The organism is Maridesulfovibrio sp. (assembly GCF_963666665.1).
In the GTDB taxonomy this organism is placed as follows: Bacteria; Desulfobacterota; Desulfovibrionia; order Desulfovibrionales; family Desulfovibrionaceae; genus Maridesulfovibrio.
In genome coordinates this window covers 1,343,528-1,400,640 of record NZ_OY762999.1, presented here as the reverse complement: position 1 = coordinate 1,400,640, position 57,113 = coordinate 1,343,528, and the positions used below count along the sequence as shown (strand labels likewise).

Sequence of the window (57,113 nt, the reverse complement as noted above, 5' to 3'; positions counted from 1 at the left end):
GGGCCAATGGGACGCGAGAAAGTCCATTTTGAAGCACCGCATGCGGATCGCCTTGAAGCTGAGATGGCAAAATTTCTGGAATGGTTCGAGAGCGAAGATGATACTGATCCGGTTCTGCGTGCCGGAATAGCTCACCTATGGTTTGTTACCATTCACCCCTTTGAAGATGGCAACGGACGTATTGCGCGAACCATCGCGGATATGGCTTTGGCCCGTGCTGATGGGGCGGCGGAGCGATACTACAGCATGTCCACTCAGATTGAGCTGAAGCGCAAGGATTACTATTCCCATCTGGAACGGCAGCAGCGCGACACACCTGAAATCACCAAATGGTTGGAATGGTTTCTTGATTGTCTGAAAGAAGCCCTTATCAATGCCGAATCCACGCTGAGCCATGTACTCCACAAAGCCAGCCTGTGGGAACGGATCTCCCAGCAGTCGCCCATTAATAACCGTCAGCGGGGCGTACTTGAGCGCATGCTAGATGAAAATTTCAAGGGCTATATGAACTCATCCAAATACGCCAAGCTGGCAAAATGCTCCACAGACACAGCACTGCGTGACATCAAGGATTTGAAGGAGCGCGGAATACTGGTCCAGAACACCGGAGGCGGGCGGAGTACTAGTTATCGTTTGGATGGATTTTCCAGTGAGTGAGCAGGGTAACTAGGATTATGCTTTGGGAAAATGAGGCAGTTGGTGTTACGCCTCTACTGTACAATGCGAGAGCAAGGCCTCTTTATCCAGCGAATACAGGGCATCGAGAAAATACATCTGAAAACTGCCGGGACCGTCAGCCTTGGCAGCAGCCATCCCGCCCGCACTGTTCATGATAACCATGCCCGCTACGCCCGCATCAAATGCGGAGTCGGCCACGGCAGCACAGGCTCCGCAAATGGCGGTAGCGGTGCATCCCATGCCGGTTACTTTGGGCATTAGAGGGCTGCCTCCCCGCAACCACACAGTCTCTGTGGTGGAAACTATCATATCCAGCTCTCCACTTACGGCCACAACACAATCAAAGTGCTCAGCGAGATATTTAGCAGCTTCCTCTGCAGTCTGTGTTTCGTGCATGGAGTCTACGCCTTTGGTCTGCCCGTCCGCGCCAGCCATAGCTATAATTTCGGATGGGTTACCGCGAATAATAGTAGGGGCGACTTCCTGAAGAATCTCCGTACAGGCCTGCGTCCGGAACGAGCTCGCGCCCACGCCTACCGGATCAAAAACAACAGGCTTGGATGCCGCTTTTGCTGTCTTTCCGGCAATAAGCATGCTGGAAATCCATGGCTGGCTCAGCGTACCGATATTCAGCACAAGGCTGTTGGATATGTCTACCATCTCCTGCATCTCTTCCTGCGCATGTGCCATAATGGGGGATGCACCGATAGCCAGCAGGGCATTGGCCGTATTATTCATAACCACATAGTTGGTGATACTGTGCACAAGCGGTGCTTTGGAGCGAATTCGTTCAACAACATTCCAGGCACGGTCAAGTATAGTCATAGTCAACTCCCATATCTTCGTTTGATCCTAATATCCATCAATGACTTCATGTTCTTACGCTGAAGGACCGTTGTGGTCCAGTAGCATATTTAGAAGAATCAACTCGTTCCGTTGTGGCATAAAAGATTTAAAGGAGCGTGTGCAAGGACTTGCGATCAAGATCGTAAGTCCTTTTTAATGATTATTCCACAGGTAGGCAGGGAAGTTCCGATAAGATGGAGGCAGAACTCATTGAGATGAAAACACTTGTGTACAAACATCAAGCTTGGTAGCATGAATTTAGTATTTGTATTACTTTGCATTTATGTGGTTTAGGATCATGTAATTTGATGCTTGATTTAAAATGTATGTATCTTTTTAGTGTTACTAAGTAGCTAATTGTTCGACGTATTGCGGCCCAATATGAGTGTTGTGCTTCTCTGATGTAAGGGATTTAAAGATTTTTAAGGAATAATTTCGAATGGATAAATTGAAATGTAAGATCGAAAAATACTGGAATTGGCGAAGTTCAAGTTACGCATTAGATGTTGAGAAATCACCGGAAACGGAAAAGGCTTGGGATACGACAATAAAAACTTTGGCAAAGTCTGGTCAAAATCAAGATGCATTAGATATCGGTACCGGGCCCGGGCAACTAGCTTTTTATCTCGCCGGGGCAGGTTTTAATGTAACGGGGTTAGATATTTCCCCGGAAATGATCAATAACGCCCGGAAAAGGGCGGAAGAGATGGAGCTTTCTATAGATTTTCGTACCGGTGATGCGGAACATCTGGATTTTCCCGATAACAGCTTTGACGTCGTTGTATCCAGAAATCTTATATGGACATTGCCCAATCCTGATCTGGCACTAAAAGAGTGGCATCGAGTCTTAAAGCCCGGTGGGCGCATTATTGTTTCAGATGGTTTCTGGCAAAACCAGACATGGAAACGGTTTTATCAAATACCAATGAACCTGTTGAAGAGTGTCTTTCAAATAAACAGTAGGATCTCATTACGTTTTTTTCTTCATTACGCCAGTATGATGAAACATTTGCCTTTATATGAAGGCGTTAAAAAAAACGAAGTACAAAAGTTATTACAATGTGCCGGGTTCAATGAAGTTTCATCATGGGATATTGGGCAGTGCTTCGGGAAAAATCCTTATGCATTTGCGTTGAGTGTCAGCCCCTCGTTCTTCATCGTTTATGCCGACAAATAACTACGTTTAAAAACTCTTCCACAGAAGAGGTTTTTATTTATTCGCACGGAATGGAGTTCCTACCTGAGCGACTCTTCTATCTGTATTAAACTATTTTATTTAAGGAGATTGCACGATGCTTTCAAAAGTAAGCACGAATTTTTCTAAGTGCTTGATTGTGTTTTCTATGATGCTAGTGGTTTTGACTCTTTCCGCATTTAATGTGTCTGCTGCGCAGCCGAAAGTTGTTCGCATAGGAGACCTTTTTGCTAACACCTATACCAGCCTTGATCCTCAGAAATCATCTTTCGGTTGGTATACGTCTACGTTGGGACTTTCCGAGACCCTGTTTCGGATTGATGATAGCTATGCAGTTGTTCCTTGGCTGGCTGAGTCTGCTTCTGTTGATGGAAGTACTTGGACCATTAAACTTCGGGATGATGTAGTTTTTTCAGATGGCAGCAAGCTTACAGCTGATATCGCAGTAAGGTGTATAGAGCGTGCAAGCAAGGTAAATGAAAAGTCTCAAATGCTTAGGGGCGCGTCCTTAGCCGTCGTGGATGCGAAAACATTTACTATTTCCACTCCTAAGCTCCTGCCTACAGTGCTTAACGAACTCTGCAACGTCTATATGGCGATGATAAACCTCGACACCACAAAAGATATTGATAACGCTCCTGTCTGTACTGGTCCATTTAAGGTGGATAAATTTGATTCCGGTGTATCCACCAAGCTTGTGCGTAATAATAAATACTGGGGGGGCAAGGTAAGTCTTGATGGAGTTGAGGGACTGTACGTCGCAGACGCGGATACTCTCTCCCTTGCATTCCAAAATGGTGAGATTGATGCATATATCGGCCCCACAACCAATGATCTCAGCATCTTTTCTGCCTCTCCTGAAAAGTATAAGGTTGTCGCTATTCCTGCTTCCCGCTTGTATTATTACTACTTAAGCATGGAGCGGCTTCCGTCTAAAGAGCTTCGTGCTGCAATCAATATGGCTATTAATCCTAGTGATGTATGCATTTTACTCGCTGGTCTGGCCAGTCCCACTGTAGGTGCCTATGGTACTACTACAGCATATGGTAATATTACAAAGCACGGTTTTGACCCTGTGGAGGCGAAAAAGCTTATTGAGAAACTAGGCTATACTCTTGATGAGAATGGCTACTATGCCAAAGATGGAAAGGAAATTGAGCTGGACATCGCTTACTACGCAGCCCGTTCAATTGATAAAATAGTTCTCCTTATGCAGGAACAGTTAAGATCTGTAGGTATCAAAGCCAAGTTAAGTGTTACCGAGGATCCGGACGGCACCTATATGAGTACTGGTGACTTCGATATCGGCGTATACTGCATGACTGCGAACCCTTCAGCTGACCCTTATTATTTTATGGAACGTGTAGTCGGCGGTGGTAAATACACTTCCGGCAGGTATAACAATGCCAGAGCCAAGAAACTTCTGGAACAGCTTTATTCGGAACCTGTTGCAGCACAACGTGCTAAGCTTGCCGTTGATATTCAGCAGCAGATTGTCAACGATGAAGCTATGGGCTTTTTGGCAATCCTTAATAAGACTACGGTTATGAGAGCCGGGGTTGCAAACTGCAGTGAAAGAAACCCGATCAGTTTCTATTTTCTGAATGCCAATACCGCTATCAATGACTGATGCATAAAGCTGATATGTTCTTCAACGGCGTGTGGAATTATACTCCACACGCCTTTTTGTGTCTTACAGGTTTACTATGCTGAAATATTTCCAAAATCGTCTATTAAGGCTCATCCCTGTGCTTTTAGTGATAACGTTCATTACATTTTCTCTTATGTTCCTTGCTTCGGGTGACCCGGCACAAAAGAAGTTGATAGCTCAGGGGATAGCACCAACAGAGGAAGTGCTCGAAGCCACTCGGGAGAGCATGGGGCTGAATGATCCCTTTCTGGTTCGGTACGGGAACTGGTTATGGTGTTTCGTGCAAGGAGACCTCGGTGAGTCTTACGCAAAAGGACTGCCTGTATCCCGGCTTATGTGGAATGCAATGGGCAAAACAGCAATGGTGGCAGTTTCTGCGCTGGCACTTTCTCTGATTGTATCCATCCCACTTGGAATCTGGACCGCAGTCAAAAGAAACACAGTTGCAGATTATCTTGTCAGGTTTTTAACTTTTTTAGCCAATGCCGTACCATCTTTTCTGGCCGCTCTATTGTTGATTTATCTTTTTTGCGTGTTTCTTCAGTGGCTTCCAGTACTTGCGAAAAACAGTTTTCAGGGGCTTATCCTGCCCACAGTCGCTCTAGCCATGCCGACAATGGGTAAGTTTATCAAGCAGATAAGAGCAGAGGTGCTTGGTGAGTTAGGACAGAACTATGTAACCGGGGCTCAAGCAAGAGGGGTGAAGTCCGGTACTATCCTTGTTAAAGACGTACTGCATAATTCCATGCTTTCCATATTGACAGTTATAGGTTTTGCCGTGGGGCATCTATTTGCCGGCAGCGTTGTCATTGAGGCTATTTTTCAGTGGCCGGGAATGGGAAAGCTGGTAATGGATGCCATTACAGCCAGAGACTACCCGGTTATACAGGGGTTCGTAGTTTATATTGCCATCATTTATGTACTCATTAATTTGCTGACCGATCTAGCCTACCGTTACTTTGATCCAAGGGTCACTGAGAGTTGAGAATAACCGTATGAAAACAATACATAAAGATTTTTGGATGTGGGTATTCATCGCTATAGCCCTTTTATTGATAGTAGGAAGTTTGTTTGCTCAGCACTTTGCTCCGAATGATCCGTATGCCACGCACATAATGCGTATGCGGGAGACTCCGGGTGCTGAGTATCCAATGGGCACGGACGCTATGGGGCGTTGTGTCTTTTCTCGTCTGCTATACGGTGCTCGGACGAGTATTTTTTCGGCTCTGAGTCTGGTTTTCGTCACTGCTTCGTTCGGGGCTTTTGTGGGCATTCTTTGCGGCTATTACAGCGGTTCTGCCGATAAGGTCGTTATGCGTTTTATCGATGGCATTATGGCCTTTCCACAGATGGTTTTGGCTATTTCTGTGGCCGGTATTCTCGGAGGAGGAATGGGCAACGCAATGTTGGCAATGGGATTTGCTAGCTGGACACCATATGCCCGCCTTGCACGCAGTCGAGTCCTTTCGCTAAAAAATGAGGAGTTCATTCAAGCCGCCAGAATTTCAGGCTGTAGTGATGGTGTAATTATGGCCAAATATATTTTGCCAAATATTTTTAATTCACTTCTCACCTTTGCAACGTCCCAGATTGGTACAGTCATGCTTGGTTTTGCAGGGCTTTCCTTCCTTGGGCTCGGCGTACAGCTTCCTCAGGCAGAGTGGGGTAGTATGATCAGTGAGTCCAGAGGAATGCTGCGTACAGCTCCATGGACTGTCATGTATCCGGCTGCGGCTCTGGTTATTACTGTAATGGTATTTAACTATCTGGGGGATGCCTTGCGTGATCGTATCGACGTTAAGGATCTCGGTGAGGATCGTGTATGAAAAATACAGTGTTAAAGCTGCAGAATCTTAGCGCTGGATATAATGGAGAGGATGTCATACGAGACATTTCCTTTGAGGTAGGTACGGGAGAGATTTTCGCATTAGTCGGTGAATCTGGATCGGGTAAGTCTACCGTCTTAAAGACTATAATGGGGCTTCCGTCCAATGGAGTACGGATTTCCGGTGGGGGATTAACTTTCAATAGGCAAAAACTAACTGAGCTATCTGCTGAAGAACGTAGGCAATTGTTGGGTGAAAAATTGTGCACGGTATTTCAGAACCCTGCTACTTCTATGAATCCCATACGGAAGATACGCAGCCAGTTTCTGGATACTATGCGTAGCCATAACCGGAGTGATACTGAAAAATCTCTTGCTGCAATACGGACTGCGTTCACCAAGCTTGGGCTGGGCGATGCTGATCGGGTGTTGGATTGCTGTCCCTTTGAACTTTCAGGGGGGATGTGCCAGCGTGTGTCGCTGGCCATGGCTATGGTAATGGAACCAAGCCTTATTCTTGCTGATGAACCTACCAGTGCTCTGGACGTGATGAACCAGCGGCAGGTTATTGATGAATTTCGTATTTTGCGTGAAGAGTGCCGGGCTTCAATCCTTTTGGTTACTCATAACATCTCTCTTGCATCGCATATTGCTGACAGGGTGGCCATCATGCATCAGGGGGAGATTGTTGAATGTGGAGTTACTGGAGAGGTTCTTAATTCACCGCAGAACTCATATACGAAAAAATTGATAGCCGATGTACCCTGTGTTCGGACTGTTTATCCTGTTTATGATTATTTATCTAAGTTTCTTGAGGTGAGCAATGTAACAAAACGGTATAGTATTGCTGAACGAACGATAGAAGCAGTCAGAGACGTCGGTTTTACTCTTTCTCGCGGTGAGGTGTTGGGAATTGTGGGGGAGTCAGGGTCTGGCAAGAGCACGCTTTCCAGACAACTCTTGCAGTTAGAGAGGACGGATGAGGGGAGCATTAGATATGAAGGGGAAGAAGTTACGGCTATGAATAGGCGGAGCCTATGTTCCCTTTATCGCCGGGCACAGATGGTGTTCCAGATTCCGCTTACCTCTTTTGATCAGAATAAGAGAATTCGTGTAACCATGAGGGATGCTGTACGCAACCTCACTGATCGAAAAAGGAAAAATGCAGCGGATGAATATATCAACGAATTGATGTGCAGAGTGGGACTTACACCTGAGTTGGCGGATCGTTATCCTTGGGAAATATCAGGAGGGCAGTGTCAACGTGCAGCCATAGCCCGAGCCTTGGTTGCCGAACCTGAACTCCTTATCTGTGACGAAGCAACCAGTGCGCTCGATGTTTCTTCTCAGGCACAGATTGCAGATCTTCTACGTTCTTTGGTCCGGAAGAGTAACATGAGCATGATATTTATTTCTCACGATATTGCTTTGGTTAGTGGGCTTTGTCATACAGTGATGGTTATGAAGAATGGTCGGTGTGTGGAGTATGGTCCGGTAGAAAAAGTTATCACTGATCCAGAAAGCGAATATACTATGGAGTTACTAAAAGCATCGTCTTTTTGTTAAAAAGGTTAACTTCTCTTTCAGCTTCGAAGAAGGTTGTAGATTGTATCGCGCAGGCACAAAAAAGGCTCATGAAACATCCCTTTTTGTACCAATAGGTATGATAGGTATGGATGTGCCATGAGCCTTTTTTTCTTTGAAAAAATCCAATTATTTCAATTGGGTGGTGGAGGCGGGGAGAGTCGAACTCCCGTCCGAGAATGCTCCACCAAGATGTCTACAGGCTTAGTTCAAGTATTGTTTCTCGCCCATATGAACGCCCCTGAACAGGCAACATATGAGCCAGCGCGTGCTAGGTTCTCGCCTCTCTACGGACGTGCAACGCAGAGATAGCCAGCCTGATGAGGTTGTTGTCAAAGCTAATATCAGACATCAAAGCTATGACATGGTCAGCTTAATTAAGCTGCCATTGCGTAATCGTAATTGTCGTTTGCAATTATGATTGTGCCGCTTTTTACGTGGCCAGCGGCGCCACGACCTGCAACCTTGGTTTCATTCACCCCCGTCGAAACCAATGCGCCCCCATTTTTCAAAGAACATTTCCTACTTATATTGTATACACGCAGGAAGATGATGCAAGGGGTTAAAAGCATATGAAAGACTAATTCCCCTTTAGGTGAAGAGATGTTTTCTATATCATTGCAGTGCTCTTGGCAAGAGCTCTGAAAGTACAAAATTAAATTATTTCCAGCCTTCTTTGCATGGCCCGCAAAGATTTGAGCAGAGTGAAGAGGGCATTGGGTCAAACCCTCCTTTGCGGACTTCACCGGTTAATTTGTTTGTGCAGGTATATTCCAGTTCATATTCGCAAACCCAGTCAGAAAGAACGTCTCCGTTAACGTCTGTGCATTTGATCTGGGCTGTTCCGAAATTAACCCTTTCATCAATGCAGGCCGGCCCCTTGTCACATTTGTAGGTCGAAATATCAGCGAATGCGGTGGAGCATGCGAACATGATTAGGAAAAATACAGCATAAGTAATTGAGGTGATTGTGGTAAATTTCATGCCTGCTCCTGAAGGGCTATGGTTAAAATTAGAGTCTGTAATTAAATTCTTATAATATTAGCCCTTTCTTGTCATTGCGCAAAGTGATAAAAGCTCAGTGTTTACGAACATTAATTTTATGGAGGAACTATGCAGAATCCTTTTAAGTTTTATATCTACGAAGAAGCGGCTTATATTTATGATTCCAATCAGAAACGCATTTTCAAAATGGGAGTGGAAGAAAGTGAGGATGTAGCCGGGGAAATGGAAACTATGATCCTTGAGAATGGCGAAGAAGTGGACAAAGAGAAGGCGTGGGAAGTTTCAGGACTGGATAAGCTTAATCCTGTCTAGAATAGTTAATACAACGGGCTGTCATTTTCTAACATGACAGCCTTAAAAGCCCGTGCGCAATCCGGACAGAGCTCCTCATTTGATTTTTCTTCGATGAATTCCATAGCATCCGTATGCGTGAAGGCCTCTTTGTAGGGCCTGTCAGTAGTCAGTGCATCATATACGTCAGCAATTGATATGATTCTTGCCCATAGCGGAATTTCGCCTCCAGTCAGGCCGTGCGGATATCCTTTGCCATTCATTTTTTCATGGTGATGCAGTACCGCAGGAATTATGTCTTCCATACTGGGAATAGGGCTTAGAATATCGGCTCCAAGCACCGGGTGCTCTTTAATCTTGCCAAATTCTTCATCGCTTAACGGGCCGTTTTTCAGCAAAATATCGTCACGAATTCCAATTTTTCCGAGATCGTGAAGTTTTGCAGCAAATTCAATTCGTTCCTGATCTCGATTGTTCAGCGAGAGCTTTTCAGCAATTTTTACCGATAATTTTGAAACAGTATCGGAATGGCCTCTTGTGTAGGGGTCTCTTGCTTCCAAAGCCTGAATCAGGCTGGTAATACTGCCCATAAGCAGTGTGCGTTCTTTTTTGAAAATTTCACGTTGCTGCAGCACAATCTGAAAATGGTCGCTGAGCAATTTTTCAGCTGTAATTACCAACTGGTCTATGTTGAATGGCTTGACCAGAAAGGCGGCCGCGCCTTTGTGCAGCAATTCGCGCATGGTTCTGCGGTCAGCGCCGGAACTCATGATTACGAAGGGAACATGTGAAAGAGAGGGGTGGTTCTGGATTTTTTCGCAGAGCTTGATGCCGTCCATTACCGGCATGTTAATGTCAGAAAGGATGAGATGCGGTACAATCTCGCTTGCAATTTCAAATGCTTCAAATCCATTGCTGGCTGTGATGACTTTGAATCCGGCCGAAGTTAGTCCTGTTTTGACTACGTTCAGGATATATTTGGAGTCATCAACAACAAGTACCAGTTTGTCGCGAAGCAGTTTAGCTCGATCCAGAATTTCTTTAATATATGGAAGCAGATCCTGACGGGCCTTGTTTTTGGTTATATAGGCTGCGGCTCCAACCTCAAATCCTTTCTCAATTTCTTCGTGCCGTTCGTTACTGGACAGAATGATTACCGGAGTTGATTGGGTGTCCGGATTGCTTTTGATCTCAGTGCATAATTGGTAACCGTCAATTCCCGGCATGGTAATATCTGTAATTACCAGGTCGTAATGATGGTTACGGGTGTAGTCCAGCCCCTGAATGCCGTTAACGGCTTCTGTTACGTCAATGGAATGCTTCTTCAATTCCGAACTGATCACAGTGCGGATAGTCTTGCTGTCATCGACAACTAAAACTTGAGGGTTGAGCATTTTTTCTCCATTGAGAGTTGGTGATTACTGTAAATATAACATTAGATTATATCGTTCTAACAAACTAGCTTAAATGTTGTCATAATTAGCTTAATGATAAAAGTAAAGGCCGGAGGAATCTCCTCCGGCCTTCGGCTTAGTTTTGAAATAAGGCTGTTTTTAGCTTTATCTTATTTATTTTTAAAAGGAAGCATTTCAATCCAGAGAACTGCACCCAACTCAACATCTTTACCTTTGATTTTGTAATCTGCGTCGTTCAGACCAGCAAAACCCCACCAGCCGGCTTTGGGGCAGGCAAAAGTGAATACTCCGTTTGCATCACACAGAACTTCCTGAGTTACCATGGATTCATAGGGTGCTTCCAGTTTTCCATCTTTATTATAAAATTCAACTTCTACGCGGGTAAAAGGTGCGGGCTTGCCGTCCAGCATTACAATTCCCTGAAAAACATTGCCTGCATAATTACCCCAAGGGCGGGTTAAGGGAACGATTTCAGTCTTTACGCCAAGAGGTTTGTTCCAGTCTTCACCTTCGTTAAAAGCGGAAACAACAGTCTTTGTGTAGTGGATGATGTAGTTATCCTCTGCAGGCTCGGGATAGGGGACAGGCTCCATGAAGAATGTATACATGCCGGGGCGTTTGAATTTGTATTCAGCTTTAAAGGCTTCATGGTCCATAACCTTGGTCTTCTTGAGCTCAGGGAGAAGGTTTGTTTCCTTTCCATCATAGAATACACTGAATTTCTGGGGCTTAACCAGATTCATTCCAATAAGTTCAAAAGGATGTGAAAATGAAAGCGTAAGCTCGGCATTCTTTTTTTCCGGTTTGATGATCGAATTCTCAGGGATCAGCATTCCGAAATGGGCAAAAGCAGAACTGCTAAAGGCCAAAATCAGTAAAATAGTCAGGACGGGAACAATCTGTTTGCGCATGAACTCACTCCGTGCATTGATGTGTCAGGAAAGCTATTTTTTCCGGGAAAGAAAAAATGCAGCAACTCCAAAAAGTCCGAGGATGTATCCTATCCCCGAAAATATCTCATTCACTCCGGGACCCTTTTCCTGCTGATTAATGATCAACCGCTTTAAGGTCTCGACTTTGTTTGTAAGGTTTTCCACTTGTGTGGTTAGCTGTGCGATTTCAGAAGAGGAAGCTTTTATTGACTCTGCAGGGGCTGTTGTTGCTGCAGGAACGGAGGACTCTGCAGGGGAGGGTGGAGTGATAGGCTTGCTTTCTACTGGTGAATTTGGGAATATTTCATCAGCAGTAAGGGTCCAGTCGCCCCGGTGTCCTTCGGAAGCCTGAAGGTTGATCAGCAGCCCGTTTCTGTCTTTTTTTATCGCTTCAGGAATGGAGAAGTTGAATAGACCTTCATCATCGGTAACGCCTTTGAGCAGCACTTGTCCGGTTTCAGCGTTTAGAATTTCAACTTTACCTTGATGCACTTTCCGTTTTTTACTGAAATAGCTTTCGGTAAAAATGGTATCACCTTCGACGTAAGCAAAGATGTTTACCCTATGCGCAAATGAAGGTGTGCTCATTATAATGAGAAGGATTAACGATACAAACACTGTTGATAGATATTTAAATTTCATTACTTCTCCTTTTGCGCCATAATTCTTAAAATAGATGCCATTAAGTGCTACTCATTTCAGATGTGTAGTACTCTTCGAGATTGAAAATGTCAATAATGAAACAAAAAAAGCCCTTAACATTATGTACGTTAAGGGCTTTCGGTAAGTTTGATTTTTAATGCGGTCAGTCGAAAGTGTAACCTATGTTGAACATTGTATCGAAGAAACCGCTGGGGTCATCTTTTTTAGCACCAAAAGTCTTCAGGTAACGGGAATCTAGTCCGATGGTGAAGCCGGAATCGAATTCATACAAGAAACCCGCACCGCCGCCTGCAACAGGGGCTCCGTCAGATATTTTGAATATGGTTCCGGGGTAATCAAAAAATGAATATCCGCCATGAACAGCTATGTATGGTGTAAAGTTTCTGTCTGCATAAAATCTGTAGAGTAATGACCCTGTAAATGTGTATGTGGTGAAATCTTTGTTTTTATAATCGTAGTCAGTTCCATTAGTATTGACGGTTCCGTTATCATAATAAGTTGTTCCGTATGTGCCTGAAGATCCGGAAGTACTACTCATGAAAAAATCACCTCCGAGACCGAAACCGGATGGGTAGAAGTGGCGAGCCGAGATGCCGCCCATACCACCGAATGAAGAGTACGGTGAGTCGCTTTTTGAAGTCATAGAGGCCTGAGCTCCACCGCCAACTCCAACAAATGTCTCGGAGCTCTTCTTGGGAACAAAGAAGCCCTTATTCTTGGTTCTTTTCTTTTGTCTTTGAACCCTGACAGCAAGTTCATACTCGCGTTTTGCTGCATCTCCAGGGTTTAGCATTTGTTCCTGAGTTTCTTGCTGCTGTACAGCCACCGGCATTGTTTGAGGCTGTTGCAGTCCAGGCTGCTGAACATAATATGACTGCTGAGCAGGTTGCGGGGCAACTGCCGGAGCAGGGCGTCCAGGCCAGAGACCTAATTGTTGCTGCGGTTGGTATACCTGAACATAACGAATTTGCTGTTGAGGTTGAGCCTGTTGCAATTGCGGTTTCGGTTCATGAACAGGTGTTTGTGCAACTTGGGTTGCAGGTTGCGGTGATGGAGCAGGCAAGAGTTCGTCAGCTATTTCTCCTGCACTCGCATCACTTGCAGGAGCGGTTTGAGCTTGGGGGGCCGGAGCTGTTTCTGCAGAAACAAGAGTTTGAGTTGTTTCTTCAGTTTTGATTGTTGAGTCCGGTATGGCTGCGCTTTGCACTATACCTTCATCCATGAGTTCCTTGGATATGGATTTTCCGTCGGAAGTGATATCTCCGATTATGCTTCCATCATCGTTCGTGCTGAGTTCTCGAACTTCAACATCACGCATAAGAACAAGGTTGCTGCTTTCGAGACGTGCTTTGGCCGTATCCAGCCCCGGAACAGCTTTTACCCCGGGAATATTAATTTTTACCGGGGTCTGACCATTTTTGAGAACGATAAATGAAGTGGGGCCTTCCACTGCGACGATTTTTCCCGGCCATGCAAATGCTAACGCCGGCAGCAGAAGTATAGTGATAAGTATGGTCAATAATCTTAACATAATTCAGCCATTTTTGTAGGTTACACCGTATTACAAAAAAGATCGGCATTAACCGGATAAACTTAACACCAAATTGAATAATTTTATTATGCTTGGGATTGATTTTTTAAGATACCCTGAATTAATAAATTTTTGAAATCTTCATCTATATTTTTAAGCTAAGAACTGATTAGATTGTTTCGTGAATCTTTTACTGCTAATATATAGTCGAGATTTAAAGGAGGTGGAAGTTGTCGTGTTAAGGTTTTGTCTGTTTGTTTTTTTTGTTTCTTTGCTTTTTCCGCCTGTACTGAATGCCAAAAGCCTTGTTCTTGTTACTCTGGATACTCCTCCTCAAACTTATCTTGAGAATGGTAAACCAACCGGTTTTTTGGTTGAAATAGTTTCTGCGGCGGTAAAGCGGGCCGGATATACTCCTGATATACGTATCGTGCCATGGAAGAGAGCTATGGCTATGGCAAGAAAAGGCACGGCTGATGCTGTTTTTAATGCTGGATTCAATGAAAAACGTAATGAGTTTTTAAGGTTTTCGGATACGGTTTTGATTACCGAAAAAGTGGTTGCTTTGCGTCGCGTCGGAACGGATACGTTCTTTTCGCCAGATTTTGCAGGTGCGGATAAATATATAGGTGGCGTCGGGCGAGCTTTTTACTATGGAGCGAAAGTAGATAAGGCCTTGAAAGATAATTTATTCAAACGCATTGAAGAAGTTCCTAATATAGATCTTAATACCAAGAAGTTGCTGCTGGGTAGAATAGATTTCTTTTTTGCCGATTATTATCCTGCGTTGAGTTTCTTAAATGATAACGGTCTGCTGGGGAAAATAGAGGCTATATTGGATCCGAAGACCGGGTTGCCGTTAGTCTATTCCAAATCGGACACTTACCTTGCTTTTTCACGGCAGAAAGATCCCGAGGCATTTGAGAAAGTCAGTTCTGAGTTAAAAAAGATGAAAAAAGAAGGGATATATAAAAAGATTATGCTTAAATATATCCCCATTCATGACGGCTTTTAAGGACCGTAGTTATTTCCAGCCCATTGTTTCGTAGCCTTTTTCCCTGAGACAGCGTTCGACGAATTTTCTATACAGGGGATCAGGATTTTCCTGCATTGCACCGCCTACAGCTCCTCCGGCAGCACCGCCTGCAGCACCGGCTAAGGCAGAAGTTCCGGGACTTCCTGTCACTATGCCGATCCCAAGGCCGACAGCGCCGCCGATCAAGCCTCCCTGAACTCCGGTTTTTACCGAAGTCTTTGCCTTGGATGTATTGCCGACACTTTTTTCAGCAAACTCCATGCAGTAGGCGATGTCTTCCGAAACTTTTGCTTCTCCTGCCTCTTTGTACTGTTCATTTGGGTATAAAACAGGTTTTTTAGCACAAGCCGGGCAAGCCAGCATCAGTACAGCCAGTAATATAAAAAATATTTTTTTATTCATGATAGTTGTCACACAATGGGTAATTTTATGGTGAATTTTGTTCCTTTTCCGATTTCGGTCTTAATATCAAATGTACCTTTGTGGTTCTGGGTTATTATAAAATATGAGACGGAAAGTCCAAGCCCGGTTCCAACTCCGGGTGATTTAGTGGTGAAAAACGGTTCAAATACTCGCCGTTTCACTTCAGGGCTCATGCCCGGACCGTTATCTTCCACTTCGGCAGTGATGAATTTGTCATCCATTCTGGTCCTGAGTGTGATAGTCGGGGTTCGTATATCTGAAATTTCGTTGGTAGCATAGGCTGCGTTTTTGACAAGATTCAGCAGCACCTGTTCAATTTCTATACGCAGACAGTTAATTTCGCCGAGATTCTCTTGGTAATCCCTTATAATCTTGGTGTGTTTAAAGTCGTATTTCTTTTTGAGATCATAATCGCAAGTGATGATGTTCATGATATCATCAAAGAGTTTGTTGAGATTGCAGACCGTCATGCCGTTATCGTTGCGGCGGGTAAAGTTGAGCATGGTATGCACAATATTGGCAGCACGTTCTCCGGAGGAATGAATGCCGTCCAGCATTCTAATGATTCCCCGTTCTTCAAGGTAACTTTGAATCTGTTCGCATGAGCAGCCTATTTTTTCTGCAACAGCTGTGTTTGCCGGAACACCTGGAGAGGTTCTGCGATAGATGTTTTGTACAGCCTGAAGTATACCGGCCAATGGATTGTTAATCTCGTGGGCCATGCCGGCGGCCAGCCCGCCGACAGAAACCATCTTTTCTGTTTGAATAAGCAGTTCCTGTGTTTTCACCTTTTCAGTCATGTCGATTATAGATGCAACACAATCTGTGCTTCCTTCAATTATTCCTACATCAACGTGAACATTTCTTATTTCTCCATTTGCCCGCAGAAATTTGAAATCATAAGACTTAGGTGGCGATTGATTTGTAGAAAATCTTGCTGAGGCATAACTTGTCATTCGTTCATATTCTTCCGGTGCTATGAAATCTGTCCACTTGCGTTTGTCTTCGATTTCCTCAACTGTGGCCCCGCATAGCTGAGCAAAATTTTCGTTACATTTTATGATTGTATGTTCTTGGTCGATCATGACCGTTGCCGCCCCTGTATTATCAAAAAGGCTTCGATAGTATTTCTCATTTTTTTTGAGCTTTTCTTCAATTTCTTGGCGGTTGTTAATTTCCTGTTTGAATTTGCCGGCAACGAAGATGGAGGCAAGCAGAACAATCATGATGGTTGCAAAGATCTCTGCGGCGAGAAATGCGGTTTCTTCCCTGATGGTTACTTTTCCTTCTGCCGGGTTGTAAAAGAAATCTGAAAGATCCTTAGTTTGGTCAATCATTCCCTGCTTTTTAAATTCAGCTCCTATTTGCTCCCATCGTACTGGGTTGCTGTGCCCTATACGTACAAGATTTGGCAGAATCAGGGTTCTGATTGTGTCTGCTTCATATTTGAGATGTTCTTCAGTTTTTAATGAACCGAATTTTTCGGAAATAATGTCTACCAGTTCATCTGGGTGTTCTAGTGCGTATTGCCATCCTTTCAGGCTGGCTCGGACAAATTTGCTGACCCGTTCCGGGTACTTTTGAATTTGGGAACGGGAAGTGAAAAGGGTGTCTCCATAAAAATCAACTCCATGGGTGTAGGGGTAGATTATTGAATACGGAATATTCTCTTTTTTCAGGTAATAGGGCTGGTTTGTGATGTATGCTGCGATAATATCAATTGATGGGTCAAAATAGTCTTCAGGGGTGGCAAAACGGTCTATAAGCTTTACGTCATTTAACGAAACTCCGTTTCGTTCCATCATAACCTTCAGCTCTATGTCTTGAGATGCTGAACTCATAAGCACATTTTTATCTTTTAAATCCTGTGCAGAGTGAACTAAAGGTTGTGTTTTTGAAATGAAAACAAGGGGAGAATGTTGGAACACGGAGGCAAGCAAAACTACGTCTTCGCCGCTTAAATAATGAAGCAAGATTTCTGAATTACTGATTCCGAAGTCGGCTTCGCCATTAAGAACCTGATCGATAGGATTGTGGCGCAGGTCGCGTTCTACGATTTTTACATCGAGCCCTTCTTCTTCGTAGAATCCTTTTTCAAGAGCGGCATAGTATCCGGCAAACTGGAACTGATGAAACCACTTAAGCTGCAGAGTTACCTCATCAAGTTTCTTTGCAGAAACCGTATTTGGTGCGCAACAAAGTAGGGTGCTCACTAAAAAAATAAGGAGATAACTAGCAAATTTGCTTAAGAATGATGTTTGGTCTGTTGGGAAATTTTTTTTCAAAGCACAAATCCTATGTTGAGTATGAAGCTTACCCAAATAAATAACAGAAATGACGGTACTTGGAAATAACGGGAGTGAACTAATAATAGGAGCTTGGGACGAAGGGTAAAAGAAAAGGCCCTGCATAGTTCTGCAGGGCCTAAAGATTTTCGTGGTAGCGAGGGAGGGAATTGAACCCCCGACACTGCGGATATGAGCCGCATGCTCTAACCATCTGAGCTACCTCGCCACGTTTGTGGTGTTGAACTTCCCGTCCAACGAGGACAGTGTTTATACACTCTTGATCCGCTTGGCAAGTAAAAAATGATAAAAATTTCGGTATAATAATTATATGTTGTTTTATCGGCTTTTAATAAAGAAAAGGCCCTGCAAATTTTGCAGGGCCTTGAAATTTCCGTGGTAGCGAGGGAGGGAATTGAACCCCCGACACTGCGGATATGAGCCGCATGCTCTAACCATCTGAGCTACCTCGCCACGTTTGTGGTGTTGAACTTCCCGTCCAACGAGGAGAGTAACTATACACTCTGCGTGAGCTTGGCAAGTAAAAAATGAACTTTTTTTAAATTTTTTTAAAAATAATCCAAATTGACGCCTAGTTAGCTCTTTTTAACTCCAGAAGAAGAGGATCAGAGGAGCAAGCGCCAGCCGGTAATAAGCAAAGGGGCGCAGGGTCAATTTACCCAGCAGGTATATGAATCCTTTTACCGCTGCCCATGCTGAAAGAAACGAGACAATAAATCCGATCGCCAGAAAGGGCATATCAGCCATGGTAAAAAGTTTGTAGCTTTTGAGCATGTCATATCCGGTAGCTGCAAACATGATAGGTACAGCGGCAATAAAGGAGTATTCCGCAGCAATTTTGCGTTTCGCACCGAGAAGCATACCGCCCATAATTGTCGCGGCAGAGCGGGAAAATCCGGGCCAGAGAGCAAGACATTGGAAACAGCCGATGCCAAAAGCCAGTTTCGGGGTTACTTCGTCCAGAGTGTAACAGGAAGGGCGGATGTCTCTTTTCTCAACAATTAAGATCATGATTGCGCCTACGCCCAGTGCCCATGCAACAGTATACGGGTTAAAGAGGTGCTGTTTGATGAAATCGTGAGCCAGCAATCCCATTACGGATGCGGGAAGGCTGGTCAAAAAAAGCAGGTAGAGTCCGCGAATGCCGGAAAATCGTTGTCCCGGTTTGGGGAAAAGTAATCCCCAGAAGCGAGGCCAGTAAAGAACAACCACAGCGAGAATTGCGCCGAGCTGGATGGCAACTTCAAATGAAGCGGCTTTTTCTCCGGTGAAACCGAGCAGGTGTCCTGTTATGATCAGGTGTCCGGTACTTGATACCGGCAGAAATTCAGTAAGTCCTTCCACGATGCCGAGTATGGCGGCAGTAAATAGAGATGTCATTGGTATTCCTTTATGATTGCCGGAAATTCCGGTCTATAATTCAAGTTACCTGCATTGGGTAAGCCAGCCTGCACAAAGTTGCAAGGGGCGGCAAGCTGGTGTACTGATATATATTAATCAATTACGTCTTTAACCAAGGATTAAATATATGACTACTGTTGTGCCTCCATGTGAATTGACCAGAAAAGCTATTAAATGGATTTCCGAGCAACATTCTGAGACTGGAAAACCGCTGAAATCACTGCTTGAAGAGGCGGCCATGAGATTCAACCTGTCTCCCAAGGACATGGAGTTCATGGAACGTTTTTACGCTGAAAACAATGGCGAAGTTCCGGACTGTTAAGTCTGACCCTCATTTTGATTCTCCTAAGTGGACTGTAACCAAGTCTGCGTTATTTTTGTGATTAACTTATTTTGTCTGCATATTTGCGGGAACTAAATTGAAGCTTCTTCATCGCAATATTTTTAAAGAACTCATATCCATCTTTACTCTGAGTCTTTCGGGTTTCATGGGGTTGATCCTCATCGGCAGACTGCTCCAGTTCAGGGACCTGTTCATGGGGCAGAGTCTTGGTGCATTGGAAATGGCTAAACTTTTCATGTACCTGTGTCCTTTTTTTCTGCTGATGCTTACTCCGATCGCGACTATGCTCTCGATCTTTCTCACTTTTTTGAGAATGAATGCGGATAATGAGATTACCGCACTTAAATCCGGCGGTTTGAGTCTCTACAGGTTATTACCTGCTCCGATCATATTCTGTCTGCTCTGTACCGGGGCGGATTTTTATTTTTCACTCTACGGACTTTCGTGGGGTACGGAGAATTTTCGTAACGCCCTCATGGAATTTGCCCGTACCCAGAGTCAGTTGGCAATCCAGCCCGGAGTTTTTAACAAAAATTTTCCGGGGCTTGTCTTCTATGCTGACACAGTTGATGAAAAAAGCGGCATCATGCGCTCTGTGTTCGTACGCGATAACACCCGTAAGGGAATGACCGCGACTATCGTGGCTCCTCTGGGTGAAATCCGCACAGATCCTAAAATGGGGCGCCTGCTTATTCATCTTGAAAACGGTAGAATCTATCAGCAGGAAAGAGACCAACTTAGTGTCCTGAAATTTAAGAACTATGACGTCCGTATTCCCCTTGCCAATATTTTAAAAGGGTATGATGTGGATGAATTGCGGCCCAAGGAAATGTCTTGGGAAAAATTGGTCCGCATCAGTCGCGCAGGGGACCGTGCCGGAGAGATTGATCCCAGTTTCTTTAAAAAAGTTCAAGTAGAGGTTCAAAAAAGACTGGCCCTGCCTGTGGCTTGTCTTGTACTTGGTATGTTTGCTGTTCCAATTGCCTGTATTTTCAAAGGATTAAAGCAGCAATATGGCTTGATCATCTCCATGGGGTTATTTCTTGTTTATTATACCATGCTTTCTCTCGGGGTTACTTTCGGGGAGAGCGGTGTGCTTACTCCGGTGATCGGACTTTGGTTGCCGAATATGACATTTGCCGTAATTTCAGTGGTTCTGCTTAAGATGGCGGTTATGGAGCATTCATTCAGTATCAGGATTCCGTTCCTGAAAAAGTTCAGGAGGAAAGAAGCATGATTCGCAGACTTCTTCCCGGATACCTTGCGTCGTATGTTTTGAAGCAGAATATCTTCCTCATGTGCGTTTGCCTTGGGGTTGGAACAGGTATCTATCTGCTTTCAGACCTCTTTGACCGTCTGGATGATTTCATTGAGGCCGGACTGGGGGTGGGTACCATTCTTAAGTATTTTCTGGTCAAGATGCCGCTCATCTTTTCCCAGATTCTGCCTGCAGTTTTCCTCATCTCCATGATCGTTCAGCTGTGCGTTATGGCCCGGAACAAGGAGCTTCTTGCTTTACGTACGGGAGGATTATCGCTCATCTGGTTCCTGAAATTCTTTGTAATCTATGCCGTGATCTGGTCTTTTGGGCAGATGCTTTTTTCACAGGTTATAGGAGTTTACGGTGAGCAGGAGGCCTACCGCATCTGGAAAGAAGATGTGCGTAAAAGTATGCTTGATAAGCGGGTGTTGAAAAATATCTGGCTCAAGGAAGGGCGTTTCGTGGTCGAGGCCAAGGAGGTTATGCCTTTCGGGAACCGGGCTAAAGACATTACCGTTTATGAGTTTGCTGAAGGTAATGGCGGAATCAAACGGGTTATTACCTCTGAGAGTGCCGAGGTCAGCAGCAAGTATGGCTGGAAGCTGGAAAATGCTGTAGAGCTTAGCCCGGATAAGTTTGCTTCGCAGAAACATCCTATTTTTACCATGCCTATCAAGCTGAATCTGAACGTGTTTAAGGTTGTTGACCCGGATATTGATCCGGCCCAGTTGCCGCTCTGGCAGCTTGATCAGGTCATTGAACAGCTCAAACTTTCTGGTTCCAGCGTGGACCGGCTGATTACTGCATGGCATTCCAAGTGGGCCTATGCCTTCTCTCTTTTGACCATGGCACTTGTATCATTGGCTTTGGTGACAATTACCGAAAATATATATCTGAACATCGGATTGGGACTGGCCATTATTTTTACCTATTATGCCCTGTTCATGATTGGTGCTTCTGCTGGGGATACCGGGGCCTTGCCGCCTATTATTGCGGCATGGCTGGGGAATATTCTGGTTAGTTCGCTGGCTTTGGGACGCATCGCATGGGTGTTTGTCCCTGAACATTTCGGGAAGTATTTGACCAAGTTTAAAGCTAGGTAATTAAAAAGGGCATTTCATCATTAATAAAATGATGAAATGCCCTTAGACTGCTGATAAAAATATCTGCGGCGTTTTTTATTCAGATTCTTCCTCAATCTCAGCCAGTTCGGGAATCGCGGTAATGTCCAGCAGATTCCAGAGCTTTGTGCGGTTCATACCGGTCTTACTGGAAACACAGATAGGCTTGATCTTGAGGATCTCTTCCCATTGCTTCTGTACCTTAGAACGGTCTTTCTGCTTGGTCTTATCCGATTTGGTCATGATCGGAAGAATGGGAATGTTGCAGTGCTTGAAATACGAAATGAGATCAAGATCATTTTGCTGCGGGCTGTGGCGGCTGTCCAGCAGGACTGCAGCAGCAGCTACGTAAGCGTTATCAAGCAGGTATTTATCAATCAGTTTGGCCCATTTGGCGCGCTCGGTCTTTGAGCAGCGGGCGTATCCATAACCGGGAAGGTCTACAATATAGTAGCCGTGCGGGCTGACTTCGTAATAGTTGAGACTGCGGGTTTTACCCGGAGTTGAACTGATCTTGGCCAGACTTTTTCTGCTGGCAAGGCAGTTGATCAGCGAGGATTTTCCTACATTGGAACGTCCGGCAAGGATGATCTGCGGAGCTGCTATTTCCTCAAGCTGATTGATCTCGTAAATTGTATTAATTAGTGTGAGTGTATTATCCATAAGGAATTGTCCTTGATTATTTGTTGTTGCGTGAACCTGCCTTGTTCACTTATTTATCAAGGCTAGTCAAGCAGGACAATCATTACAAGGATATTTTCCCTGAACCTGAACACAAAAGGTGGATTTGATGAAAACCTTCCTGATTCTGAACGGACCCAATCTCGGATATGTGGGCAAACGTCAGCCTGAGATTTACGGTACTGATAAAATTGAAGATATTCCTGAACATCTCAAGACACTTATGGGTGAGAAAGCTGACGAGATCAAGCTGGAGTTTTTTCAGTCCAATTCTGAAGGCGCACTGATCGACAGGCTGGAAAAAGCCCGTGAAGACGGTCTTGACGGTGTTGCCTTCAATGCCGGAGCATACACTCATACCAGTCTTGCCATTGCCGATTGCCTTGCATGGATTGAAGTGCCCTGTGTTGAAGTTCATATCAGCAACATCTGGGCTCGGACTGAAGATCCTGTTCGCCAGAAAAGTTTTATGGGAAAACAGTGCATTGGAGTAATTGCCGGATTTGGAATAATGAGCTATGCCTTGGCCGTTCAAGCATTGTTTTCGCATGTGGCAGCTGATTAGCCGCAGAAAACTGCCGGCTGCTGTCACCTTAAACTAATTGAAGACAGCGGGCTGAGGCTTAAAGGCGCCGTTTAAGGCCCTGCAAATAATATTTTTATTGGAGGAAATATGATTTCTACTAAAGATTTTAGAAATGGACTTAAAATTGAGATTGATGGTAAACCTTATGAAATTGTTGAATTTCAGCATTTCAAACCCGGTAAGGGCGGCGCATTTGTACGCACCAAGCTGCGTAACATGTTCACCGGCCGTATTACCGACCAGACTTTCCGCTCCGGTGAGAAAGTAAAAAAGCCTGACATGGCTACCAAAGAAATGCAGTTCCTGTACAAGGACGGCGAAGAATACGTACTCATGGATCTCGAATCATACGAGCAGATGAACGTTGTTGCTGATGTTATCGGTAGCGCAGGCGGTTTCCTTAAAGAAGGTGAAACCAACAAGGCTCTGCTTTATAATGGTGAAGTAATCGGCGTAGACCTGCCTGCTTCCGTAATTCTTGAAGTAACCCAGACCGATCCCGGCGTACAGGGTGACCGTGTAAGTAACGCAACCAAGCCCGCAACTCTTGAGACCGGACTCGCTATCAACGTCCCCCTGTTCATTAACGAAGGGGATAAGATCAAGGTAGATACCCGCTCCAGCGAATACCTCGGTCGTGAAAAGTAATTAGTTCTTACTTCTTTCGGGGAGCTTAGTGCTCCCCGAAAATTGAATATTTTGTCATCTATTTATAGATGGCCTAGCGCCAACCTGCCCCTATTCGGGAACAAACGGAGGATGAGACACTGCCAAGCGGAAAGTTCGCAAAAGAGATTGCCGGCCTGTTCTGGATTTTTTTAGCCGCATTTCTTTTTATAAGCATGTACTCTTACCATCCGGGTGATCCGACCCTCAATCAGGCTGTCAGCAGCAGCTGGAAAGTTAAAAACCTTATCGGGCCCGCCGGATCATATGCCGCCGGGATTCTCGTGGAAATGCTGGGTCTTGGCTCATGGCTGATTCCGTTTTATTTTCTTTTTCTCGGCATTACTTCCTTTATTTCTGCTCTTCGCCAGCCGTGGTGGCGCTGGATCGGATTGGTGCTCCTGTATGTTTGCCTGCTCGCATGGTCTTCCCATCCGTGGCTGGTTGAATACCAGAAGACTCTCGCTATTCATGAGGGCGGTTTCATTGGTGCGCTTCTTTCCAAGTGGTCTTTCAAGTATCTGAAACCCGTGGGCGCATTTCTGTTCTGGATGTTCATGACTCTTGCCGGGATTCAGCTGACCCTGAATCTCAGCTGGGCTTCCATCGGCAAAAGACTGCGTTCTTTGCTCACCGATTTCTGGCTCAAGAATAAGGAGCGTGTCGGCCGCAAAGCCAAGCGCATGCAGGCCGAACAGAAGATCAAGCGTGCCGAGCGCAAAAAAGCAAAGGCTGAATCCAAAGTCCGCAAGGAAGCTGAGGATGATTATATTGAAGATGTTGATGTAGAAGAAGAGGGCGATGTTCTCGTTCTCAAACCTTTTGCTGATAAGCCTGCCGCAAAAGAAAAAAGCAAGGCCAAACCCAAGAAGCCGAAGGCCAGAAAAATCGACACGAGTACTGATTTTCCGGCTTTGGATTTTCTTACAGAACCGAAGGTTGCCGGTGTTCAATTTGATCCCAAAGATCTTGAAGAAAAGACCGAGGCCTTAAAGGTTTGCTTGAGCGATTTTAATATTGACGGTGAAGTTCAGAATGTTATTCCCGGTCCGGTTGTAACCATGTTTGAATTCCGTCCCGCTCCGGGGGTAAAGGTCAGCAAGATTGCCAACCTGACAGACGACATCGCTCTTGCACTTAAAGCCACAGCCGTTCGTATTGAGGCTCCCATTCCGGGTAAGGATTCTGTCGGGATCGAGATTCCCAACGACAATCGCCAGACTGTTTACCTGCGTGAAATTTTCGAACACGGCAGCTTTACCAAGTCCAAGTCCCCGCTGACTATGGCCCTTGGTAAGGATATTCAGGGTGAACCTGTTTCCGCCGATCTCGCCAAGATGCCGCATCTGCTGGTAGCAGGGGCTACCGGGGCCGGTAAGAGTGTCTGCTTGAACGGTCTGCTCATGTCCATGCTCTACAAGGCTGGCCCCGAAGAACTCAAGTTGTTGCTCATCGACCCTAAGCGTATCGAACTGGCAGTATACGCCAGCCTGCCGCATCTCGTGCATCCCGTAGTTACAGACATGGCTCTTGCCAAGTCCGCGCTTGAATGGGCTGTTTTCGAGATGGACAAGCGTTACGAGAACATGGCTCGTCTCGGTGTGCGTAACATTGCCAGCTACAACGAAAAGCTTGCCAAGTCCGGTGAGGATTTGCCCGAAGAGTTGGAAGATCTCGAACCAATGCCGTATCTGGTAATTATCGTGGACGAGCTTGCCGACCTTATGCTCACAGCAGGCAAGGATGTTGAGATCAGTATTGTGCGTCTTGCACAGCTGGCCCGTGCTGCCGGGATTCACATCATCCTTGCTACCCAGCGTCCGTCTGTTGATGTCGTAACCGGATTGATCAAGGCCAACTTTCCGACCCGTATTTCATTTCAGGTGACCTCCAAGCATGACTCGCGCACCATTCTTGATATGGTCGGTGCTGAGAAGCTGCTTGGACGCGGTGACATGCTCTTCAAGCCCAGTGGTTCCAAGCTGCGCAGGCTTCATGGTGCATTGGTGGAAGATGATGAGATCAAGGGCGTGGTCGATTTCTGGAAGAAGAAATGTCCTCAGGATTTTGATCTTGATTTTACCGATTGGAAAGATTCCGGTGCCTCCGGTCCCGGAGTCGGATCTATGCCCGGAGAGTCCGACGATCCGGTTTATAACGAGGCTGTGCAATTCGTAATGGAGCAGGGTAAGGCTTCAATTTCTCTGCTGCAGCGCCGTTTTCGTATCGGTTTTAACAGAGCTGCCCGTTTCATCGAACAGATGGAGCAGGACGGGATTCTAGGACCGCAGGACGGCAGCAAGCCGCGTATCGTGCTTGTGACTAAAGATTAAAAATCTCTAAAACGTCAATGTTCAGGACCGCAATATTAAATAATATTGCGGTCTTTTTAATGGGCTAACCCCAGATGAATTTAAAAGGGCAACAGTCTCCGCCTTCTGCAAGGGTTGTTTCGCGAACCATGCTTAAATTCTCGCTGTACCCTTTAGCGAACGGTTCATCGCGGGAACAGGAGAGCAGGGTGCAGAGTTCTTCAGGCAAACCCATTTCACGGTAGGATTCCTGATAACGGCAGCGGACTACTTTTACTGTCAATTCACTGCCTTCAATTGAGCTGTCTGCAACTTCGATGGCATCATCTTTTTTCCAGATTTCAACTACAGTTGCGAAATGTTTAAGATTTGGTGTATCTACGGATGCGGCGAAGGATTGTCCCGCCTTACGGGCTGATTTTTGCAGGTTTACGGTTATAACCTGCAGGGCTTTTTCTTTGCCGAACTGCTCGCTCATGGTTGCATAGAGTTCGCCGTAGAGCTCTGCTTCGATAAGTCTGCGGGAAATTTGTGATACAGGTTGTTCTTTCATAATTAATCCAAAAGAGTTAAAGACTGTTTTGTAGATGAACCCGAATTCACGAGGAGAATAATGCGATTCAGGATTTTAATACTTGTTGTCTCGGTACTGCTTTCCTTCAGCTCTATGGCTGTGGCAGATGAACTGACTACTGAGATTCAGAAATCATACGATTCAATTAAAACTTTCAAAGCTGACTTTACTCAGACTTTGACCAATGCTGCAAGTAAGGAACAGGATCTCCGTTCCGGTAAAATTACTTTTAAGCAACCCTCATTGCTCCGTTGGGAATCAGTAAAGCCGGAGCCGGAGCTGCTGATCGTGGGTGAATCCGTTGTCTGGGACTATTTTCCTGAAGACGAACTGGCTCTTAAATATCGCACCCAGCAGCTTTTTAATTCTAAAACCATGATCAAATTCATCTCTGGGCAGGCTAAGCTCGAAGAGGATTTTGTGGTCGAGAATCAGGGTGAAGATAATGGGCTGATCAAACTTAAGCTGCTTCCCCTTGAGCCGGAAACAGGCATGGTGCTTGCCTTTGCGTGGATTGATCCGGAAAAGAAAATGATGCGTAAAGTGCTGGTGGTCGACTTTTACGGTAACGGAAATGAAGTTTCTATGGACAATATTGAGATTGACCCTGAAGTTGATGACGCGCAGTTCCAGTTTACTCCGCCCGAAGGTGTGAACGTGGAAGATAACACGCAGAATCAGTAGTTAATACTGCACAAAAAGGCCCGGATTTGATTATCAAATCCGGGCCTTTTTAGTTTGATGTAAATTTGTCGTTAATAGCTGCGAAGCTATCGTTATTTCATCTTCAAATCATTTTTTAGCAAAGTAAGTTCTTTTGCAGACAACTCGCGCCATTTTCCGGGCTTGAGATTTCCAAGCTCAATGCGTCCTTGGCGGATTCTCTTGAGGCGCAGAATGGTTTTATCAAATTCACCGAACATACGCCTGATCTGGCGGTTGATGCCTTGGCGCAGTTCCATTTCATATTTGGTGGTCTCACCAACTTCAGAAATTGCTTTGATGTTGACCGGTGCGAGCAGCTCCCTTTTGTCTTCAAGGTACATGCCGTTTTGCATGACAGAGAGTTCTTTTTCGGAAAGCTTTCCGCGAATGGTCACGTGGTAGATTTTGGGCAGGTGCCACTTGGGGTGGGTCATGCGGTTGCAGAGTTCACCGTCAGTAGTCAGCAGGAGCATGCCTTCAGAGTAGAAGTCGAGTCTGCCTACAGGAAAGACCCTGCGCTTGACGATTTCCGGCGGTAACAGGTCGAGTACTGTTTTGCGGCCTTGCGGATCTTTGGCTGTAGTCACAGTCTCGATGGTTTTGTGCAGCAGGATGTATAGGTCTTTGGACTTTTCTTCATGCTGCACAAGCTTGCCGTTGACTTCCACACGGTCATTTTCAGGATCAACCTGAATACCGGGAGAATCCGCCAGCACGCCGTTGATTTTTACCTTGCCCTTTTGGACAAGTTCATCAGCCCCGCGCCGGGAAGCTATCCCGGCGGAGGCAATATATTTATTGAGTCTGATTGTTTGTTTGTCGGTCATGTGGGCTTTCTTAAGCCTTAATGACCTTGCTGGCAAGCTGCATGCTGGTGACTACGTCGAGCATGTTTGTTGTTTCGCCTACTTTCTTTTTGTCGAGCAGGTCGAAATGGTCGAGACATGTTCCGCAGACGAGAATAGATACGCCTGCTTTTTCAAGGTCCTGCAGTTTTTCAAGGCATTTGCTGCCCTCGGTTGCAAGTTTGACCGCGCCGTTGACCATGATAATTCTCCAAAGGGAATCGCCAAGCTCAGGCAGGGTGGAAAGGAAGTTGAACATCAGGCCGGCACCAAGTTTATCGTCACCGCTGCCTAAAACTTCGCTGTTCAGGAAAACAAGGGTTTTGCTGCCGACTTTAGAAAGTTCTTCATCACTCATGACTTCGCATACTTCGCACTCAGCGGAGGACTCAGTCGAAACGTCTTTTTTCCCTTTGACTACGAATAGGTTGTCTTTTTCCTTCACGCTTACTTCGTAGCCTTTGGTAGTCATGAAACGGGATACATTTTCTTTTGCCGCTTCATTATCTACTGTGATTTTGATTTTTGCTGGATTTTCGGATTCAATAGCATTCTTACACTTGAGTACGGGCTGCGGACAAGGCAACCCTTTGCAATCTATTTTAACTGACATTATAAAATCTCCTTATATTTTTTAAGATAACAGCGGCTAATTTAGGGTCAAATTGATTTATTTAATGAGAAACACATATAACGATCGAGTAGGTCTATCTTTGCGGAATAGACACTTGCGATTGCAGCCAATGAGAAGTAAGGAAAAAGCGCAATCGGCGTTTAGCCACAATAAAGGAGTTTCAATTTGCCTAAAGGCGGAAAATACAGCTATCTGAAAAATAAACATCTCATTAAGAGATGTCTTTCATATTTCGGACCGTACAAGTTTAAGATTTTCATTGCATTTGTTTCCATGGCAATCGTTGCCGCAGCTACTGCCGCAACCGCGTACCTGATCCAGCCGGCCATGGACGATATCTTCATTAATAAGGACCGCGAGGCCCTGAAGCTGGTTCCAATCGCTTTTGTTTTGGTCATGCTGATCAAAGGTGTCTTCAGGTTTTTGCAGACCTATCTGATGAACAGCACCGGTCTGTTGGTGCTTGAACGGCTCAGAAACGATCTTTTCAACAAAATTATATGCTTGCCCATGAATTTCTTTGAAGAAAGTCAGGTGGGCATGCTTATGTCACGTATTCTGAACGATGTTATTGAAATCCGGGCCAGCCTGCCTTCATTTATTATGATGATTCGCGAGGCCTGCACCATTATCTGTCTGATCGGTCTGGTTTTTTACCGTGATCCTTATCTGGCAGCTTTTGCCGTGCTGGTTCTACCGCTGGCAATTTTCCCGTTTTTTTATTTTGGGCGCAAGCTGCGTAAGTTGGGCCGGAAGAATCAAAGCAAGATTTCAGATATTAACGCTTTGCTGCAGGAGAGTTTCAGCGGGGTGAAGGTAATCAAGGCTTTTGCCAATGAGAATCGTGAAACAGGCAAATTTAAAGAAGAAAACGGTCGTCTGGTCAGGATTGCTATTAAAGAAGTCCTGAACAGTGAACTTTCATCCCGTATCATGGAAGTTGTCGGGGCCATCGGTATCGGTCTTGTGCTCTGGTACGGCGGTTCTCAGGTAATTGAAGGTCAGTCTACACCGGGTACTTTCTTTTCTTTTATTGCCGCGATGGTCATGCTTTATGAGCCGATCAAGAAAATGAACACTTCCAACCATACCATCCAGCGCGCGCTTGCCGGGGCGGAAAGGGTTTTTGAGATTCTTGATTCTCCGAAGATCAATGTTGAGCAGGGTGGTTCCGTAGAGTGGGAACAGGATTTTAAAAAGCTGGAAATCAAAGACCTTACCTTCAGCTATCCTTCTTCTGAAAAGCCTGTTCTGGACAATATCAACCTTGATGTTGAAGCAGGGCAGAAGATAGCCATTGTCGGTCCCAGTGGATCCGGTAAGACAACTCTGGTTAACCTGATTCCCCGTTTTTACGATGCTAGCGAAGGTTCAATTGCTATTAACGGCAGGGCAGTCAGTGATTACACCTTGAAGTCTCTACGTTTGAATATCGGTATGGTTTCGCAGGAAACCTTCCTGTTTAATGCTTCTGTACGTGATAACATTGCCTATGTAAGTCAGGATGCCTCTCTTGAGAGTGTCCAGCAGAGCGCACGGAATGCTTATGCTCATGAGTTTGTTGAAAAGCTTCCTGAAGGTTACGAGACTATGGTCGGTGAACGCGGAGTAAGGCTTTCCGGCGGACAGAAACAGCGTCTGACCATTGCTCGTGCATTGCTCAAGAACCCGCCGCTGCTTATTCTCGATGAGGCCACCAGTGCCCTTGATACCGAAGCGGAACGCATTGTACAGATGGCCCTTGAGAATCTCATGAAGGACAGGACCAGCATTGTAATTGCTCACAGGCTTTCCACTGTACTTTCAGCTGATGTGATCGTGGTCATGGAAAAAGGCAAGATTGTTTCCAAAGGCAGCCACAAGGAGCTTCTGGAAAAATGTCCGCTGTATATCAAGCTTTATAACATGCAGTTCCAGGATAACGCTTAGCCATGAAAATCAAGATTGATCCGGTCATATTTGCACCGCAGGTAGCCTTTCTTTATCGTTGGTGGGTAAGGTCAATGCGTTATGATATCAGCGGATATGAAAATATCATTGAGCCGCACAAGCAGGGCAAGCCGCTTATGCTGGCCCTATGGCATAATGAATTATTCAGCCTGATCGGTCTTGGCTTTTTGGAAAAACTTCCGCTGGTAACCATGGCCAGTGACAGCAAGGACGGACAGATCATAACTGAAGTGCTTGAGCGGATCGGATATGAAGTTGCGCGTGGTTCTTCCACTCGTGGCGGATTGAAGGCTATGCTCGGAGTAGCACGGATCATGCGCAAGAAAGGTAAGATCGGTGCTATCACAATGGATGGTCCCAAGGGGCCTCGTCATGAAGTAAAGTCCGGAATTCTGGCAATTGCCCAGAAGACAGGGGCTTCAATTATTCCCATGCGGGCTTATCCGGATAACCCTATCGTTTTTGAAAACTCGTGGGACAGGTTTGAATTGCCTAAACCGTTCATGCCATGCAAAATTTTGCTGGGAGAACCTTTCAAGGTTACCGAGGAAAAACTTGATGATGATATACTGGCCAGCGAAGCCCGTCGCCTTGAAGCGATCATGGCAAGTATGACGCTGGATTAGTTTTACTGTTATAGATATTAAAGCCGCCCTGTTCTGTATTTGGAGCAGGGCGGCTTTTTGTTTGTTACAATCCTAGAGTTGTTATATACCCGCGGCATTGCTGAGCCGTTCGATGAGCTTTTCCAATTCCTGTGCAGTCCTAGCCAATGAGGTGATGGACTTGGCTGATTCCTGCATGTCAGATTTAGTGTCACCTGCAAGCATTTTCAGATCTTCCACACTTTTATGGATTTGGTCATGGGCTTCAGATTGCTGGTCCGTAGCTTGAGCTATTTTTGCGATTTCAGTAGCAGTATCTTCAGACATTCCTGAGATTTCCTGAAATGCCTTAACTGATTTTTCTACCAATTCGCTGGCATGCTCTACAGCCTCAACTGTTTGATCTGTATTTTCAATATTGGACTGAGCTGCATTTTGGATACCTTTGATTGCATCTTCAACTTCTCGTGTAGATTGCATGGTCTTTTCTGCCAGTTTACGCACTTCATCAGCAACCACGGCGAATCCTCGGCCGGCTTCTCCTGCTCTGGCAGCTTCAATCGCTGCGTTTAATGCCAGCAGATTAGTCTGGTCGGCAATATCATTGATTACTCCGATGATTCCGCCGATAGACTGACTCTGTTCGCCGAGCTGGTGCATGTTGCTTTTTACCGTATCGGATAGGGCCTGCAGTTGATCTATCGCTACGCTGGTTTCGGTCATTGTCTGCATGCCGTCCTCTGCGCGTACGCGTGTTTGTTTAGCTTGATCTGCTGCATTTTCAGCATTGCTGACTGAATTGAGCAAGGTATGATTCATTTCAGTTATTGCCTGAGATGAGTACTCGATACGGTCAAATTGTTTTTCAGTGTTTGAGGAAACCTGATCAACCTGCGTTTCAATCTCGGATGCACCTTTGGTCAGATATTTAGAAATTGATTGTGCCTTTTCGGTGATTTCAACCATGACTTTGTGCTGCTCGCTGATCTGTTCTTCCTTGGCTTTCATGTAACTAAGGTCAACAATGATGGCGAATCCGCCGATGAGTTCATTGTCCAGATCATAAAGCGGGGCCGCATCAATGCGAACATCTCGGTAGTTATCTTTTTTGGTTTTCAAGCGCCGCTCAACATTAACAATAGGGTGTCTTTCATCGAGGCAGCGGGTTAAAATCCCTTTTTCCCCGGGAGGAGCCTGTAAAAGGTCTTTTACTGGGCGTCCGATCCAGCTCTCGCAGGATTTTCCACTTTCCAGCAATTCGCAGAGCGGTTGGTTGATGTATGAAATATTGGCCTCAGTATCAGAGATTAGACATGGAACCGTCATGCCGTCCAGCATTCCTTGCGAGAAGCCGAGCTTGTTTTTCAGCTCTGCAACCATCACCTGAATTCCATCAGCAAGTTTCTTGATTTCACTTTTGAATTTACCTTCAAGACTGGCTTTGAAATTACCGTTGGAGACCGCAGTGACAAAGTGTTCAATTCTCTCAAGTGGTCCAAGGATGGAGCTGCGTAGAAAAATAAGGGTAACCAGCACAACAATTAAAGCCGTAATTCCCGAGATGATCAGGGCAAAAATTCTGAGAGTTGTTACTGCTTCAAATGCTTCTTCCTTATGGATCTCAGAGATAAGAGCCCAGCGCGTTTTCCCTATTTCAATGGGGGCATAAGCGACAAGCTGCTCAATATCGTGACTGCTTTTCATGAGGTCGGTATTACTCTTGCCTTCCAACGCTAATTTGACTGCTGCAGATTCTATCCTTCCTTTATGCTGGTTTTTAAAGGAATTGTTGATAGTACGGTCCGGATTAAGTTCAGAATCAGAACGCATCAGAAAGTCCGGTCCAACCAGATATGATTCCCCTGTTTTCCCCATACCGCTGCGCAAGCTCATAATAGAGTTGATTTCGTTTTGCGGAATCCGTAAAGCAACGACGCCTTGAACATCTCCTGCATGCGAGCGAACAGGGGCGCAGACAAAAGCAACCGGAGTTCCGCCCATGGGCGCGTAAGGCTCGAAGTCTGCAAATACAATCTCCCCTTTGACTGCTTTTTTAAAAGCCTGTGCAAGGTTAGTGCTTTTGTACTGCCCGTTTTTAAGGTCTGCTCCAAGATCCTTTTCCTTTCTAATGGAGAATAGAACCCGGCCATAATCATTGATGAGAATTGCATCGTCGTAGCCTAGGGTCTTAACGAACGGAATAAATGGAGTTGCCGCGTATTGGTGGACTTCCTTATATTCTTCGGAAGTAACGTTTAAGGGTTGGCCCGGGATTTCATATTCTAAAGCATACTCACCGATCAGTCCTACTGCGTTGTATACTTCTTTTACGTTGGAGAAGAGCTTTACTTCGTGAAACCATTTGTCCACAAGGTCCTGCAGGTTTTTCTTCTTAGCGTCACGTACAGACTCAAGCTGTCCGAATGCTTGGGCGGACAATGCGTTTGATGCCATGTTAACACTTAAAGTTCCGACAACCAGCAGTGGTATCAGTCCAATAGCAACGCAAAATGTAATCAGCTTTAATTTCAGAGACATATATGACTCCTCCTCGACTTAATTGGAGGCAACTTATGTTCATAAAGACACATTGAGATGTCCTGAAGGTTACGTTTGTGTGAATAAATGGCGTTATTTCATGTAGATGGCTGTATTTAAAAAGGGTTTGTGTGTGAATTATCTTGTTACAGATCAAGATTTATAAATGATTTTTTTAAGATTATATTTTATTTTAAAAAGTTTAATTTAAATGCAATTGACAATCATTTTCGATTAAAATAGTCTGCCTTCCAGTTCATCGCTTACAAATTACGAATAGCTAATGGTGATCCATGAGAAAAATAATTAACTATTTTAATAGAAAAAAAGAATACGATAATAATGTAGCAAGCATGACGGTTCACCAATTTGCGGAGTCGTTAGGCAATGCAATTGACGCCAAAGATCATTATACCTGTTCACATTCAGAAGAGGTAGCTGTTGTGGCCCAAGCCTTGGGCGTGCAGCTTGGTTTAAATGATCAGGAATGCGAACTGTTACATATTGCAGGCCACCTGCATGATATAGGTAAAATCGGCCTCCCTGATTCAATTCTTAAAAAGGAAGGACGATTGACTCTGGAAGAGTATGAAATTGTAAAGAAGCATCCGGCTATGGGGGCTGAAATTGTAAAGCCGGTTGCTACGGTCTCCGGGCTGGATCGTATTCCCGGAATAATTCTTCATCATCATGAAAGGTATGATGGAGCAGGATACCCGTATGCTTTAAAGGGAGAAAACATTCCTTTCGGGGCCAGGGTTATTGCAGTTGCCGACACTCTTTCAGCAATGGCCAGTAATCGTCCGTATCGGAAAGCAATAGAGTTCAGTAGAATAATAGATGAAATTAAAACTTGTTCCGGTACTCAGTTTGATCCTGCTGTTGTGGAAGCATTTATGGGAATAACAGATCAGATTGAAAATTATTTCATGCAAGGGAATACTATTGTCGAAGGGCCTGACCCCCGGATCATTTGTGCTCCGGGGCAGCCCGTTCTAGTACATCAATGATGCGTCCCTTTGTGATTGTTCATTTTTATTTCAAGCTTACGGACTGCGATTGAACAAGGAAAAGTAAGTATAAAATACATTATGATTACCAGAGTCCATATCTCGAAAGTTCGGTAAGTGGCGGACATCAATTCCTGTCCTGCGAAAGTCAGCTCCTGAATGGAAATCACCGAGACAATGGAAGAGTCTTTAATTGTTGAGATAAACTGACCGGCCAGCGGCGGCAGAGACCTAGAAAAGGCCTGCGGCAGGATAATGTGGATCAGTTGGTTGCGTCTGTTAAAACCCAGTGCAGCTGAAGCTTCCCATTGCTCTTGATCAATGGATTCTATTCCGGCCCTAACAATTTCAGTTAGGTATGCCCCTTCAAAAAGAGCCAGAGTCAGCACTCCGGACAGAAAAGCCGGAAGCTGTTCCACAGTGCCGAACAGGGTTGTTAATATAGGTGAAGAACTGTCATCAAGAGTGTATGAAAGTTCGGTTATCCCGGTTGACTGCATAATTTGGTCGCCGAGAAAAAAATAGAAGATAAAGATGAGTACCAGCGGCGGTATATTGCGGACCAGTCCTACATAACTGCTGGAAATCATGCGTAGTAAAGGTCTTGGGCTGACTCTCCACATTCCCATTATGGTTCCGGCAACGAGTGCCAGCAGGATAGACCAGAGGGAAAGTCGCAGGGTGACCAGTAGTCCCTGCGTGAGCATGCCTGCTCTCCAGTCGCCTGAGTTACTATCATAGCGGGCAATATAGCCAGGAATTACGGACCAATCCCAGTTGTAGTTCAGGCCATGCGCAAGATGATGGAGAATTATAATAATTCCTCCCATGATACATGTCAGAAGCAGGATGTCACGGGAGGATATTTTGTTTTTTGATTCAAACATTTATAAAATCATTTTATCTGAGTCTTCCAAGGATAGCTTTTAAACCAGTAATGGTACCGAGTTTTAAGCCAGCCGTCAGAATCGCAGATCCTTATCCAGTTGTTAAGGTAGGTTAAAAAATCGTGATCGCCCTTGCGGACTACGAATCCGCTGGGTTCCCAGGCAAATCCGGATTCCATAGGCAGATACAGCTTCTTAGGATATTTTTCGGCAAGTATCTGCGGAAGAGGCTGAGACAGCATAAGGCAACACACCTCTCCGTTTAATAAAGCTTTGATTGAAGTTTCCTCATCCTTAAAAAGAACAGCCTCAGCCTTTGGGGTGTAGTTCTTTACAGCGTTTACTGCGGTTGTTCCTGTGCGTACTCCAATACGTATTCTGGGGCTATTGAAGTCTTCTAATGCCGAAAGATGTGAGGGGCCAACTTTAGCGTTATTGTAGTCCGCCCGGGTCATTTTGCCTGTTTTTACATTCTTATTGGCGACAATGGACATTGAGTTGAATTCATATGGGTCGGAAAAATTGACTTTAAGAATCCGCTCGGGAGTCATGTTCATTCCGCATATGATGATATCAAATTCGTGTTCGATCAGTGCGGGAATGATAGTGTCCCAATCCGTGGGCACGAAGTCTACTTTAACCCCCATATCTGCAGCTAACCTTTTGGCTACATCTATTTCAAATCCAACATACTGACCGTTTTGGTCTTGCATGACCCACGGTTCAAAGATTGAAATTCCAACTCTAATGGTTTCACGTTGGAGAATTTTTTCAAGAGTGTCGCCTTTTGAAAAATCTCTCCCAATGTCATCAGCCATAACCGGGAAAGTCAGACTGACCGTTAAAATTGCAATTGCGATGCTTACACTGAGAATTCTCCATAGATTCATCGTAACCTCCGATGTTTTAAATACGTTTTTTCCTTTCGAGAGATGTTAGTGTTGGCGTCGAAAAGAATGCGTGATTTAGGATGGGTCATCTTTATTGTAAGCTATATTTAATAATACTAAAAGCGGTCTATTAAATAGACATAAATGTCGCTTCAAATTTTATAAAATAATGTAGAATAGTTAAAAACAGCTTCTCTCGCGACAGTTATGTCATGAGAGAAGCTGTTTTTAATGATCTAATAGTTGTTTTTATTCTACCTGTGACTTCCAGTCTTCAGTTTTGAACCAGTAGTTGTAGCGGGCTTCGAGCCAACCTTCGGAGTTGCAGACCTTGATCCAGTTGTTCAGGTAGTTGAGGAAATCAGGATCCCCTTTGCGTACAGCGAAACCGATGGGTTCACTTGTGAAATCTGCCTGCAGGGGCAGATAAAGCTTGCCGGGGTATTTCTTGGCAAGGGTTTCTGGCAGGGGATTGGAGGCCACGAGGCAGGCAGCCTTGCCATTGAGCAGTTCCTGAATTGATGCTGCTTCATCATTGAATTTAAGGAGTTTTGCTTTAGGCAGGAAGTTTTTAGCTGCTTTTTCAGCAGTGGTACCGAGACGGACAGATACGCGGGTCTCAGCATTATTGAAATCAGCCAGCGATGATTTATCAGCAGCAACATCTTTGTTTGCTACGATGGACATCCCGCTGAATTCATAAGGATCGGAAAAATTGACCTTGAGATTGCGTTTGGGGGTGATGCCCATGCCACCTATAATTATATCGAATTTACCGGTGAGCAGGGCAGGGATGATTCCGTCCCATTTGGTGGGGATAAAGCTTACTTTTACACCCATATCCGAGGCCAGACGTTTTGCCACATCGATTTCAAAACCGATAAAGTCGCCGTTTTTGCCTTTCATAGCCCACGGTTTAAAAGTGGAAAAGCCAACTCTCAGCGTTTCACGTTTAAGGACTTTTTCAAGTGTGCTGTCCTGTGAAAGATTTTGTCTGGCATCTCCGGCCCAGACGGCGGAAGAGAGTCCCATAATCAGGATTGCGGTAGCAATACCGACGGTAACAGTTCTCCATAAGGTCATTTTTTTCCTCCAGATAGTTGATACTTGAATTACCATTCGCTTTTGAACTTGCGGGCGGTTTTATCCAATACCCACGAGAGCAAAAGCGTAATCGAAAGATATATGGCTGCAACAGTAAACCATATCTCAAAAGTTAGGAAGGTTTCAGATATTATTGATTGCCCCTGCATGGTCAGGTCGTAGATGGCGACGGTACTGACCAGTGCTGAATCTTTAACAAGAGCTATCGCCTGTCCGGCAAGGGGAGGTGCGATCCTTGGTACAGCCTGTGGAAGAATTACATTTGTATAAGCGAATTTTTTGTCTCCGCCCAAGCTGAAGGCTGCTTCCCATTGTCCTTTATCAATGGAAGTGATTCCTGCCCTGAAAATTTCAGATGCATAGGCTCCTTCAAAAAGGCTGAGAGCGATTACTGATGCCCAGAATCCATTAATGCCGATAATTGGAGCAACTACAAAATAGATGAAAAAGAGTTGAATCAGCAGAGGGGTATTGCGGATTATTTCCAGATAGATACGGGCAATCGCTTTGGCGGTGAATGAACCGGATAAACGCATGATTGCAGTTCCCAGTCCGATCATAAAGGTCAGCACAAAGCTTAAAGCAGTTATTTCAAGGGTAACTCCAAGTCCTTCCAGTAACGGTCCGGGAATAAAGTCCCCTTCTTTGAAGCTGAAAAAAAAGCCCGGAACACGGAACCATTGCCAGTTATAGCCTAATGATTCCGTTCCCTTATACAAAAGGTAGCAGAAGCAGGTTACAATTATACAGAAGAGCAGGGAGTCAAAAAGGTATTTTTTATTATCGGCCTTTAATTGTTGGCCGTCAGAATCAAACATAACACTCAAATACTATGAAATTAAACACAAATCCAGAAGGTTATTAAATTTGCCACGTCAATGACAATTTGGATGAAATGCTGGTGTTTTTTTACTGTTGAGACATGGAGCAATAATTTGCAGCAGAAAAATTGGTAGCCAGATAAATTGCGGATACTCTGGGAATGTTAATAGAGTTAAGCTGTTTCAAATAAAATCCCTCTCAATTCCGGAGAACTGAGAGGGATTTTTCATTGCGGTGGGAATGGTATTACATCATTCCGGCTACTTTGTTCATCAAGCGGACGAGCTGGTTTGTGAAGCTGGCTTCATTGTCGTACCAGATGATGAGCTTGAGCATTTTTCCGTCCATGACTTCGGTCAGCGGACCGTCAACAACACCGCCATGGGTATCGCCAAGGTAGTCGGTGGAAACGAGGGGCTTTTCTGTGTAGCCCATGTGCTCGTTAGCAGCTTTGGCAAGCACGGCGTTAACTTCTTCCTTTGTGGTTTCGCGACCGAGGTCACAGGTAAGGTCCACAAGGGAGACGTTAGGTGTGGGAACGCGGATGGACATACCGTCCAGTTTGCCTTTCAGTTCGGGAATAACCATGGTTACAGCCTTGGCTGCACCTGTGGTGGTGGGAACCATGTTTACAGCGCAGGCACGGGCACGGCGGATATCCTTGTGGGAACCGTCCAGAACCCTCTGGCTCATGGTGTAGGCATGAACAGTGGTCATCAGGCCGCGTTCAAGACCGAACTCATCGTTAATTACTTTAGCAACTGGGGCAAGACAGTTAGTGGTGCAGGATGCGCCGGAAATAATGTTGTGTTCCGGTTTAATATCAGCATCGTTAACGCCCATAACTACAGTCAGATCTGCATCAATTCCGGGTGAGCTGATGACAACTTTCTTCGCACCGCAGGCCATGTGTTTTTCACAGCTTGCACGGTCACGGAATTTGCCTGTTGTTTCAACAACCATATCACAGCCGAGGTCTTTCCAAATCCACTCGCCGGGAGCGCATCTGGTAACCTTGATCTGCTTGCCGTTGATGGTGAAGCCGTCATCGTTGGCTTCTACATCAGCATGGAAAGTACCATGAACGGAATCGTGCTTGAAAAGAAGAGCGAGGTCTTCATTTGATGCACGGGCGTTGATCGCAACAAGATCAAAATCCTTACTGTCGTGAATCAGGCGGACGAGGTAGCGCCCGATTCTGCCGAATCCATTAATACCTACTTTTACAGCCATTGCTTGTTTTCTCCTTATTCAGTCTAAGAAATCTCGAATCCGGAAAGCTTCCCTAGCTTATCCGGTTATATTCAAAATTTCAGAGGTTTGAACACAGCTGGGCCGCGATTTTCCCTGGTTGCGGCGATTCAAACCCTGAGACATTCTTCCCTTTGGCATCTAAAAAGATGCGGGTCCCTGGTCTATATTATACAGGCCGTTAATTCCCTAAAAAAACGGCCTGTAAAAATTATGCTTTATTGGAGCAGCCCAGCACGTTGATAATCTTGTGGCGGACCATTTCCTTAACGGCCTCGCGGGATGCACCCAGATAGCCCCTCGGATCAAATACGGTGGGGTTTTCGGCCATGAATTTGCGGATAACACCAGTCATTGCAAGGCGAATGTCGGTGTCGATGTTGATTTTGCAGACTGCTTTGGAAGCAGCTTTGCGCAGGAGGTCTTCGGGGACGCCCTTTGCTCCGGCAATGTCGCCGCCGAATTGGTTTGCCATGGCTACAAATTCGGGAACAACGCTGGATGCGCCGTGCAGAACGATGGGGTAGTTAGGCATCAGAGAAGCGATTTTATCCAGACGGTCAAAATCAAGTTTTGCTTCGCCGGTGAATTTGTATGCGCCATGGCTGGTTCCGATTGCGATAGCGAGAGAGTCGCAGCCTGAGCGTTCTACAAATTCAACTGCTTCGTCAGGGTCGGTGTAGATGGTTTTGTCGGAAACAACATCTTCTTCAACGCCTGCGAGACGTCCAAGTTCGGCTTCTACCCATACGCCCCTTTCGTGGGCATACTCAACAACCTTCTTGGTTTCAGCGATGTTTTCCTCAAAAGGAAGATGTGAACCGTCGATCATTACGGATGTGAATCCGCCGTCGATTACTTCTTTGCAGATCTCAAAGTTTGCGCCGTGGTCGAGATGAAGTACTACCGGAAGGTCTGTATCCAGCAGTGCAGCTTCCATGAGTTTCATGATGTAGCCCAAACCGGCATATTTTTTAGCACCGGCGGAAACCTGAAGAATGAGGGGAGCGTTCTCCTCGCTTCCCGCTTCCATGATTCCCTGAATGATCTCCATGTTGTTCACGTTGAACGCGCCAATGGCATAGCCGCCGGCATAGGCTCCCTCGAACATTTCCTTGGGCGAAACTAGTGGCATGTAATCCTCCTTAGTGGATAACTATACTTAAATGATGAAGCGGCATTTTTGCTGAAACTTATATCTGACAGACAATATATTCTGTTTGCCATACTTCCCTTGTTCAGTTGCAGTTGCCGCAAATTGGTTCCAAATACACTCTATATACCCTATCAAGAAACAAAATGTCCATATACTCTTTAAAAAGACATGGACTATATACCGAAGCTTTGCTCCAGAGTTGCAATTGCCTCTCGATCGGTGAAATCAAAATGTAGTGGTGTCATGGTAATATGGCCTTTGGTCAGCAGATCCCTGTCTGTACCGGGGCTGATTTTCTCTTTGGGCATGACACCGTTCAGCCAGTAATATTTGTGTCCTCGCGGATCTTCACGTGCTTCATACCAATCCTGCCATGAAACACGTGTATGACGACATATTTTAAGCTCCTCGGCATCCTTGACCGGAACTGCCGGGAAGTTGAGATTTACAACGGTTTTATCGCCCAGACGGTCCCAAGGTATTTTCTTGAGCAGTTCTGCGCAGTAGTCCCCCTGATCGGTCAGTTCTTCCGGTTTGAAGCTGTCGTAAGAAACAGCCATGGCCGGATAACCCATCAGCGCACCTTCGGTTGCAGCGGATACTGTTCCTGAGTATAGAATATCTACGCCGACGTTGGCTCCGCTGTTGATGCCGGAAACAACGATGTCCGGTTTTGTCTCCAGCAAGGTGGTCAGTCCGAGCTTGACGCAATCTACAGGAGTCCCGTAAACACCCAGCCCGGTAAAACCGTCTTCTTCAAATTTCTTGACTCGAAGGGGTGAAGAGAGCGATACGGCGTGTCCCACTGCGGATTGTTCCGCGACTGGAGCGACCACCTGGACATTCATTCCGGCCCTTTTAAGACCGTGATAAAGAGCGCGAAGGCCTACAGCCTGGATGCCGTCATCGTTGGTCAGTAGTATATTCATCAGTTTTCTCCGGTGGACATTTCAAAAATAATTGGACAGTCTTCCCGTGGGTTGACTATGAATACAAATTCCGGGCAGTTATATAAAAACGCCGTTGACAAGTTTAAAAAAAACGTTGCCTGTTGGCGAGGTATCAAAGCAATTCAGGAATAGCAAGAAGTGTCACAAAAATATACATATATTAAAGATCTTATAAACGGGGAGAGAGTCAAGGATATCTTTCTCGTCGGCGATGCCCAACTGCGTGAATCAAGGAACGGTCCGTTTTGGAATCTGCGTTTGCAGGATAATTCCGGTGCGGTTGAAGCAAAAATATGGAGTCCGTTAAGTCAATCTTTTCCAACTCTTGAAGCCGGAATGTTTGTTGTTGCCGGGGGGATGGTCGGATCCTTCAGGGATAAACCGCAGCTGACTGTGGAAGTTCTTGATATCCTGAATCCTGAATATGCCGGTCTGGATATCACTGATTTTCTTCCTTCGAGCAAAGAAAAGCCCGAATACATGATGCAGGAACTGGACTACCTCATTGCAGAGCACATGGTCCATATTCCTTGGAAGAAGTTCTGCCGGAAGGTGCTCAAGGATCAAACTGTTTATGATCGTCTTTTGACCGCCACCGGTGCAAAGGCTGTTCACCATGCTTATGTCGGCGGCCTGTTGGAGCATACATTGGCTGTTGCAAAACTATGTATGTCCATTTGCGATAATTACCCTGAAGTTGACCGTCAGGTGGTACTGGCTGCAGCAATTTTTCATGATTTGGGTAAGGCATGGGAACTTTCAGGTGGCCTGACCAACGATTACACTGATGAAGGGCGGTTGCTGGGGCATATCCATATAGGTGTGGAAATCCTCGAACCATTCCTGCAGAAATCAAGGGATCTTGATCCAAAGTTAAAGCTTCACTTGAAACATTTGATCCTTTCGCATCATGGCGAATATGAATTCGGTGCCCCCAAGCGTCCGAAGACACCCGAAGCGTTCATTTTACATTTTGCTGATAATATTGATGCAAAAATGAATACAATTTTCGCAGAATTAGGTAAGTTAGAAAGCTCAGAGAGCAACTGGACTCCGTATCAACGGTTTCTGGACAGGTATTTGTACAAGGCGGAAAAATCACCTGACAATCCGTCGAGCAAGTGTGAACTCAAAAAATCGGAGGCTCAATGTTCATTACCTTTGAAGGCATAGAAGGGACAGGTAAAACCACACAGATCAAGAAACTTACAACATTTCTTGAAGAGTCCGGACACAGTGTTGATGTAACTCTTGAGCCTGGCGGCAGCCGGATAGGTAAAGAGTTGCGTAAAATCCTGCTCAATATGGACAGCACCGATATTACAGGTGAATGCGAGCTTTTTCTTTATCTGGCAGATCGTGCCCAGCATGTCAGTCAGGTTATAAAACCCGCAGTCGAAGCTGGGAAAATTATAATTTCAGATCGGTTTGCGGATTCTACTATTGTTTATCAGGGGTATGGTCGCGGTCTTGATCCGAAGTTGCTGCGTGAACTTAATGACGTGGCAGTTTGTGGAAGCTGGCCTGATTTGACAATTCTTTTGGATATCGATCCGGAGATTGGCTTGAAACGGGCCATGACGCGCAACCTGCAGGAAAATAAAATGCAGGAAGAAGGGCGCTTTGAAGCTGAATCTCTGGACTTTCACAGCCGGGTTCGTGAAGGGTATTTGACCTGGGCAGCACTTAATAATGATAGAATCGTTGTTGTTGATGCTGATCAGACTCCGGATGAGATTTTTGAAGAGATTAAAGAAAAAGTGGTAGAAAGAATAAAAGGAAACTTTGTTAGTAACGGTTAGTAACTGTTTTTATATACTTTTTGCTAGACGCAACCCGTTTGGGTTGCGTCTTTTTTTTGCCGTGTTATTTTTATGTAAAAGTGTGTGAATTATGTGTTTGTTATTATGTTGTTAATGATTTGGTTTTAAGAATAAACAAAATATAATAAGATGCATGTTTGATACATAATATTTTAAAATTAATGTTACTTGGTGCGATTTTTATCTATGAGCCAGCAAAATATGCATCAAAAACAATAATTTTCCATTTGGGGTTGACGCTATCATAGTTAAATGGTTTAAGAGTAATTAGAATTTTCAATACATTAGCTTTTGTGTGAGAGGTTGTATCAAAGTGAGACTGATATCTTGAGCCAAAGCTGGTGGGTAAAAATTTAGTGTGCATTGCGGACTTTTAGGCGGGAACGTTTCCAGTCTTGAATCGAAGACTGCAATGCTTAGGGGGTAGACCCTACTATCTTTAATTAGAGGATGGAGGTTTTTATGAAATTCTCTGTGGGACTCGGAAAAGATGGAGCGGAAGAACGCCTTGAGCAGAATGGCGTCTCCCGCCGCGATTTCATGAAGTTCTGCGCAACAACCGCCGCTGTTATGGGAATGGGACCTGCTTTTGCGCCGACTGTAGCGGAAGCCCTGACTCAGAAAAAGCGTCCTTCTGTTGTCTATCTGCATGCAGCCGAATGTACCGGCTGTTCAGAAGCTGTTCTTCGTACTGTTTCTCCTTATATTGATGCTCTTATTCTCGACACCATTTCCCTCGACTACCATGAAACTATCATGGCTGCCGCCGGTCATGCCGCAGAAGAAGCACTGCATGAAGCAGTGAATTCTCCAGAAGGCTTCATCTGCGTTGTTGAGGGAGGTATCCCGACTATTGAAGGTGGAGCATGGGGTAAAGTTGGTGGTAAAACCATGCTTGAAATCGTGCAGGAAATCGTTCCTCACGCAAAAGCAACCATCTGCATCGGTACCTGCGCCTGCTACGGCGGTGTTCAGGCTGCTGCACCCAACCCGTCTCAAGCCAAAGGCGTTTCCGAAGCTCTCGGTGGCGTAACTACTGTAAACCTGCCCGGTTGCCCGACCAACCCGTTCAACTTTGTAGGTACTGTTGTTCATTACCTGACCAAGGGAATCCCCGAACTCGACGATGTCGGCCGTCCGACCCTTTTCTACGGTGAGTCCGTGCATGACAACTGTCCGAGACTCAAGCATTTTGACAATGATGAATTTGCACCTTCCTTCTCATCTGAAGAAGCTAAAAAAGGCTACTGCCTCTACGAACTCGGATGCAAAGGTCCGGACACCTACAACAACTGTCCGAAAGTCAAGTTTAATCAGACCAACTGGCCTGTTGAGGCCGGTCACCCCTGCATCGGTTGCAGTGAGCCCGATTTCTGGGATGAAATGAGTCCGTTCTACGAGCAGGGCTAGTGCTGTCAACTACATAGAAGTTTAAAGCTAACTTTCTATTCATTTGGAGGATTGTATATGTCTGGTTGCAAGGCTAAATCGGGCCCCGCTGTAATGGCGACCCCTTATGATAAAAAATACACCGGTCCGGTGATTGTCGACCCGCTTACCCGAATTGAGGGTCACCTCAAGATCGAAGTAGAGGTCGAAAACGGTAAAGTAAGTAACGTATGGAGTAGCTCTCAGCTCTTCCGCGGTCTGGAAATTATCCTTAAAGGACGTGACCCCCGCGATGCTCAGCATTTTACCCAGCGTTCCTGCGGTGTATGTACTTATACTCACGCACTGGCTTCCACCCGTTGCGTAGATAACGCTGTTGGTGTCGATAAGAACCTGCCTGAAAACGCACGTCTTATCCGTAACCTCGTACTGGGCGCCCAGTATCTGCATGACCATATCGTGCATTTCTATCATCTGCATGCCCTTGACTGGGTTGATGTCGTAAGTGCGCTTCAGGCTGATCCCGTCAAGGCTGCCAAGATTGCAAACAGCCAGTCAACTCGCGTGACCAAAGCTGAAGATCTCAAGGCTGTTCAGGAAAAACTGAAAAAGTTTGTTGATTCCGGCCAGCTCGGTATCTTCACCAATGCTTACTTTCTCGGTGGGCATGATGCTTACTACCTGCGCCCCGAAGAAAACCTCATTGCAACTGCTCACTATCTTGAAGGTCTGCATCTTCAGGTTAAGGCTGCCCGCGCAATGGCTGTTTTCGGTGCAAAGAACCCCCATACCCAGTTCACTATTGTGGGCGGCGTAACCTGCTATGATTCCTTGACTCCGAAACGTATTCAGGAATTCAAGGATCTTTATAACGAAACTATGGCATTTGTTAACGAATGCTACATTCCCGATCTGCTGATGGTCGCATCTTACTACAAAGACTGGGCCGGAATCGGCGGTACTACCAACTTCCTGACCTTCGGTGAGTTCCCGGATGTGGAAGCTGATATCAATAGCCGTTTCCTTGAGCAGGGCGTAATCATGAACCGTGACCTCAGCAATGTCATGGATTTCAACCCTGATTCCATCAAAGAAGATATCAGCCATAGCTGGTATAACGGTAACTCTTCCCTCCATCCGTACGAAGGTGAAACCGAACCCAAGTACACCAACTACGAAGACCGTGACCGCTATTCTTGGATGAAGGCTCCTCGTTACAAAGGCGAATCCATGGAAGTTGGTCCGCTGGCACAGATGCTGGTTTCCTACGCTCGCGGTAACAAGAACGTTGTTCCTGTTGTTAATCACGTTCTCTCCACTCTCGGAGTTGGACCTGAAGCACTGTTCTCCACTCTTGGTAGAACCGCTGCCCGTGGTATCGAAACCGTTGTTGCCGGTAACAAGATGGTTGAGTGGGTTAACAACCTCGAAGACAACGTTGCTTCCGGTAATACCGATCTCGCAGTTGAATGGGAAATGCCCGATGAAGCTGAAGGTGTCGGATTTGTTGGCGCACCTCGCGGTGGTCTGTCTCACTGGATCAAGATCAAGGGCGGCAAGATCGAAAACTTCCAGCTTGTTGTACCTTCCACATGGAACCTCGGTCCCCGTTGTAACCAGAACAAGATGTCCGCAGTTGAGGAAGCACTCATGGGAACACCCATTGCTGATCCCAAGCGTCCTGTTGAAATTCTGCGTACTGTTCACTCCTATGACCCCTGTATCGCCTGCGGCGTACACGTCATCGATGCTCACACCAACGAAGTTCACAAGTTCAAGATTCTCTAGTTGGTTCAAGCTTCAAGGAAATATTACGGGAGCCTGTTTACAGACTCCCGTTTTTTTAATTTCTATCTGAAATATTTGATTTTTTGGTTGTATTTCCATTCCAAATTAAGCTAGAGAGATCTATAGGGATGGAATAGAAATGGACTGTAAAAAATTTTTAAAGATCAGTAGCGAAGCCCGTTAAAAGTTTTTGAAAAGGGGAGCCCAGAGGGGAAAAGCTTTTGCAAAAGTTTTTCCCCTCTGGCCCTCGGAGAGCCGCCGGAGGCATCTGAATGACAGAAGAGAAAAAGATTTTAGTTCTTGGGGTGGGAAACATACTTTTCACTGATGAAGGTATCGGCGTGAAGGTGGTAAATGAGCTGATGAATCAGTACTCATTTTCAGATAACGTTGAAGTAATGGACGGCGGCACACTTGGCACCAAGTTGATGGGGCCTATGATGGAATGCGATTTCCTGATCGTAGTGGATGCCGTTCTGGGTAATGACGAGCCCGGTTCGGTTTACCGCTTGACAGGAGAGGATTTGCGTAGGAGTCTGGCTTTTAAGGATTCAATGCATCAGACAGACCTGCTCGATACAATGGTCCTGTGCGAGTTGTGCGACAGACGTCCTGAATGTGTGGTTATCGGTGTGGAGCCGAAGGACTATCAGACCATGCATGATGAGGTTTCTGATGTGACGCTGGAGCGGCTTCCTTTCATGATGGAAAAGGTGCTTGAGGAAGTTTCCGCAGCCGGCGGCAGTTATGAAAAGATGGCCTAGTGCCGATAAGGGGTGTTTTACATGTGTTTAGCTATTCCTGTTCAGATTAAGTCCATTGAAGATCAAGTTGCAAAATGTAAGGTAGGCGAGGGTGAAACATACCTTGATGCTTCGCTTATGCTTTTGGCTGATGAAGTTGAAATTGGCGACTATCTCATTGTTCATGCCGGATTTGCGTTACGCAAGCTCGATCCCAAAGAAGCGGAAGAAACCCTGAAAATTTTACGCGATATGGTTGCATTGACCGAAGCTGAAAGAAATAAAGCCTGTAACGCTTAACAGCTGTTTCTTTTCAATAAAAAAATCCCGGTAACCTGAGAGGCTGCCGGGATTTCTTGTTGCTGATGAAACGTATTATTTCGCAAATTTCTTTTTGATTCCGAAAAGTCCGATCAAAGAAGCTCCGAGAAGCCAGATTGCGCCTGGAATAGGTGTGGGAGCAGTTGGCTTTTCAATCACGTAGCCGTTAATCATGGATGAAACGGCAGATCCTTCATCGTTCCACTGGTAGTTAAATCTTTGGTCTGCGCTCAAGTGGAACTCGTCAATTCGAGAGTTATTGGGCTCTGCGCTGTACCAGTCGGTATAATTCCAATCTTCGCCAGTGACCCAATGCCAGTTGGAAGTAGGATTTTGCCTATTCTCATCACCAGTCTGGTAAGCTCCAAGCCAGTATGCCTTATCGTTTCCCTGAAATACTGTGTTTTTTAGGAAATTGTTTTCTTCTGATGACGTAATGGTTACCAGATGCCCACCGGCATTTTCTGCAGCAAGTTTCGCTTCATCCCAACTAATACCCATAGATTGGACAATTGTGTATTCTGAATTGCCAAAAGTAAATGTTGAGGCGAAAGCAGGTACGCTGCTTAATAAGAAAACAAAACACGTGACACATAATACATTAAAATACTTCATTTTGGTTCCCCAACCCAGTAGTTAAATTTATACTAATTAAGAATACTATGTGCAAAGTTCGGTTCATGCAAGTATAACTTTCTAGTCTAAGTCATTTTATAATTCGAAATTTTAAAAACATTTTAAAAGACAATATATTATGTGATTGGGTTTATTCAAAAATACTCCTGTTCAAGTGAATACTTCGGTGATAAATATTTCTCAAATTTAAGTCTTTTTTGGGAGTTATTATGATAAATCAAGAACGAATTCTTGAATTGTTTTTTGATCTTGTTCGCATTGACAGTCCTTCTCTTAAAGAAAAAGAGGTTGCCGTTTATCTTCGTGAAAAAATGGAGAAAAGAGGCTTCAAAGTTAGTGAAGACAAAGCTGGTGAGTTGACCGGAGGTAATACCGGTAACCTTATCGTACATGTCTCTGCTACGGGAGAAGGGGAGCCTATTACTTTTTCCGCACATATGGACTGCGTGCAGCCCTGCATTGGCGTTGAGCCGATCATTGATGGCGATGTCGTCCGCAGTGCCGGAGATACTGTTCTTGGTGGTGACGACAAGGCCGGGATAGCCATGGCTATTGAAGCACTCAATCATTTGGAGGAAGAATCAATTCCTCATCCCGACGTTTATTTCGTATTTTCCATCTGTGAAGAGTCAGGCATGCATGGTGCCAAGAATCTGGATACGGATTTACTTCCGGCTAAAGATATTGTCATTCTCGATTCAAGCGGAGATGTAGGCACTATCGTTGTTGCGGCACCCGCTAAGGCTGCAATTAATATTACCTTTATCGGTAAATCTGCTCATGCTGGAATTGCACCGGAAGAGGGTATTAGTGCTATTCAGATTGCGGCTGAAGCTGTTTCCAAGATGAACCTGCTGCGCATTGATGAATGCACCACTGCAAACCTTGGACGTATTGAGGGCGGCAGCGCAACCAATATTGTTGCCGACTCAGTAACCCTGACCGCTGAAGCCCGTTCTCTGCATGATGATTCTCTCAAAAAGCAGCTTGAGCATATGGAAGCATGCTGCGCTGCTGCTGTTGAGAAAGTCGGCGGGGAGTATAAGTTTGAATATGAAATTTCATATCCTGCCCTTAAGGTGGCTGATGACAGTAAAGTACTGGCCCGGGTCGAAGATGCCTGCAAAAATATAGGTGTTACTCCCAAAAGAGTTCCTACCGGTGGCGGCAGTGACGCGAATATTCTTTACGGTAAAGGTTTTAATGCTGTCACCTTGGGAATTGGAATGAGCAAGGTGCACACCACAGAAGAGTTTATTAAAATCGAAAGTTTAACCAGTTGCGCTGAGCTGGTGGCTGAAATTATGAAAAGCTAGCTAAATTGTCCTCTTCTGAAGTTAAAGTGTCACTTTAACTTCAGAAGGGTTTTTTACTTGCTTTCGGAGGATAAAATGGCTTTACCTGAAAAAGATGCCATAATTTTTCACCCCATCGGTCTCATTCGTTCTCCTTTTGATTCGCTTGAAGGAATGCCAATTCAGCCTTCCGGAGCAAAAGATGTTGAAGGAAGAATTGAACTGCACGGAGCCTTGGAAGAAGGCTTGCAGGATCTCGAAGGGTTCTCTCACATTATTTTGCTGTATCATTTTCATAAAAATGAAGGATACAAGCTGAAGCTTATACCATTTATGGACAATGAAGAGAGGGGGGTGTTCTCCACTCGTGCCCCGCGCAGGCCGAATATGATCGGAATGTCTACCGTGGAATTGATTCGTATTGAGGGCAATATCCTTCATATCAAAGGTGTGGACGTTCTTGATGGATCTCCTCTGATTGACATTAAGCCTTATGTGAAAAAATTTGATGCTGTTCCTGCCGACCGTTTCGGTTGGCTGGAAAAAAATGCGGATAAATCTGAGATTTTGAAGTCGGACGAGCGGTTTGTGGAAGATTAAGGAAGTTTTTTAAGATCTATCCATAGTGATTTATCTTCTGTAGGAGTCTCCGGCGGCAACAAAGGATTTTTCAATTCAATTACTATGCGTTTATTAAAACAAATTTTTTCAAACATCGTGCGTAGTTGTGGATGGTTGTAAAATAGTTTGTCAAATGAACCATCTTTAATCGCTAGTCGCAAGCCTTTTTCTAGCCTCTCAGCCATCTTAACATTCTTACGGCTTACGAAGAAATAGAGTGGAGCGGTATATTTAAGCAGGAGTTTTTTTTCGACAACAAGTTCTTTATTGGGGTATTTGGCAATTTCATTCCATGGTTCGCTTACGCTACGTGGTAGATAATCAAACCTGTTCTGAAGCAGCATGTCAAAGCAAAAAGAATAATGGGAACAGGTTTCGACAGGCAGACCGTTAGCTCTTAATATTTTTGTATCCGGCCAATCGTGTCCTTGTCCTGCAATGAAATATTTCAAGTTATTAATTAATTTTATTTTACGGAAAGAGTCTTGCCTGCCTGCTTTGATTATAAAGACCCTATATCCGAGGAGTCCTTTTTGAAGTGGGATGCGTATCGGTAGGAATTCTTTTTCCCTTTTAATGGAAGTCATTGACCATACAATATCGATTCCACCTTCGCATTTAACCATACGTAGGCTTCGATCCTGTTCCGTTGGTAGTTGATACTGTTTAAGTTCATAATCTCCGTATTCATCAATTGTTTTGTTCAAAGAAAGCCTTAGCAAATCTACGACATAATCATGTCGGTGATCCTCTGGATGGATATAAGGAATTGTTATTTGGGCTACAGTTTCTGCTTTCGTCAAATTTGGTACAAATATGACGATTACCCAGATAAAACAGAATATTTTGCATTTATAGAAACTCATAATTCACCAGCTTATTGCCGATTTTATAAGTTTTTTAGTTAAGCTAGAGTTTATATATTACTTGCTTTCATCGTTTAAAAAAAGAAAAAACTCGCCGAAGCGAGCTTTTTCATGGAGTGCTTGGACGGGATTCGTCCTTGCATATAATGTAGACTGTTTTTTAGGTTTACCTGATTCCCTCAGGGTGACATGCGGAGTTGATGCATCCGCTCATTTCCTTGTCATTGCCAAATTCCTTGACATGGCAGCCGAGGCAGGAAGCGCGTTTGAGGTCCTTACGCTTATAATGCATGGCTTTGAAGTAGGATTTGTATCCCTTGGCAGGAATCGGTTCAAAGTTGGTATGACAGTCGGCACAACTGGTCGGCTCGCCTGTTTTTTTCATTTTATGGTGGCAGTCAACACATTCGTGGTTTGCATGGCTTGAATGGTTGAAAACCACGCCGTGATCTTTAGGACTCTTACCCTTGATGAAGTTGATGACCAGATCATCTTCGGGGGCGGTCCAGTCTTCCTGTGCGCCCGCGCCGATGGCTACGAACACAATGCCCATCAAACACAGGCATGCGATCAATAATTTTTTCATCTTATTTCTCCTGCCTGCTAGGCTTTATTTTTAAGAGCGGAGAGGAATCCGCGTCTTGATGTTTTAGAAGGACTTACCCCGGCCATGAGTGTCTTGCGCTGATATGCAGAAGCCACAACATTTTCATGGTAGCTTTCCGGCTTGGTCTCACAGAGATAGATTACGCGAACATCATCAGGATCGGCGAGGTAGGCGTTGGGATTAGTCTTTTTGACCTCCGCAAGCCTTTCCTTGGCCATCTTAAGCATATCCGCACGGTCTCCAAAGTTCATGGTTCCGGTGGGGCAGCTTTGTACACAAGCAGGCTGCATGCCCATTTCCACACGGTCAAGACACATGTCACACTTGGACCAGAGTCCGGTTGCCTTGTCCTGACGGGGAACATTGTATGGACAGAGTTCCCAGCTTTCCAGTTTACCTTTGCGGATAACAGCCTTGTCGGTCATTACCACTGCGCCGGTTTTTTCATCCTGAACCACAGAGCCCGGTGCATACATGTTTGCAATGTACTTACATGGAGGCTCTATGCAGTGACGGCATTGTTCAGGAAAGAACAGCCAACGGAATTTACCGTCTTCGTCACGGGCTTCGCTGAAGCGCACAAGACGGATGGTTTTTGAAGACAGATCCTGCGGGTTCTGATGAGAACCAACGTTGCGGGTATGTTCTGCAGGCAGTTTTTTCCACTGTTTGCAGGCTACCTGACAACCACGGCAGGCGGTACAAAGGGTGAGGTCTACAAAGAAGCTTTTACCGGACATTAGTTATCACCCTCCTTCCACTTGCGGATATTGACCATGAAGGCCTTATATTCGGGGATACCGGTGTTCGGGTCACCCACGTTGGGGGTTACAATGTTTGCAGAATCACCGCCGTTGATGGGGGTTACCCAGCCGTAATGCCAGGGCATACCGACCATGTGAACGTCAGTTCCATTGATGTTGTAAGGCTGGATACGCTCGGTAACCATGGCAATGGCCCAGAGTGATCCACGTACACTTTCAACAGTGACTTTTTCACCGTTTTCAATGCCGCGCAGCTTGGCAAGTTCGGGGCTGATTTCCACGAACATCTGCGGTTCAGCTTCTATCAGCCAGTCCTGCCAGCGGGTCATGGAACCGGTCTGCCAGTGTTCGGTGATACGGTAAGTAGTACCAACGAAGGGGAAACGCGGATCGCAGACTGCCTTTTCCTCACCCTTGATCTGAACCGCCGTGGGGTTGTGCAGGGTTTTGGAGAAAGGATGTGTCTTTACCGGACATTCCAGCGGCTCGTAATATTCAGGCAGGGGGCCGTCAGCGCGGCCGGGGCCGAACAGTTGTCCGAAGCCGTTCTTACGCATGATGAACGGATGTTTTGTTCCGGGTTTCCAGCCGCCATCAGGCACGTCACCGGTCCACTTGGAACCGTTCCACTTGATAACTGCTTTCTTGGGTGCCCAAGGCTGTCCCTTTTCATCAACAGAAGCTCTGTTGTAGAGGATGCGGCGGTTTACAGGCCAGCACCATGTCCAGTTGGGGAAGAGTCCGATATTGGCCTGTTCCTTGGTCTGAGTTGCATCATGGCGCATGGATTTGTTTTCCGTGTCAGATACGGAGTTACAGTACAGCCAGTTACCGGAGGTAGTGGAACCGTCTGCCTGCAGATAAGCGAAGCTGGGGACCTGCTGTCCTTTCTTGAACTTCTTGCCCTTTATTTCAACATCGCGGGTAAACCAGCCGTTGCAAAGTTTGGCGGTCTTACGGGCACTGAATTCCATGTGCCCGTGCTCGTTTTCTTCGCACATGTTTTCGAAACTGAGGTGGGTAATAGGTTCAGGGTATGCACCACCTTCTTTTTCGTAGAGAGCTTTGAGCTCTTCCCAGATTTCGTGGAAGTAGTGACCGTCAGTCATTACATTACCGAATGGCTCAGGGCCTTTGTAACGCCATTGCATCCAACGACCGGAGTTGGAGACGGAACCTTCTTTCTCGATTGCGGAAGCACAGGGAATGAAGAAGGTTTCAGTCTTGATCTTCTTGGGATCCATGTTCGGACCTTTCCAGAAGTCACTTGTTTCGCACTGGAAGAGGTTGACGTTGACCATCCAGTCCAGTTTGCCGAGAGCCTTACGGGTCTTTACAGAGTCGGAGCTGGAGCAGGCCGGGTTCATACCCCATACCAGACCGCCGGTGAATTTGCCTTCATACATACGGTCGATGAGCGGAATCCATGAATACTGGCTGGCCTTATGGTTATCGAGGCGCGGCAGATACTGGTAACCTTGTTCAGGGGTATCCTCGGAGTACATGGCCTTGATCAGGCTGGCCGAGTACTTGGGATAATTCTGCCACCAGTTGGCGGATTCAGGGTCAGTGCTCTTGGGAGTATAAGTGTTGTTATACTGCTCAAGGGTATCCTGACCTGCCAGCGGGGTTTTCAGGTAGCCGGGGAGAATGTGATAGAGCAGGGCGTAGTCAGTGGAACCCTGTACGTTACATTCTCCGCGCAGGGCGTTAACACCGCCGCCTGCAATACCGATGTTGCCGAGCATGAGCTGAATCATAGCCATGGCACGGATGTTCTGTACACCTACAGTGTGCTGGGTCCAACCCATTGCGTACATGATGGTACCGGCTTTGTCTTTTTTACCGGTGGCAGTGTAGGTGCTGTAGAGCAGCTCAAGGTCTTTTGTTGATACACCGGAAATGGAGGATACTTTTTCCGGAGTATAACGGGCATAGTGTCTTTTCAGGATTTGAAAAACACAATTGGGGTCCTGCATGGATTTGTCCTGCTTGGGAATGCCCTTGTCATCCAGTTCAAAAGCCCACTTGGACTTATCGTATGAATTGGATTTGTGGTCGAAACCGGAGAACAGGCCATCCTTGAAGTCGTAGTCTTTGCCTACGATGAAGGAAGCGTTGGTGTAATCGAGCATATATTTATGGAAGTAACGTTTGTTCTTGATGATGTAATTGATCATTCCGCCGAGCACGGCGATATCAGTACCGGAACGCAATGGGATGTATGCATCCGAGCGTGCGGAAGTACGAGTGAAGCGCGGATCAACATGAATGATCTTGGCACCGCGTTTCTGTGCTTTTACAGCCCATTTAAAGGAAATGGGATGGTTTTCGGCAGCGTTACTGCCCATTATCAAAATGCAATCACTGTTCTGAAGGTCATTCCAGTGGTTGGTCATCGCGCCGCGTCCGAACGACTCTACCAGAGCCGCAACAGTTGCGCTGTGTCAGATACGCGCCTGGTGCTCAACATAGACCAGGCCGAGTGCGCGCATGAAGCTGTGCATGGCATAACATTCTTCGTTATCCAGCGCAGCGGAGCCGAGAGAGGCGATACCCATGGTACGGTTGACCACCTGTCCCTTTGCATTTTTCGTTTCAAAACTTTCGTCTCGAGATTTTTTGATCAACTGTGCGATGCGTTTTTTACAGAAATCCCAATCTTTCTCTTCCCATTCTCCGCTAAAGGGAGCGCGGTACAGGAATTTACCGGGGCGTTTGGGGTTTTCGGTCATCTGGATGGATGCCGCGCCCTTGGCACAGAGAGCACCTTCGTTAATTGGGTGGTCAGGGTTACCTTCCACGTTTACCGCACGTTTGGTCTCAAGGTCGGTGTTGACCAGAAGTCCGCAACCTACGGAACAGAACGCACAGACGGAAGTGGTCTGCTTGGTCCATTTGGGACTGAGCTGCTTTGCCCTTTCCTCGGCTGTATTGGCGAAAGCTTTGCCAAGTCCGCCGAACGCCGGAACAGCGGCAATCCCCGCAGCTGCAGCAGTCGTCAGCTTTACAAAATCTCTACGATTAATGTTCATCATCGCTCCTGAAATTTGAGGGTGTTCCAATCATCTGTGTAAGAACCTATCCGTCAATGGGAATGATGAAAAAAAAATTTTGCTTGTAATGTGAATGACACAACTTAATATGTGCACTATTTGATATAATAAGTTGTTTCTTGTGTATTGCTTTGAAATTTAAGGAATAATTTGAATATTAATAGAGCTGAAAGTGACCGAATGACTTTTATTCAGCACTATTTGCGTAATAAAAGTCACGGTAGGCTGATTGCTTGTAACACATTGAAGTATAAGCTTTTTGCAAATGAGCATGCTCGGTATTGCAGTGCGTTAGGAGATTATTATTACTGATCAGACATAATTGTCTGAAATTTAGAAGAAAAGTGGACCATTTTTAAAATAAAAAATAGTCCACTTTAATATATTCAGCTACTTACGAATAATGACGGCAAATTCATTGCTCTCGTTTTGGTACTTTGAACCGGCGACATCACCAAGTAATTCGATCCCGGTGAATCCACAGGCAGCAATTTCTGCCTCTAAATCCGCAGGAGAGAAGTATTGCAACCAATTGTAGATCATGCGGACCTTCGATTGCTGAATAATAACGTATTTATCCAGCATTACTTTTTTCTGTTCATATTTAAATGTGTTCAAGAATCCGTAATAATGTTCTTCAGCCCAGAAACCATCCATCAGGTTTGGTTCAAAAACGCGTTTCTCAGAAAGCTTATTGAATGCATTAAAAGAATAGACATCCAGCAGTATTGAACCTCTTGGTTTAAGCAGGGCATAGAATTTACGGAGCATAGTTTTCCGCTGCTCAGGACTGAGCGCGCAGAAGTCGCACATGATCATTGTGATGAGATCAAAGTGGTTGTCCGCAGTGAAATCCAGATAATTCGTATTTACATAATTGATTTCAACATCGTTGTTCCGGGCAACTTCACGGGCATAAGCAAGAGAGTTGGCGGAGAAGTCAATTCCGGTGACATCAGCTCCGGCTTTCGCAAAAGCTGTTGTGTACAGACCGGGACCGCACCCGAAGTCGGCAACTTTTTTACCTTCTGTCAGTCCAAAATGGTTAATTATCCATTCTGATGACTTCGCGATGAATGAAGAGTTGCGGGAAGCCGCATCGATATTTGGATGTAAATGGTAATTCAGCATCTGTTTCGCGATGTGTTCATCGGTCCAGAGATCAGACGCAGTATAGAATTCAAAAGGCAGGGGACGTGAGTTGATGTACATCAGTTCTTTAAACATAACAAAACCTTAATATCCTTTGATAGAATATTATTTAAAAAGGTTGCTTAACTGCGCAAGGTTGGGCAGTGCAACGCAAGAGCCAAAAGGTCTTTATATGATTAAAGTCTGGACATAATGGATAGCATTTAGCTTGATAATTTGAGGATGTCCACCCCAAATTAGTCGCTAAATAAATTTCGTAATGGCCGGAATCTCTTTTTAAATTTTTTCTGCTGTTGGGGTGACTGGAGAAAATTTATGATTTTGGCTGTGCCCGCTATTTGCTGAATAGAATTACATACAGCCTTTTGCTCATCAGGGT

General features: G+C 45.3%; 54 protein-coding genes, 2 tRNA genes and 1 other RNA gene (2 of these 57 running past the window's edge). 26 read left to right on the top strand and 31 right to left on the bottom strand.

Features of this window, described 5'->3' with window-relative positions; translation table 11 throughout:
• Positions 1-657, top strand: the 3' portion of a protein-coding gene (locus ACKU40_RS06270) for a Fic family protein (protein ID WP_320175659.1). It extends 459 nt beyond the left edge of the window; 657 of the gene's 1,116 nt are visible here — the last part of the coding sequence; its start codon lies off the left edge, out of view; the stop codon is at positions 655-657.
• Between the two features lie 45 nt (positions 658-702).
• Here the strand turns inward: ACKU40_RS06270 and thiM are convergent, their stop codons facing one another.
• On the bottom strand, positions 703-1,503 hold the full coding sequence (thiM, locus tag ACKU40_RS06265; RefSeq protein ID WP_320175658.1) for a hydroxyethylthiazole kinase: 801 nt from the start codon (positions 1,501-1,503) through the stop codon (positions 703-705).
• Between the two features lie 460 nt (positions 1,504-1,963).
• On the opposite strand from thiM, the gene ACKU40_RS06260 reads away from it, so the two are divergent.
• The 5 genes from ACKU40_RS06260 (at position 1,964) to ACKU40_RS06240 (ending at position 7,761) form a co-directional block, all read left to right on the top strand.
• The gene (locus ACKU40_RS06260) at positions 1,964-2,701 is read left to right on the top strand and encodes a class I SAM-dependent methyltransferase (protein ID WP_320175657.1); all 738 of its coding nucleotides are present in this window, start codon (positions 1,964-1,966) and stop codon (positions 2,699-2,701) included.
• Between the two features lie 115 nt (positions 2,702-2,816).
• Entirely contained in the window at positions 2,817-4,349 is a 1,533-nt protein-coding gene (locus ACKU40_RS06255; protein ID WP_320175656.1) for an ABC transporter substrate-binding protein, read from the top strand.
• Between the two features lie 76 nt (positions 4,350-4,425).
• Positions 4,426-5,355 carry an ABC transporter permease gene (locus ACKU40_RS06250; RefSeq protein WP_320175655.1) on the top strand — a complete coding sequence of 310 codons (930 nt, stop codon included), beginning with the start codon at positions 4,426-4,428 and terminating at the stop codon, positions 5,353-5,355.
• A 10-nt stretch (positions 5,356-5,365) separates the two neighbouring features.
• On the top strand, positions 5,366-6,196 hold the full coding sequence (locus ACKU40_RS06245) for an ABC transporter permease (RefSeq protein WP_320175654.1): 831 nt from the start codon (positions 5,366-5,368) through the stop codon (positions 6,194-6,196).
• Positions 6,193-7,761 (top strand): ABC transporter ATP-binding protein, encoded by a 1,569-nt coding sequence (locus ACKU40_RS06240; protein WP_320175653.1) that lies wholly within the window; start codon positions 6,193-6,195, stop codon positions 7,759-7,761. Before ACKU40_RS06245 ends, ACKU40_RS06240 begins: the two co-directional genes overlap by 4 nt.
• A gap of 161 nt (positions 7,762-7,922) precedes the next feature.
• Here ACKU40_RS06240 and ssrA read toward each other — a convergent pair.
• Together ssrA and ACKU40_RS06230 are read right to left on the bottom strand one after the other, a co-directional pair.
• Positions 7,923-8,282, bottom strand: a transfer-messenger RNA (tmRNA) gene (gene ssrA / locus ACKU40_RS06235).
• Positions 8,283-8,439: 157 nt separating this feature from the next.
• Positions 8,440-8,763, bottom strand: a complete 324-nt coding sequence (locus ACKU40_RS06230) for a hypothetical protein (protein ID WP_320175652.1) — start codon at positions 8,761-8,763, stop codon at positions 8,440-8,442.
• A gap of 129 nt (positions 8,764-8,892) precedes the next feature.
• On the opposite strand from ACKU40_RS06230, the gene ACKU40_RS06225 reads away from it, so the two are divergent.
• Entirely contained in the window at positions 8,893-9,096 is a 204-nt protein-coding gene (locus ACKU40_RS06225; protein ID WP_320175651.1) for a hypothetical protein, read from the top strand.
• Positions 9,097-9,101: 5 nt separating this feature from the next.
• On the opposite strand, the gene ACKU40_RS06220 is transcribed toward ACKU40_RS06225, so the two are convergent.
• The 4 genes from ACKU40_RS06220 to ACKU40_RS06205 form a co-directional block, all read right to left on the bottom strand.
• Positions 9,102-10,469 (bottom strand): response regulator, encoded by a 1,368-nt coding sequence (locus ACKU40_RS06220; RefSeq protein WP_320175650.1) that lies wholly within the window; start codon positions 10,467-10,469, stop codon positions 9,102-9,104.
• Between the two features lie 170 nt (positions 10,470-10,639).
• Positions 10,640-11,401, bottom strand: a complete 762-nt coding sequence (locus ACKU40_RS06215; protein ID WP_320175649.1) for a DUF4198 domain-containing protein — start codon at positions 11,399-11,401, stop codon at positions 10,640-10,642.
• 33 nt (positions 11,402-11,434) lie between these two features.
• Positions 11,435-12,064, bottom strand: a complete 630-nt coding sequence (locus ACKU40_RS06210) for a hypothetical protein (protein WP_320175648.1) — start codon at positions 12,062-12,064, stop codon at positions 11,435-11,437.
• A 163-nt stretch (positions 12,065-12,227) separates the two neighbouring features.
• Complete coding sequence (locus tag ACKU40_RS06205) at positions 12,228-13,616, bottom strand: hypothetical protein (protein ID WP_320175647.1); 1,389 nt, start codon at positions 13,614-13,616, stop codon at positions 12,228-12,230.
• 181 nt (positions 13,617-13,797) lie between these two features.
• Here ACKU40_RS06205 and ACKU40_RS06200 point away from each other — a divergent pair, with 181 nt between their 5' ends.
• Complete coding sequence (locus tag ACKU40_RS06200) at positions 13,798-14,631, top strand: transporter substrate-binding domain-containing protein (protein ID WP_320175646.1); 834 nt, start codon at positions 13,798-13,800, stop codon at positions 14,629-14,631.
• Between the two features lie 9 nt (positions 14,632-14,640).
• Here the strand turns inward: ACKU40_RS06200 and ACKU40_RS06195 are convergent, their stop codons facing one another.
• The 5 genes from ACKU40_RS06195 to ACKU40_RS06175 all read right to left on the bottom strand — a co-directional run bounded on the left by ACKU40_RS06195 (position 14,641) and on the right by ACKU40_RS06175 (position 18,761).
• Positions 14,641-15,054 (bottom strand): hypothetical protein, encoded by a 414-nt coding sequence (locus ACKU40_RS06195; protein WP_320175645.1) that lies wholly within the window; start codon positions 15,052-15,054, stop codon positions 14,641-14,643.
• A gap of 8 nt (positions 15,055-15,062) precedes the next feature.
• Positions 15,063-17,288, bottom strand: a complete 2,226-nt coding sequence (locus ACKU40_RS06190) for an ABC transporter substrate-binding protein (protein WP_320175644.1) — start codon at positions 17,286-17,288, stop codon at positions 15,063-15,065.
• A gap of 224 nt (positions 17,289-17,512) precedes the next feature.
• Positions 17,513-17,589 (bottom strand) — tRNA-Met (locus ACKU40_RS06185).
• A gap of 168 nt (positions 17,590-17,757) precedes the next feature.
• Positions 17,758-17,834, bottom strand: a tRNA-Met gene (locus tag ACKU40_RS06180).
• 132 nt (positions 17,835-17,966) lie between these two features.
• Positions 17,967-18,761 carry an undecaprenyl-diphosphate phosphatase gene (locus ACKU40_RS06175; RefSeq protein ID WP_320175643.1) on the bottom strand — a complete coding sequence of 265 codons (795 nt, stop codon included), beginning with the start codon at positions 18,759-18,761 and terminating at the stop codon, positions 17,967-17,969.
• A 148-nt stretch (positions 18,762-18,909) separates the two neighbouring features.
• Between ACKU40_RS06175 and ACKU40_RS06170 the strand changes: the two genes are divergently transcribed.
• From ACKU40_RS06170 to ACKU40_RS06160, 3 genes are all read left to right on the top strand, one after another.
• Positions 18,910-19,104, top strand: coding sequence for a hypothetical protein (locus ACKU40_RS06170; RefSeq protein ID WP_320175642.1), 195 nt, complete (start codon positions 18,910-18,912; stop codon positions 19,102-19,104).
• Positions 19,105-19,201: 97 nt separating this feature from the next.
• The gene (lptF, locus tag ACKU40_RS06165) at positions 19,202-20,362 is read left to right on the top strand and encodes an LPS export ABC transporter permease LptF (protein WP_320175641.1); all 1,161 of its coding nucleotides are present in this window, start codon (positions 19,202-19,204) and stop codon (positions 20,360-20,362) included.
• Complete coding sequence (locus ACKU40_RS06160; RefSeq protein WP_320175640.1) at positions 20,359-21,489, top strand: LptF/LptG family permease; 1,131 nt, start codon at positions 20,359-20,361, stop codon at positions 21,487-21,489. Before lptF ends, ACKU40_RS06160 begins: the two co-directional genes overlap by 4 nt.
• Positions 21,490-21,564: 75 nt before the next feature.
• Here ACKU40_RS06160 and yihA read toward each other — a convergent pair whose 3' ends face one another.
• Positions 21,565-22,170, bottom strand: coding sequence for a ribosome biogenesis GTP-binding protein YihA/YsxC (yihA, locus tag ACKU40_RS06155; protein WP_320175639.1), 606 nt, complete (start codon positions 22,168-22,170; stop codon positions 21,565-21,567).
• A gap of 127 nt (positions 22,171-22,297) precedes the next feature.
• On the opposite strand from yihA, the gene ACKU40_RS06150 reads away from it, so the two are divergent.
• The 3 genes from ACKU40_RS06150 (at position 22,298) to ACKU40_RS06140 (ending at position 25,773) form a co-directional block, all read left to right on the top strand.
• A complete protein-coding gene (locus ACKU40_RS06150) occupies positions 22,298-22,753 on the top strand; it encodes a type II 3-dehydroquinate dehydratase (protein WP_320175638.1) in 456 nt (151 codons plus the stop codon).
• A gap of 108 nt (positions 22,754-22,861) precedes the next feature.
• Positions 22,862-23,422, top strand: a complete 561-nt coding sequence (efp, locus tag ACKU40_RS06145) for an elongation factor P (protein WP_320175637.1) — start codon at positions 22,862-22,864, stop codon at positions 23,420-23,422.
• Between the two features lie 92 nt (positions 23,423-23,514).
• The gene (locus ACKU40_RS06140; protein ID WP_320176365.1) at positions 23,515-25,773 is read left to right on the top strand and encodes a DNA translocase FtsK 4TM domain-containing protein; all 2,259 of its coding nucleotides are present in this window, start codon (positions 23,515-23,517) and stop codon (positions 25,771-25,773) included.
• A gap of 64 nt (positions 25,774-25,837) precedes the next feature.
• Here the strand turns inward: ACKU40_RS06140 and ACKU40_RS06135 are convergent, their stop codons facing one another.
• Positions 25,838-26,305, bottom strand: coding sequence for an L-2-amino-thiazoline-4-carboxylic acid hydrolase (locus ACKU40_RS06135; protein ID WP_320175636.1), 468 nt, complete (start codon positions 26,303-26,305; stop codon positions 25,838-25,840).
• A 60-nt stretch (positions 26,306-26,365) separates the two neighbouring features.
• Between ACKU40_RS06135 and lolA the strand changes: the two genes are divergently transcribed.
• Entirely contained in the window at positions 26,366-27,010 is a 645-nt protein-coding gene (lolA, locus tag ACKU40_RS06130) for an outer membrane lipoprotein chaperone LolA (RefSeq protein ID WP_320175635.1), read from the top strand.
• Between the two features lie 92 nt (positions 27,011-27,102).
• Here the strand turns inward: lolA and ACKU40_RS06125 are convergent, their stop codons facing one another.
• Positions 27,103-27,858 carry a pseudouridine synthase gene (locus ACKU40_RS06125; RefSeq protein WP_320175634.1) on the bottom strand — a complete coding sequence of 252 codons (756 nt, stop codon included), beginning with the start codon at positions 27,856-27,858 and terminating at the stop codon, positions 27,103-27,105.
• A 10-nt stretch (positions 27,859-27,868) separates the two neighbouring features.
• Positions 27,869-28,489, bottom strand: coding sequence for a sulfurtransferase-like selenium metabolism protein YedF (gene yedF, locus ACKU40_RS06120; RefSeq protein WP_320175633.1), 621 nt, complete (start codon positions 28,487-28,489; stop codon positions 27,869-27,871).
• A gap of 186 nt (positions 28,490-28,675) precedes the next feature.
• Here yedF and ACKU40_RS06115 point away from each other — a divergent pair, with 186 nt between their 5' ends.
• Positions 28,676-30,439 (top strand): ABC transporter transmembrane domain-containing protein, encoded by a 1,764-nt coding sequence (locus tag ACKU40_RS06115; RefSeq protein WP_320175632.1) that lies wholly within the window; start codon positions 28,676-28,678, stop codon positions 30,437-30,439.
• A 2-nt stretch (positions 30,440-30,441) separates the two neighbouring features.
• Complete coding sequence (locus ACKU40_RS06110; protein WP_320175631.1) at positions 30,442-31,086, top strand: lysophospholipid acyltransferase family protein; 645 nt, start codon at positions 30,442-30,444, stop codon at positions 31,084-31,086.
• A gap of 81 nt (positions 31,087-31,167) precedes the next feature.
• On the opposite strand, the gene ACKU40_RS06105 is transcribed toward ACKU40_RS06110, so the two are convergent.
• Positions 31,168-33,603, bottom strand: a complete 2,436-nt coding sequence (locus ACKU40_RS06105; protein ID WP_320175630.1) for a methyl-accepting chemotaxis protein — start codon at positions 33,601-33,603, stop codon at positions 31,168-31,170.
• A gap of 293 nt (positions 33,604-33,896) precedes the next feature.
• Here ACKU40_RS06105 and ACKU40_RS06100 point away from each other — a divergent pair, with 293 nt between their 5' ends.
• Positions 33,897-34,613 carry an HD-GYP domain-containing protein gene (locus tag ACKU40_RS06100; RefSeq protein WP_320175629.1) on the top strand — a complete coding sequence of 239 codons (717 nt, stop codon included), beginning with the start codon at positions 33,897-33,899 and terminating at the stop codon, positions 34,611-34,613.
• Here ACKU40_RS06100 and ACKU40_RS06095 read toward each other — a convergent pair.
• The 7 genes from ACKU40_RS06095 to surE all read right to left on the bottom strand — a co-directional run bounded on the left by ACKU40_RS06095 (position 34,607) and on the right by surE (position 41,652).
• Positions 34,607-35,500 (bottom strand): amino acid ABC transporter permease, encoded by an 894-nt coding sequence (locus tag ACKU40_RS06095; RefSeq protein ID WP_320175628.1) that lies wholly within the window; start codon positions 35,498-35,500, stop codon positions 34,607-34,609. The two genes, ACKU40_RS06100 and ACKU40_RS06095, sit on opposite strands and share 7 nt — an antisense overlap.
• Positions 35,501-35,508: 8 nt before the next feature.
• Entirely contained in the window at positions 35,509-36,390 is an 882-nt protein-coding gene (locus ACKU40_RS06090; RefSeq protein WP_320175627.1) for a transporter substrate-binding domain-containing protein, read from the bottom strand.
• 249 nt (positions 36,391-36,639) lie between these two features.
• Positions 36,640-37,473: a transporter substrate-binding domain-containing protein gene (locus tag ACKU40_RS06085; protein WP_320175626.1), complete on the bottom strand. Its 834-nt coding sequence runs from the start codon at positions 37,471-37,473 to the stop codon at positions 36,640-36,642.
• 29 nt (positions 37,474-37,502) lie between these two features.
• Positions 37,503-38,312: an amino acid ABC transporter permease gene (locus ACKU40_RS06080; protein ID WP_320175625.1), complete on the bottom strand. Its 810-nt coding sequence runs from the start codon at positions 38,310-38,312 to the stop codon at positions 37,503-37,505.
• A gap of 250 nt (positions 38,313-38,562) precedes the next feature.
• Positions 38,563-39,549 (bottom strand): type I glyceraldehyde-3-phosphate dehydrogenase, encoded by a 987-nt coding sequence (gene gap / locus ACKU40_RS06075; protein ID WP_320175624.1) that lies wholly within the window; start codon positions 39,547-39,549, stop codon positions 38,563-38,565.
• Positions 39,550-39,778: 229 nt separating this feature from the next.
• Complete coding sequence (gene fba / locus ACKU40_RS06070; RefSeq protein ID WP_320175623.1) at positions 39,779-40,702, bottom strand: class II fructose-1,6-bisphosphate aldolase; 924 nt, start codon at positions 40,700-40,702, stop codon at positions 39,779-39,781.
• 194 nt (positions 40,703-40,896) lie between these two features.
• Positions 40,897-41,652: a 5'/3'-nucleotidase SurE gene (gene surE, locus ACKU40_RS06065; RefSeq protein ID WP_320175622.1), complete on the bottom strand. Its 756-nt coding sequence runs from the start codon at positions 41,650-41,652 to the stop codon at positions 40,897-40,899.
• A gap of 159 nt (positions 41,653-41,811) precedes the next feature.
• Here surE and ACKU40_RS06060 point away from each other — a divergent pair, with 159 nt between their 5' ends.
• From ACKU40_RS06060 to ACKU40_RS06035, 6 genes are all read left to right on the top strand, one after another.
• Positions 41,812-42,846: an HD domain-containing protein gene (locus tag ACKU40_RS06060; RefSeq protein WP_320175621.1), complete on the top strand. Its 1,035-nt coding sequence runs from the start codon at positions 41,812-41,814 to the stop codon at positions 42,844-42,846.
• On the top strand, positions 42,822-43,475 hold the full coding sequence (tmk, locus tag ACKU40_RS06055; protein ID WP_320175620.1) for a dTMP kinase: 654 nt from the start codon (positions 42,822-42,824) through the stop codon (positions 43,473-43,475). The genes ACKU40_RS06060 and tmk overlap by 25 nt, the downstream gene beginning before the upstream one ends.
• 483 nt (positions 43,476-43,958) lie before the next feature.
• Complete coding sequence (locus ACKU40_RS06050; protein ID WP_320175619.1) at positions 43,959-44,906, top strand: hydrogenase small subunit; 948 nt, start codon at positions 43,959-43,961, stop codon at positions 44,904-44,906.
• Between the two features lie 57 nt (positions 44,907-44,963).
• The gene (locus ACKU40_RS06045) at positions 44,964-46,673 is read left to right on the top strand and encodes a nickel-dependent hydrogenase large subunit (protein WP_320175618.1); all 1,710 of its coding nucleotides are present in this window, start codon (positions 44,964-44,966) and stop codon (positions 46,671-46,673) included.
• A gap of 272 nt (positions 46,674-46,945) precedes the next feature.
• The gene (locus ACKU40_RS06040; protein WP_320175617.1) at positions 46,946-47,437 is read left to right on the top strand and encodes a HyaD/HybD family hydrogenase maturation endopeptidase; all 492 of its coding nucleotides are present in this window, start codon (positions 46,946-46,948) and stop codon (positions 47,435-47,437) included.
• Between the two features lie 21 nt (positions 47,438-47,458).
• Positions 47,459-47,716, top strand: a complete 258-nt coding sequence (locus ACKU40_RS06035) for a HypC/HybG/HupF family hydrogenase formation chaperone (RefSeq protein WP_320175616.1) — start codon at positions 47,459-47,461, stop codon at positions 47,714-47,716.
• A 75-nt stretch (positions 47,717-47,791) separates the two neighbouring features.
• Here the strand turns inward: ACKU40_RS06035 and ACKU40_RS06030 are convergent, their stop codons facing one another.
• Positions 47,792-48,352 carry a lectin-like protein gene (locus tag ACKU40_RS06030; protein ID WP_320175615.1) on the bottom strand — a complete coding sequence of 187 codons (561 nt, stop codon included), beginning with the start codon at positions 48,350-48,352 and terminating at the stop codon, positions 47,792-47,794.
• A gap of 230 nt (positions 48,353-48,582) precedes the next feature.
• Between ACKU40_RS06030 and ACKU40_RS06025 the strand changes: the two genes are divergently transcribed.
• A complete protein-coding gene (locus ACKU40_RS06025; protein WP_320175614.1) occupies positions 48,583-49,689 on the top strand; it encodes a M20/M25/M40 family metallo-hydrolase in 1,107 nt (368 codons plus the stop codon).
• Positions 49,690-49,764: 75 nt separating this feature from the next.
• Complete coding sequence (gene tsaA / locus ACKU40_RS06020) at positions 49,765-50,268, top strand: tRNA (N6-threonylcarbamoyladenosine(37)-N6)-methyltransferase TrmO (protein ID WP_320175613.1); 504 nt, start codon at positions 49,765-49,767, stop codon at positions 50,266-50,268.
• On the opposite strand, the gene ACKU40_RS06015 is transcribed toward tsaA, so the two are convergent.
• From ACKU40_RS06015 to ACKU40_RS05990, 6 genes are all read right to left on the bottom strand, one after another.
• The gene (locus tag ACKU40_RS06015; protein ID WP_320175612.1) at positions 50,265-51,155 is read right to left on the bottom strand and encodes a hypothetical protein; all 891 of its coding nucleotides are present in this window, start codon (positions 51,153-51,155) and stop codon (positions 50,265-50,267) included. The genes tsaA and ACKU40_RS06015 overlap by 4 nt on opposite strands.
• A gap of 166 nt (positions 51,156-51,321) precedes the next feature.
• Positions 51,322-51,741 carry a cytochrome c3 family protein gene (locus ACKU40_RS06010; protein WP_320175611.1) on the bottom strand — a complete coding sequence of 140 codons (420 nt, stop codon included), beginning with the start codon at positions 51,739-51,741 and terminating at the stop codon, positions 51,322-51,324.
• 17 nt (positions 51,742-51,758) lie between these two features.
• The gene (locus ACKU40_RS06005; RefSeq protein WP_320175610.1) at positions 51,759-52,502 is read right to left on the bottom strand and encodes a 4Fe-4S dicluster domain-containing protein; all 744 of its coding nucleotides are present in this window, start codon (positions 52,500-52,502) and stop codon (positions 51,759-51,761) included.
• On the bottom strand, positions 52,502-55,561 hold the full coding sequence (gene fdnG / locus ACKU40_RS06000; protein WP_320176364.1) for a formate dehydrogenase-N subunit alpha: 3,060 nt from the start codon (positions 55,559-55,561) through the stop codon (positions 52,502-52,504). Before fdnG ends, ACKU40_RS06005 begins: the two co-directional genes overlap by 1 nt.
• A 411-nt stretch (positions 55,562-55,972) precedes the next feature.
• A complete protein-coding gene (locus ACKU40_RS05995) occupies positions 55,973-56,809 on the bottom strand; it encodes a class I SAM-dependent methyltransferase (RefSeq protein WP_320175609.1) in 837 nt (278 codons plus the stop codon).
• Positions 56,810-56,970: 161 nt separating this feature from the next.
• Positions 56,971-57,113: the final stretch of a hypothetical protein gene (locus tag ACKU40_RS05990; RefSeq protein WP_320175608.1), read on the bottom strand. Its footprint extends 478 nt past the window's final position; only the last 143 of its 621 coding nucleotides appear in the window; its start codon lies off the right edge, out of view; the stop codon is at positions 56,971-56,973.

Excerpts from the sequence above, each read along its gene's own strand:
- ACKU40_RS06030 (WP_320175615.1), bottom strand. The coding sequence starts at position 48,352 with ATGAAGTATTTTAATGTATTATGTGTCACGTGTTTTGTTTTCTTATTA.
- ACKU40_RS06025 (WP_320175614.1), top strand. The coding sequence starts at position 48,583 with ATGATAAATCAAGAACGAATTCTTGAATTGTTTTTTGATCTTGTTCGC.
- yedF (WP_320175633.1), bottom strand. The coding sequence starts at position 28,489 with ATGTCAGTTAAAATAGATTGCAAAGGGTTGCCTTGTCCGCAGCCCGTA.
- ACKU40_RS06080 (WP_320175625.1), bottom strand. The coding sequence starts at position 38,312 with ATGTTTGATTCTGACGGCCAACAATTAAAGGCCGATAATAAAAAATAC.
- lolA (WP_320175635.1), top strand. The coding sequence starts at position 26,366 with ATGCGATTCAGGATTTTAATACTTGTTGTCTCGGTACTGCTTTCCTTC.
- ACKU40_RS06240 (WP_320175653.1), top strand. The coding sequence starts at position 6,193 with ATGAAAAATACAGTGTTAAAGCTGCAGAATCTTAGCGCTGGATATAAT.
- ACKU40_RS06105 (WP_320175630.1), bottom strand. The coding sequence starts at position 33,603 with ATGTCTCTGAAATTAAAGCTGATTACATTTTGCGTTGCTATTGGACTG.
- tmk (WP_320175620.1), top strand. The coding sequence starts at position 42,822 with ATGTTCATTACCTTTGAAGGCATAGAAGGGACAGGTAAAACCACACAG.
- tsaA (WP_320175613.1), top strand. The coding sequence starts at position 49,765 with ATGGCTTTACCTGAAAAAGATGCCATAATTTTTCACCCCATCGGTCTC.
- ACKU40_RS06045 (WP_320175618.1), top strand. The coding sequence starts at position 44,964 with ATGTCTGGTTGCAAGGCTAAATCGGGCCCCGCTGTAATGGCGACCCCT.
- ACKU40_RS06225 (WP_320175651.1), top strand. The coding sequence starts at position 8,893 with ATGCAGAATCCTTTTAAGTTTTATATCTACGAAGAAGCGGCTTATATT.
- ACKU40_RS06110 (WP_320175631.1), top strand. The coding sequence starts at position 30,442 with ATGAAAATCAAGATTGATCCGGTCATATTTGCACCGCAGGTAGCCTTT.
- ACKU40_RS06195 (WP_320175645.1), bottom strand. The coding sequence starts at position 15,054 with ATGAATAAAAAAATATTTTTTATATTACTGGCTGTACTGATGCTGGCT.
- ACKU40_RS06035 (WP_320175616.1), top strand. The coding sequence starts at position 47,459 with ATGTGTTTAGCTATTCCTGTTCAGATTAAGTCCATTGAAGATCAAGTT.
- ACKU40_RS06135 (WP_320175636.1), bottom strand. The coding sequence starts at position 26,305 with ATGAAAGAACAACCTGTATCACAAATTTCCCGCAGACTTATCGAAGCA.
- ACKU40_RS06210 (WP_320175648.1), bottom strand. The coding sequence starts at position 12,064 with ATGAAATTTAAATATCTATCAACAGTGTTTGTATCGTTAATCCTTCTC.
- ACKU40_RS06215 (WP_320175649.1), bottom strand. The coding sequence starts at position 11,401 with ATGCGCAAACAGATTGTTCCCGTCCTGACTATTTTACTGATTTTGGCC.
- ACKU40_RS06040 (WP_320175617.1), top strand. The coding sequence starts at position 46,946 with ATGACAGAAGAGAAAAAGATTTTAGTTCTTGGGGTGGGAAACATACTT.
- ACKU40_RS06085 (WP_320175626.1), bottom strand. The coding sequence starts at position 37,473 with ATGACCTTATGGAGAACTGTTACCGTCGGTATTGCTACCGCAATCCTG.
- ACKU40_RS06250 (WP_320175655.1), top strand. The coding sequence starts at position 4,426 with ATGCTGAAATATTTCCAAAATCGTCTATTAAGGCTCATCCCTGTGCTT.
- ACKU40_RS06160 (WP_320175640.1), top strand. The coding sequence starts at position 20,359 with ATGATTCGCAGACTTCTTCCCGGATACCTTGCGTCGTATGTTTTGAAG.
- ACKU40_RS06095 (WP_320175628.1), bottom strand. The coding sequence starts at position 35,500 with ATGTTTGAATCAAAAAACAAAATATCCTCCCGTGACATCCTGCTTCTG.
- ACKU40_RS06150 (WP_320175638.1), top strand. The coding sequence starts at position 22,298 with ATGAAAACCTTCCTGATTCTGAACGGACCCAATCTCGGATATGTGGGC.
- ACKU40_RS06220 (WP_320175650.1), bottom strand. The coding sequence starts at position 10,469 with ATGCTCAACCCTCAAGTTTTAGTTGTCGATGACAGCAAGACTATCCGC.
- surE (WP_320175622.1), bottom strand. The coding sequence starts at position 41,652 with ATGAATATACTACTGACCAACGATGACGGCATCCAGGCTGTAGGCCTT.
- thiM (WP_320175658.1), bottom strand. The coding sequence starts at position 1,503 with ATGACTATACTTGACCGTGCCTGGAATGTTGTTGAACGAATTCGCTCC.
- gap (WP_320175624.1), bottom strand. The coding sequence starts at position 39,549 with ATGGCTGTAAAAGTAGGTATTAATGGATTCGGCAGAATCGGGCGCTAC.
- ACKU40_RS06100 (WP_320175629.1), top strand. The coding sequence starts at position 33,897 with ATGAGAAAAATAATTAACTATTTTAATAGAAAAAAAGAATACGATAAT.
- fba (WP_320175623.1), bottom strand. The coding sequence starts at position 40,702 with ATGCCACTAGTTTCGCCCAAGGAAATGTTCGAGGGAGCCTATGCCGGC.
- ACKU40_RS06245 (WP_320175654.1), top strand. The coding sequence starts at position 5,366 with ATGAAAACAATACATAAAGATTTTTGGATGTGGGTATTCATCGCTATA.
- ACKU40_RS06205 (WP_320175647.1), bottom strand. The coding sequence starts at position 13,616 with ATGTTAAGATTATTGACCATACTTATCACTATACTTCTGCTGCCGGCG.
- ACKU40_RS06260 (WP_320175657.1), top strand. The coding sequence starts at position 1,964 with ATGGATAAATTGAAATGTAAGATCGAAAAATACTGGAATTGGCGAAGT.
- ACKU40_RS06010 (WP_320175611.1), bottom strand. The coding sequence starts at position 51,741 with ATGAAAAAATTATTGATCGCATGCCTGTGTTTGATGGGCATTGTGTTC.
- ACKU40_RS06255 (WP_320175656.1), top strand. The coding sequence starts at position 2,817 with ATGCTTTCAAAAGTAAGCACGAATTTTTCTAAGTGCTTGATTGTGTTT.
- ACKU40_RS06230 (WP_320175652.1), bottom strand. The coding sequence starts at position 8,763 with ATGAAATTTACCACAATCACCTCAATTACTTATGCTGTATTTTTCCTA.
- ACKU40_RS06050 (WP_320175619.1), top strand. The coding sequence starts at position 43,959 with ATGAAATTCTCTGTGGGACTCGGAAAAGATGGAGCGGAAGAACGCCTT.
- efp (WP_320175637.1), top strand. The coding sequence starts at position 22,862 with ATGATTTCTACTAAAGATTTTAGAAATGGACTTAAAATTGAGATTGAT.
- ACKU40_RS06125 (WP_320175634.1), bottom strand. The coding sequence starts at position 27,858 with ATGACCGACAAACAAACAATCAGACTCAATAAATATATTGCCTCCGCC.
- ACKU40_RS06175 (WP_320175643.1), bottom strand. The coding sequence starts at position 18,761 with ATGACATCTCTATTTACTGCCGCCATACTCGGCATCGTGGAAGGACTT.
- ACKU40_RS06170 (WP_320175642.1), top strand. The coding sequence starts at position 18,910 with ATGACTACTGTTGTGCCTCCATGTGAATTGACCAGAAAAGCTATTAAA.
- ACKU40_RS06015 (WP_320175612.1), bottom strand. The coding sequence starts at position 51,155 with ATGAGTTTCTATAAATGCAAAATATTCTGTTTTATCTGGGTAATCGTC.
- ACKU40_RS06090 (WP_320175627.1), bottom strand. The coding sequence starts at position 36,390 with ATGAATCTATGGAGAATTCTCAGTGTAAGCATCGCAATTGCAATTTTA.
- ACKU40_RS05995 (WP_320175609.1), bottom strand. The coding sequence starts at position 56,809 with ATGTTTAAAGAACTGATGTACATCAACTCACGTCCCCTGCCTTTTGAA.
- ACKU40_RS06005 (WP_320175610.1), bottom strand. The coding sequence starts at position 52,502 with ATGTCCGGTAAAAGCTTCTTTGTAGACCTCACCCTTTGTACCGCCTGC.
- yihA (WP_320175639.1), bottom strand. The coding sequence starts at position 22,170 with ATGGATAATACACTCACACTAATTAATACAATTTACGAGATCAATCAG.